Source organism: Lysobacter sp. ISL-50, from assembly GCF_018612875.1.
In the GTDB taxonomy this organism is placed as follows: domain Bacteria; phylum Pseudomonadota; class Gammaproteobacteria; order Xanthomonadales; family Xanthomonadaceae; genus Lysobacter.
In genome coordinates this window covers 173,015-230,076 of record NZ_JAGGRI010000002.1, presented here as the reverse complement: position 1 = coordinate 230,076, position 57,062 = coordinate 173,015, and the positions used below count along the sequence as shown (strand labels likewise).

At 68.3% G+C, this 57,062-nt stretch carries 48 protein-coding genes and 1 pseudogene (2 of these 49 running past the window's edge); 21 read left to right on the top strand and 28 right to left on the bottom strand.

Features of this window, described 5'->3' with window-relative positions:
• Both J7J50_RS01485 and J7J50_RS01480 read left to right on the top strand, forming a co-directional pair.
• Positions 1–488, top strand: the end of a protein-coding gene (locus J7J50_RS01485; protein ID WP_215057529.1) for a M23 family metallopeptidase. The gene continues 982 nt to the left of window position 1, outside the view; the window shows 488 of its 1,470 coding nt (coding positions 983–1,470); its start codon lies beyond the left edge, outside the window; the stop codon is at positions 486–488.
• A 215-nt stretch (positions 489–703) separates the two neighbouring features.
• On the top strand, positions 704–1,882 hold the full coding sequence (locus J7J50_RS01480) for an anhydro-N-acetylmuramic acid kinase (RefSeq protein ID WP_215057530.1): 1,179 nt from the start codon (positions 704–706) through the stop codon (positions 1,880–1,882).
• A 75-nt stretch (positions 1,883–1,957) separates the two neighbouring features.
• Here the strand turns inward: J7J50_RS01480 and J7J50_RS01475 are convergent, their stop codons facing one another.
• From J7J50_RS01475 to J7J50_RS01465, 3 genes are all read right to left on the bottom strand, one after another.
• A complete protein-coding gene (locus J7J50_RS01475) occupies positions 1,958–2,296 on the bottom strand; it encodes a hypothetical protein (RefSeq protein WP_215057531.1) in 339 nt (112 codons plus the stop codon).
• A gap of 117 nt (positions 2,297–2,413) precedes the next feature.
• Positions 2,414–3,823, bottom strand: coding sequence for an MFS transporter (locus J7J50_RS01470; RefSeq protein WP_215057532.1), 1,410 nt, complete (start codon positions 3,821–3,823; stop codon positions 2,414–2,416).
• Positions 3,813–4,586 carry an exodeoxyribonuclease III gene (locus J7J50_RS01465; RefSeq protein WP_215057533.1) on the bottom strand — a complete coding sequence of 258 codons (774 nt, stop codon included), beginning with the start codon at positions 4,584–4,586 and terminating at the stop codon, positions 3,813–3,815. The genes J7J50_RS01470 and J7J50_RS01465 overlap by 11 nt, the downstream gene beginning before the upstream one ends.
• A 65-nt stretch (positions 4,587–4,651) precedes the next feature.
• Between J7J50_RS01465 and J7J50_RS01460 the strand changes: the two genes are divergently transcribed.
• From J7J50_RS01460 to J7J50_RS01450, 3 genes are all read left to right on the top strand, one after another.
• Positions 4,652–5,218, top strand: a complete 567-nt coding sequence (locus tag J7J50_RS01460) for a GNAT family N-acetyltransferase (RefSeq protein ID WP_215057534.1) — start codon at positions 4,652–4,654, stop codon at positions 5,216–5,218.
• Positions 5,215–5,877 (top strand): orotate phosphoribosyltransferase, encoded by a 663-nt coding sequence (gene pyrE, locus J7J50_RS01455; protein WP_215057535.1) that lies wholly within the window; start codon positions 5,215–5,217, stop codon positions 5,875–5,877. The genes J7J50_RS01460 and pyrE overlap by 4 nt, the downstream gene beginning before the upstream one ends.
• Before the next feature lie 150 nt (positions 5,878–6,027).
• On the top strand, positions 6,028–6,678 hold the full coding sequence (locus tag J7J50_RS01450; protein WP_215057536.1) for a hypothetical protein: 651 nt from the start codon (positions 6,028–6,030) through the stop codon (positions 6,676–6,678).
• A 721-nt stretch (positions 6,679–7,399) separates the two neighbouring features.
• Here the strand turns inward: J7J50_RS01450 and J7J50_RS01445 are convergent.
• From J7J50_RS01445 to coaBC, 4 genes and pseudogenes are all read right to left on the bottom strand, one after another.
• A complete protein-coding gene (locus tag J7J50_RS01445; protein ID WP_251044376.1) occupies positions 7,400–9,715 on the bottom strand; it encodes a phosphomannomutase/phosphoglucomutase in 2,316 nt (771 codons plus the stop codon).
• A gap of 253 nt (positions 9,716–9,968) precedes the next feature.
• Positions 9,969–10,427: a dUTP diphosphatase gene (gene dut, locus J7J50_RS01440; RefSeq protein ID WP_215057537.1), complete on the bottom strand. Its 459-nt coding sequence runs from the start codon at positions 10,425–10,427 to the stop codon at positions 9,969–9,971.
• 58 nt (positions 10,428–10,485) lie between these two features.
• Entirely contained in the window at positions 10,486–10,767 is a 282-nt protein-coding gene (locus tag J7J50_RS01435; RefSeq protein ID WP_215057538.1) for a hypothetical protein, read from the bottom strand.
• Positions 10,768–10,795: 28 nt separating this feature from the next.
• Positions 10,796–12,012: pseudogene (gene coaBC, locus J7J50_RS01430) on the bottom strand (bifunctional phosphopantothenoylcysteine decarboxylase/phosphopantothenate--cysteine ligase CoaBC).
• A gap of 193 nt (positions 12,013–12,205) precedes the next feature.
• Here coaBC and radC point away from each other — a divergent pair.
• From radC to J7J50_RS01410, 4 genes are all read left to right on the top strand, one after another.
• Positions 12,206–12,880 (top strand): DNA repair protein RadC, encoded by a 675-nt coding sequence (gene radC, locus J7J50_RS01425; protein ID WP_215057539.1) that lies wholly within the window; start codon positions 12,206–12,208, stop codon positions 12,878–12,880.
• 217 nt (positions 12,881–13,097) lie between these two features.
• Positions 13,098–14,786, top strand: a complete 1,689-nt coding sequence (argS, locus tag J7J50_RS01420; protein WP_215057540.1) for an arginine--tRNA ligase — start codon at positions 13,098–13,100, stop codon at positions 14,784–14,786.
• Positions 14,787–15,692, top strand: a complete 906-nt coding sequence (locus J7J50_RS01415) for an SPOR domain-containing protein (RefSeq protein ID WP_215057541.1) — start codon at positions 14,787–14,789, stop codon at positions 15,690–15,692.
• Between the two features lie 335 nt (positions 15,693–16,027).
• Entirely contained in the window at positions 16,028–16,441 is a 414-nt protein-coding gene (locus J7J50_RS01410) for a hypothetical protein (protein WP_215057542.1), read from the top strand.
• A gap of 121 nt (positions 16,442–16,562) precedes the next feature.
• Here the strand turns inward: J7J50_RS01410 and J7J50_RS01405 are convergent, their stop codons facing one another.
• From J7J50_RS01405 to speA, 3 genes are all read right to left on the bottom strand, one after another.
• Positions 16,563–17,441 (bottom strand): NAD(P)-dependent oxidoreductase, encoded by an 879-nt coding sequence (locus tag J7J50_RS01405; RefSeq protein WP_057941366.1) that lies wholly within the window; start codon positions 17,439–17,441, stop codon positions 16,563–16,565.
• Between the two features lie 255 nt (positions 17,442–17,696).
• The gene (locus J7J50_RS01400; protein ID WP_215057543.1) at positions 17,697–17,948 is read right to left on the bottom strand and encodes a YciI family protein; all 252 of its coding nucleotides are present in this window, start codon (positions 17,946–17,948) and stop codon (positions 17,697–17,699) included.
• Positions 17,949–17,965: 17 nt separating this feature from the next.
• The gene (gene speA, locus J7J50_RS01395; protein ID WP_215057544.1) at positions 17,966–19,855 is read right to left on the bottom strand and encodes an arginine decarboxylase; all 1,890 of its coding nucleotides are present in this window, start codon (positions 19,853–19,855) and stop codon (positions 17,966–17,968) included.
• A 278-nt stretch (positions 19,856–20,133) separates the two neighbouring features.
• Between speA and speE the strand changes: the two genes are divergently transcribed.
• Positions 20,134–20,985 (top strand): polyamine aminopropyltransferase, encoded by an 852-nt coding sequence (speE, locus tag J7J50_RS01390; protein ID WP_215057545.1) that lies wholly within the window; start codon positions 20,134–20,136, stop codon positions 20,983–20,985.
• 405 nt (positions 20,986–21,390) lie between these two features.
• On the opposite strand, the gene J7J50_RS01385 is transcribed toward speE, so the two are convergent.
• A complete protein-coding gene (locus tag J7J50_RS01385) occupies positions 21,391–22,455 on the bottom strand; it encodes a YeiH family protein (RefSeq protein WP_343222414.1) in 1,065 nt (354 codons plus the stop codon).
• A 91-nt stretch (positions 22,456–22,546) separates the two neighbouring features.
• Here J7J50_RS01385 and J7J50_RS01380 point away from each other — a divergent pair, with 91 nt between their 5' ends.
• On the top strand, positions 22,547–23,452 hold the full coding sequence (locus J7J50_RS01380) for a LysR substrate-binding domain-containing protein (RefSeq protein WP_215057547.1): 906 nt from the start codon (positions 22,547–22,549) through the stop codon (positions 23,450–23,452).
• 148 nt (positions 23,453–23,600) lie between these two features.
• On the opposite strand, the gene J7J50_RS01375 is transcribed toward J7J50_RS01380, so the two are convergent.
• Positions 23,601–23,939 carry a P-II family nitrogen regulator gene (locus tag J7J50_RS01375; protein WP_057941360.1) on the bottom strand — a complete coding sequence of 113 codons (339 nt, stop codon included), beginning with the start codon at positions 23,937–23,939 and terminating at the stop codon, positions 23,601–23,603.
• A 351-nt stretch (positions 23,940–24,290) separates the two neighbouring features.
• Between J7J50_RS01375 and J7J50_RS01370 the strand changes: the two genes are divergently transcribed.
• The 5 genes from J7J50_RS01370 to J7J50_RS01350 all read left to right on the top strand — a co-directional run bounded on the left by J7J50_RS01370 (position 24,291) and on the right by J7J50_RS01350 (position 28,246).
• Positions 24,291–24,557 (top strand): accessory factor UbiK family protein, encoded by a 267-nt coding sequence (locus J7J50_RS01370; RefSeq protein ID WP_215057548.1) that lies wholly within the window; start codon positions 24,291–24,293, stop codon positions 24,555–24,557.
• 10 nt (positions 24,558–24,567) lie between these two features.
• Entirely contained in the window at positions 24,568–26,094 is a 1,527-nt protein-coding gene (locus tag J7J50_RS01365; protein WP_215057549.1) for a YifB family Mg chelatase-like AAA ATPase, read from the top strand.
• Positions 26,095–26,263: 169 nt separating this feature from the next.
• Positions 26,264–27,094: an AraC family transcriptional regulator gene (locus J7J50_RS01360; RefSeq protein ID WP_215057550.1), complete on the top strand. Its 831-nt coding sequence runs from the start codon at positions 26,264–26,266 to the stop codon at positions 27,092–27,094.
• A 110-nt stretch (positions 27,095–27,204) separates the two neighbouring features.
• Positions 27,205–27,360, top strand: coding sequence for a hypothetical protein (locus tag J7J50_RS01355; protein WP_215057551.1), 156 nt, complete (start codon positions 27,205–27,207; stop codon positions 27,358–27,360).
• A 55-nt stretch (positions 27,361–27,415) separates the two neighbouring features.
• A complete protein-coding gene (locus tag J7J50_RS01350) occupies positions 27,416–28,246 on the top strand; it encodes an alpha/beta hydrolase (RefSeq protein ID WP_343222413.1) in 831 nt (276 codons plus the stop codon).
• Between the two features lie 346 nt (positions 28,247–28,592).
• Here the strand turns inward: J7J50_RS01350 and J7J50_RS01345 are convergent, their stop codons facing one another.
• Positions 28,593–29,684 carry a nitronate monooxygenase family protein gene (locus J7J50_RS01345; RefSeq protein ID WP_215057553.1) on the bottom strand — a complete coding sequence of 364 codons (1,092 nt, stop codon included), beginning with the start codon at positions 29,682–29,684 and terminating at the stop codon, positions 28,593–28,595.
• 265 nt (positions 29,685–29,949) lie between these two features.
• Complete coding sequence (locus J7J50_RS01340) at positions 29,950–31,128, bottom strand: putative peptide maturation dehydrogenase (protein ID WP_215057554.1); 1,179 nt, start codon at positions 31,126–31,128, stop codon at positions 29,950–29,952.
• A 317-nt stretch (positions 31,129–31,445) separates the two neighbouring features.
• On the opposite strand from J7J50_RS01340, the gene J7J50_RS01335 reads away from it, so the two are divergent.
• A complete protein-coding gene (locus J7J50_RS01335) occupies positions 31,446–31,826 on the top strand; it encodes an NHLP-related RiPP peptide (protein ID WP_215057555.1) in 381 nt (126 codons plus the stop codon).
• Positions 31,827–32,011: 185 nt separating this feature from the next.
• Here the strand turns inward: J7J50_RS01335 and J7J50_RS01330 are convergent, their stop codons facing one another.
• From J7J50_RS01330 to aceB, 4 genes are all read right to left on the bottom strand, one after another.
• Positions 32,012–34,516, bottom strand: coding sequence for a putative peptide modification system cyclase (locus tag J7J50_RS01330; protein WP_251044377.1), 2,505 nt, complete (start codon positions 34,514–34,516; stop codon positions 32,012–32,014).
• Positions 34,517–34,539: 23 nt separating this feature from the next.
• Positions 34,540–35,508, bottom strand: coding sequence for a GGDEF domain-containing protein (locus J7J50_RS01325; protein WP_251044387.1), 969 nt, complete (start codon positions 35,506–35,508; stop codon positions 34,540–34,542).
• A 620-nt stretch (positions 35,509–36,128) separates the two neighbouring features.
• Complete coding sequence (aceA, locus tag J7J50_RS01320; RefSeq protein WP_215057557.1) at positions 36,129–37,430, bottom strand: isocitrate lyase; 1,302 nt, start codon at positions 37,428–37,430, stop codon at positions 36,129–36,131.
• Between the two features lie 78 nt (positions 37,431–37,508).
• Positions 37,509–39,140 carry a malate synthase A gene (aceB, locus tag J7J50_RS01315; protein ID WP_215057558.1) on the bottom strand — a complete coding sequence of 544 codons (1,632 nt, stop codon included), beginning with the start codon at positions 39,138–39,140 and terminating at the stop codon, positions 37,509–37,511.
• 135 nt (positions 39,141–39,275) lie between these two features.
• Here aceB and J7J50_RS01310 point away from each other — a divergent pair, with 135 nt between their 5' ends.
• Complete coding sequence (locus J7J50_RS01310; RefSeq protein ID WP_215057559.1) at positions 39,276–40,244, top strand: LysR family transcriptional regulator; 969 nt, start codon at positions 39,276–39,278, stop codon at positions 40,242–40,244.
• A gap of 194 nt (positions 40,245–40,438) precedes the next feature.
• On the opposite strand, the gene J7J50_RS01305 is transcribed toward J7J50_RS01310, so the two are convergent.
• On the bottom strand, positions 40,439–43,075 hold the full coding sequence (locus J7J50_RS01305; RefSeq protein ID WP_215057560.1) for a collagenase: 2,637 nt from the start codon (positions 43,073–43,075) through the stop codon (positions 40,439–40,441).
• Positions 43,076–43,688: 613 nt separating this feature from the next.
• Between J7J50_RS01305 and J7J50_RS01300 the strand changes: the two genes are divergently transcribed.
• Positions 43,689–44,405 (top strand): GntR family transcriptional regulator, encoded by a 717-nt coding sequence (locus J7J50_RS01300; protein ID WP_215057561.1) that lies wholly within the window; start codon positions 43,689–43,691, stop codon positions 44,403–44,405.
• Positions 44,406–44,547: 142 nt separating this feature from the next.
• Here the strand turns inward: J7J50_RS01300 and J7J50_RS01295 are convergent, their stop codons facing one another.
• On the bottom strand, positions 44,548–45,186 hold the full coding sequence (locus tag J7J50_RS01295; protein WP_215057562.1) for a 1-acyl-sn-glycerol-3-phosphate acyltransferase: 639 nt from the start codon (positions 45,184–45,186) through the stop codon (positions 44,548–44,550).
• Positions 45,187–45,198: 12 nt separating this feature from the next.
• Positions 45,199–45,603: an alternative ribosome rescue aminoacyl-tRNA hydrolase ArfB gene (gene arfB / locus J7J50_RS01290; RefSeq protein ID WP_057941335.1), complete on the bottom strand. Its 405-nt coding sequence runs from the start codon at positions 45,601–45,603 to the stop codon at positions 45,199–45,201.
• Between the two features lie 193 nt (positions 45,604–45,796).
• Between arfB and J7J50_RS01285 the strand changes: the two genes are divergently transcribed.
• Positions 45,797–46,492 (top strand): hypothetical protein, encoded by a 696-nt coding sequence (locus J7J50_RS01285; RefSeq protein ID WP_215057563.1) that lies wholly within the window; start codon positions 45,797–45,799, stop codon positions 46,490–46,492.
• A gap of 64 nt (positions 46,493–46,556) precedes the next feature.
• Here J7J50_RS01285 and J7J50_RS01280 read toward each other — a convergent pair whose 3' ends face one another.
• The gene (locus J7J50_RS01280) at positions 46,557–47,315 is read right to left on the bottom strand and encodes a pseudouridine synthase (RefSeq protein ID WP_215057564.1); all 759 of its coding nucleotides are present in this window, start codon (positions 47,313–47,315) and stop codon (positions 46,557–46,559) included.
• Between the two features lie 110 nt (positions 47,316–47,425).
• Here J7J50_RS01280 and J7J50_RS01275 point away from each other — a divergent pair, with 110 nt between their 5' ends.
• Positions 47,426–50,233 (top strand): pitrilysin family protein, encoded by a 2,808-nt coding sequence (locus tag J7J50_RS01275; protein ID WP_215057565.1) that lies wholly within the window; start codon positions 47,426–47,428, stop codon positions 50,231–50,233.
• Between the two features lie 228 nt (positions 50,234–50,461).
• Here the strand turns inward: J7J50_RS01275 and ubiB are convergent, their stop codons facing one another.
• From ubiB to J7J50_RS01245, 6 genes are all read right to left on the bottom strand, one after another.
• Positions 50,462–52,150, bottom strand: a complete 1,689-nt coding sequence (gene ubiB, locus J7J50_RS01270) for a ubiquinone biosynthesis regulatory protein kinase UbiB (protein ID WP_215057566.1) — start codon at positions 52,148–52,150, stop codon at positions 50,462–50,464.
• A gap of 178 nt (positions 52,151–52,328) precedes the next feature.
• On the bottom strand, positions 52,329–52,991 hold the full coding sequence (locus J7J50_RS01265; RefSeq protein ID WP_215057567.1) for an SCP2 sterol-binding domain-containing protein: 663 nt from the start codon (positions 52,989–52,991) through the stop codon (positions 52,329–52,331).
• Between the two features lie 62 nt (positions 52,992–53,053).
• Positions 53,054–53,215 (bottom strand): DUF1328 domain-containing protein, encoded by a 162-nt coding sequence (locus J7J50_RS01260; RefSeq protein WP_215057568.1) that lies wholly within the window; start codon positions 53,213–53,215, stop codon positions 53,054–53,056.
• A gap of 80 nt (positions 53,216–53,295) precedes the next feature.
• Entirely contained in the window at positions 53,296–54,306 is a 1,011-nt protein-coding gene (oleD, locus tag J7J50_RS01255; RefSeq protein WP_215057569.1) for a 2-alkyl-3-oxoalkanoate reductase, read from the bottom strand.
• A gap of 196 nt (positions 54,307–54,502) precedes the next feature.
• Positions 54,503–56,167, bottom strand: a complete 1,665-nt coding sequence (oleC, locus tag J7J50_RS01250; RefSeq protein WP_215057570.1) for an olefin beta-lactone synthetase — start codon at positions 56,165–56,167, stop codon at positions 54,503–54,505.
• 7 nt (positions 56,168–56,174) lie between these two features.
• A protein-coding gene (locus J7J50_RS01245) for an alpha/beta fold hydrolase (RefSeq protein WP_215057571.1) crosses the window boundary here: on the bottom strand, positions 56,175–57,062 show its 3' portion. It continues 15 nt past the right edge of the window; 888 of the gene's 903 nt are visible here — the last part of the coding sequence; its start codon lies off the right edge, out of view — the gene reads right to left on this strand; the stop codon is at positions 56,175–56,177.

Genomic DNA, 57,062 nt, shown 5'->3' with positions numbered 1-57,062 from the left:
TGCACATGGGCGTGGATTACGCCGCCGGCACCGGTACGCCGATCATGGCCGCGGGCGATGCGCGCGTGCAGTTCATCGGCTGGAAGGGCGGTTACGGCCGCGCGGTGATCCTCGATCACGGCCGCGGCTACACCACGCTGTACGGGCACATGTCGAACTTCAGCAAGGTCAAGCCGGGTCAGCGCATCGCCCAGGGCACGGTGATCGGCTACGTCGGCAGCTCGGGCCTGGCGACCGGGCCGCACCTGCATTACGAATTCCGCGTCAACGGCGTGCACCGCAATCCGCTGTCGATCACGATGCCGCCGCCGGAGCCGCTGAGCGGCGTGGCGCTGGCGCAGTTCCGCAATCAGACCGGCGTGGCGCTGGCGCGCATCCGTCAGGTCGAGAACGTCATTTACGCCGATGCGAGCCCGGTGCAGGCGGCTCCTGCGGCGGCGGCGGCCAAGACGGTCGCGGTGGTGAAGAAGAAGACCCGGCGCGGCTGAGTGGTACGCGGCGGTTAGCGAAAGAGGCCTCTTCGGAGGCCTTTTTTGTTTTTGGGCGCACGGTTGACAGAGGTCGTTTTGGCGCTAGTAGCGACGACAGAGTCGGGCCTGCTTCGCCTGTGCGATGTCGCTGCGCTCTGCAGCGAATGTCCGATGCTGGCGTCGATACGCCGGATACTGGAGCATCGGTCTTTCAGGACTCAGGATGTTTCGTAATGATTGGGAACTCTTCGATCCCGGCGGCTACTGACGCGGGAAAACCGCCTTCAGGCCTTTATCTTGGCCTGATCTCCGGCACCAGCGCCGACGGCATCGACGCCGCGCTGGTGCGCTTCCAGACCGGCGCGGAACCGACCCGCTGCGAGTTGCTGCTCGGCCGGACCTATGCGTGGGATGAGGCGCTGCGCGAACGCCTGGTCGCGCTCGGCCAGGGCGGCGATGCGCGTTCGCTGGAGGAACTGGGCACGCTGGATATCCAGGTCGCGGAAGCCTTCGCCGATGCCGCGCGCGCATTGATCGACGAAGCCGGCGTGACCGCGGCCGAAGTACAGGCGATCGGCTCGCATGGCCAGACCGTGCGCCATCGACCGGCCGGCGCGCGTTACGACGGCCAGCATCCCTTCACTTGGCAGATCGGCGACGGCGCGGTGATCGCCGAACGCAGCGGCATCGCCACGGTCGCCGATTTCCGCCGCCGCGATGTCGCCGCCGGCGGCCACGGCGCGCCGCTGATGCCGGCGTTCCATGCCGCGCTGCTGCATTCGCCGAAGGAAGACCGGGCCGCGTTGAATCTCGGCGGCATCGCCAATTTCACCCTGCTGCCGGCGCGCGGCGAGGTGCGCGGCTTCGACACCGGCCCGGCCAACTGCCTGATGGACGCGTGGGCGCTGCGCCATCTGGGCCAGGCCTTCGACGCCGACGGCGCGTTCGCGGCGCAGGGGCAGATCGACACGGCGCTGCTGACGCGGTTGCTGGATGAGCCGTGGTTCGCCCAGCCGCCGCCCAAAAGCACCGGCCGCGAGCAGTTCCAACTGGCCTGGGTGCAGTCGCGCCTGCGCGGCGGCGAACGGCCGCAGGACGTGCAGGCCAGCCTGCTCGAACTCAGCGCGATCACCATCGCCGATGCGATGCGCGCGCATCAGCCGGCGACGAAGCGGGTGTTGGTATGCGGCGGCGGCGTGCGCAATCGCGCTCTGCTCGATCGACTGGCCGCGCAACTGCCGGGCGTGGCCGTGGAATCCACCGCGGCGTTCGGGCTGGACCCGGATTTCGTCGAGGCGATGGGCTTCGCCTGGCTGGCGCGGCAGACCGTGGCCGGGCTGCCAGGGAACCTGCCCAGCGTGACCGGCGCGCGCGGCTTGCGGGTGCTGGGGACGGTGCATCCGGCCGCCTGAGGTCGGAAGGCGGCGTCTTGGCGCTCGCGGGCTATGGTTTCGGGGCGCTGCGCTGACGCGCGTCGCCGCGCTTGCTCAAGCGGAGTCGCGGCGCGGACGGAATTCTTCCAGCAGTTCCAGGCCGCTCAGGTCCGGCCCGGCCACGCGCTTGGCCGGCGCTTCCTGCGGCTCGGCGCGGCCGATCAGGGAGAAACCCGGGTCGCTGGGGATGTCCTGCAGGGCGGCGATCGCCTCCTGCAACACGCCCGCGTCCTGGTCGCTGAAGCGCCCGACCATCTCGGCCTCGACCACGAACAACCCGCTCTCGATCAGGTGCAGCGCGGTGCGTTGCAAACTCCACCCGCGCGCCTCCGCGACCCGACGCAGGCGGTCGGCCAGGATCGAATCCAGGTTGTGCAGGATGATGTCGGTCACTGGCGCCAAATTGCACCGTTCGGGTGACGTTCGCAACACGAAAGTGGCGAAAACTCGTTCAGGAACACAACCACCGCTGTCATCGTCCGCTATCGCCAAGTAACGCCGACGGCACGCTCAGGCCGGCGGCGGCGTCACCAGCGGCGGCTTGCGCACCGCCAGGACGATGCACAGCACCAGCGCCGGAATGCCGATGACCGCGGTCGCCACGAAGAACAGCGCGTACGCCTCCAGCAGGCTGCGCCCGGCTTCCAGATGCTCGACCGCGAAGCCGGACAATCCCTTGAGCATCTTGCCGAGCAAGGCATAGAACGAGCTGAGCAGCGCGTACTGGGTGGCGGTGTAGCCGGCGTTGGTCAGGCTGGACATGTAGCCGACCAGGGCCACGCCGGCATAGCCGTTGCAGAAGTTGTCGATGGCCATCGCCGCGGTGAACACGCCGGTGTCGCCGCCGTGCAGGGCCAGGTAGGCGAAGGCCAGGTTCGAGCCCGGGCCGAGCACGGCGCCGGCGATCAGGGTGGCGATGAAGCCGAAGCGCACCGCGCTCAGGCCGGCGACGGCGACGCCGGCGATGGTCGCGATCAGCCCGAACGAGCCGCGCACGGTGCCGACGGTTTCCTTGTCCACGCCCAGGTCGGCGTAGAACGGATTGGCCATCGGCCCCATCAGGAAATCGGGCAGCCGGAACAGGCTGATGGTCAGCAGGATCAACAGCGCCCAGCGGCCGTGCTGGCGGAAGAAGGCGATGAACGGGCCGACCAGGGCATCGAACAAGCCGCGCGCGGTGAACAACGCCGGATGCGGTGTGGCCGCGGCGAGCACGCTGGCCGCCGGCTCGCGCGCCGCCAGCACCGCCAGCACGCCCACGCCCATCAGCACCGCCATCACGTCGTAGGACAGCGACCAGCCGGCGTGCGCGGCGAGGATCAGGATCAGCGAGTCGGTGACCAACAACGCGCCGCGGTAGCCCAACGTGGAAGTCGAAGTCAGCAACCCCTGCTGCTCGGCGCTGTCGGCGCTTTCGATGCGCCAGGCGTCGATCACGATGTCCTGCGTGGACGAAGCGAACGCCACCACCAGCGCCAGCGCGCCAAACACTACCAACTGATCCAGCACCACCCCGCCGATCAGCAGCTGGCCCTGGCGCGGTTCGACCCAGGCCATGCCGAGCAGGGCGATGGCGGCGACGATCTGCGACAGCAGCATCCAGCCGCGGCGCCGGCCGAGCCAGCGGCCGAACAGCGGCGCGTCGAGCTTGTCCACCAGCGGCGCCCACAGGAACTTCAGCGAATAGGCCAGGCCGACCCAGGACAGCACGCCGATCGTGGACAACTCGATGCCGTTTTCGCGCATCCAGAAGCCGAGCGTGTTGCCGACCAGATAGATCGGAATGCCCGAGCTGAAGCCCAACAGCAGCATCACCAGCACCTTGGGCTGGCGCAGGTTGCTCAGCACCAGGCGCCAGCCCGAGCGCGCGGGCTTGGCGGCCGCGACGGGGGAATCCGAGGCGCCGGCCTCAGAGGTCATAGTCGACGCTGAACGGTGCGTGGTCGGAGAAGCGCGGTTCTTTCAGGATCGAACACGCGCGCAGCTTGTCGCGCAGGCCCGGAGTGGCGAGTTGGTAGTCGATGCGCCAGCCCACGTCGTTGGCGCGCGCCGCGCCGCGGTTGCTCCACCAGGTGTAGTCCTGGGCGTCGGCCTTGAGCGCGCGGTAGGTATCGACCCAGCCCGAATCGTCCGTGCACAGGCCGTTGAGCCAGTCGCGCTCGGGCGGCAGACAGCCGGAATTCTTCTGGTTGCTGGTCCAGTTCTTGATGTCCAGGCGGCTGCGCACGATGTTCCAGTCGCCGCACAGCACGTACTCGCGGCCGCTGGCCAGCCACTGGTCGAGGACAGGCTTGAGCCAGTCCATGACCTCGAACTTGAAGCCCTGGCGCAGCTCGCCGGAAGAACCCGACGGGATGTAGAACGAGACCACGCTCAGGTTGCCGAAGCGCGCTTCGATATAGCGGCCCTCGTCGTCGAACGGCGCCCAGCCCAGGGCGGTGCGGACCTCGTCGGGTTCGCGCTTGGCGTAGATCGCCACGCCGCTGTAGCCCTTCTTGGTGATCGCATCGCGGAAGAAGGCGCGATAGCCGTCGGGCAGAAACGCCGGGCCGGTGAGCTGATGTTCCTGCGCCTTGGTTTCCTGCACGCAGAGCACGTCCGCGTTCTGGGTCTTGAACCAGTCGAAGAAACCCTTGGTCGCGGCCGAGCGCAGACCGTTGGCGTTGAAGCTGATGATGCGCATGCGCGCTCCAGGGCACGAAGTGCGCACGATCATAGCAACGGCCGGGCGCGGGTATCATGCCGGATATGACCGCTGCGACCGACCGACCCATCCCGGCTGCCGCGCCCGCGCCGGTGCGCGTGAGCGTGGTCTCGCCGATGCTGGCGCCGGCCGTGCGCGCGCTGCGGGTCGCGCCGGAGCAACTGCAGTTCGTCGGCGACACCAGCTACAACCTCGACCAGACCCGGCTCGATCCGAACAGCGAAGCGATGGCGGTGCTGGCCGGCGAGCGCGTGGTCGGCTTCTATCGCCTGGATTTCAGCGTCGCCGCGATCGCCGGCCGCGCCCTGGGCGACCCCAGCGTGGGCCTGCGCGCCTACGTCATCGACCGTCGCGAACAAGGCCGCGGCTACGGCACCGCCGCGATGATCGCCTGCGCCGACGACCTGCGCCGACGCTACCCCGAGCGCCGCCTGCTGGCGCTGACGGTGAACGTGCGCAACCGCGCGGCCTATGGCGTCTACCTGAAAGCCGGTTTCGCCGACACCGGCGAGCTCTATCACGGCGGCTCGGCCGGACCGCAGCACCTGATGCTGCTGCGCCTGGCGCCGGCGCCCTCCTCTTCCCCTTCCCCCGACCGTCCTTTTCCATGACCGACCATCGCACCCGCTTCCTGCAACTCGCGCTCAAGGCCGACGCCCTGCGCTTCGGCGAGTTCACCCTCAAGTCCGGGCGCGTCAGCCCGTACTTCTTCAACGCCGGGCGCTTCGACTCCGGCGCCGCGCTGGCCGGGTTGGGCGCTTGCTACGCCGACGCCATCCAGGTCCACGGCCTGGAGTTCGACCTGCTGTTCGGCCCGGCCTACAAGGGCATCCCGCTGGCGACGGCGCTGGGCTGCGAGTACGCGCGCCGCGGCCGCGACCTGCCGCTGGCGTTCAACCGCAAGGAAGCCAAGGCCCACGGCGAAGGCGGCATGCTGATCGGCGCGCCGCTGGCCGGGCGCCGGGTGCTGATCGTGGACGACGTCATCACCGCCGGCACCGCCATCCGCGAAGCGTTGGCCCTGATCGGCGACGCCGGCGGCACCGTGGCCGGGATCGTGATCGCGCTGGACCGGCAGGAAGCCGTGGACCCTGCACAATCCCGACGCTCGGCGGCAGAAACTGTCGCAATCGAACACAGCCTTCCGGTGGTCGCGATCGCCACGCTCGACGATCTGCTTGCCTTCACCGGCGAAAGCGCGGAATTTTCCACACAGCGCGAGCGCCTGCTGGCCTACCGTGCGGCCTATGGGCGCGACGCGCAGCACTGAGCGCGGCACGCGATGCGGACGGCCGGCAACGGCCGCCGCATCGGCCTGAAATAGATTTGTGATCGATCGCACACGCCGGAGGCAGACGATGGCCCGACTCTTGCTTCATGCCTTGTCGCAAACCCTTTGGTTCGACGGCGAGAACGCGACATGAAAGCACTGCACACCCTGATCGCCGGCGCCATCGTATTCGCCCTGGCCGCGCCGCTGGCCGTCGCCCAGGACGGCAAGCCGGCCAAGAAGCTGTATTGCTGGAACGAAGGCGGCCGCAAAGTCTGCGGCGACGCGCTGCCGGCGCATGCAGTGGACAGCGCGCGCACCGAGATCAGCGCCAGGAGCGGTCTGGCGACCGCTCAGGTGGATCGCGCCCTGACTGCCGAGGAACGCGTGGCCGCGCAGCAGGCCGAGCGCGCGGCGCGCAGCGCGGCGATGGCCGAGGAAGCGCGCAAGCGCCGCGACCACGCGATGGCCGAGTCGTACGCGACCGAGCAGGACCTGCGCAATTCCTTCCAGGAGCGCATCGTGCTGCTGGACGAGACGGTCAAGGCCTCGCAGCTGGGCATCGAAGGCCGTCGCCAGACCCTGCTGAGCCTGCTGCGCAAGGCCGGCGAAGCCGAACTGAGCAGCAAGCCGGTCGGCAAGGTCCTGGCCGACAACATCCGCAACCAGCACGACGAACTGCTGCACCAGCAGGCGACGTTGAAGCAGCAGCAGCTCGAACGCAGCACCGCCGACCAGGATCTGGCTTCGGCGCTGGAGCGCTACAACACGATCAAGGCGGCTAAGCCGGGTCGGGGGTGAGGTTGTAGGGCGGCGGTTGTAGGGCGGCGGTTGTTGTAGGGCGGCGGTTGCAGGTCGCCGGTTGTAGCTCATCGGTCATCGGTCATCGGTCATCGGTTATAGCTCGCCGATAGCCGGTCGGTAGTCGGGTAGTCGGGTAGCCAGTCGCCAGTCGCCAGTCGCGACGCTCCCACACCTCGTCATTCCCGCGAAGGCGGGAATCCAGGGCCTTTCGTGCGAGAACGCCTGAAGTCTCTGGATTCCCGCCTTCGCGGGAATGACGGTCTGGAAAGATGACGCTGAAGGCTCTGGATTCCCGCCTTCGCGGGAATGACGATCTGGAAAGATGACGCTGAAGTCTCTGGATTCCCGCCTTCGCGGGAATGACGGCCTGGAAAGATGACGCTGAAGTCTCTGGATTCCCGCCTTCGCGGGAATGACGGGCTGGGAAGATGGCGCTGAAGGCTCTGGATTCCCGCCTTCGCGGGAATGACGGTCTGGGAAGATGGCGCTGAAGTCTCTGGATTCCCGCCTTCGCGGGAATGACGGCGTGGAGAGATGGCGCTGAAGCCGCTGGATGTTCGGCTCCGCCGAAGTAAGGCGGAGCCCGCTTCCGCACAGAACAGCCGCTCAAGTCTCCAGAACGCAAGCGCACTCAGCCCATAAAAAAACGCCGCGGCAAGCCGCGGCGTTTTCGTATCCCGCAAGCACCGTCCAATCAGACCGGCGCCCCGTCACCCAATCAGAACGGCAACTTCAGATCCGCCTTGATCGCATGCAACTGCGTGCGGAACGCGGTCTGGATGCGGTCCATCGCCTCATGGCTGTCGGCGTCGAAACGCATGACCAGGATCGGCGTGGTGTTGGACGCGCGCACCAGGCCCCAGCCGTCCGGGTAGTCCACGCGCAGGCCGTCGATGGTGGACAGGCGCGCGCCCTCGAACGAGGCCTCGTTGCGGAAGCGCTCGACGAAGGTGTGCGGGTCGCCGTCGGGCGCATCGACCTTGATTTCCGGGGTCGAAATGCCGTTGGGCAGGCCGTTGAGGGTCTCGCTCGGGGTCTGCGGCTGCGCGGCGAGGATCTCCAGCAGGCGCGCGGCCGAGTAGATGCCGTCGTCGAAGCCGTACCAGCGCTCCTTGAAGAAGAAGTGGCCGCTCATCTCGCCGGCCAGCTCGGCGTCGGTTTCGCGCATCTTCGCCTTGATCAGCGAATGGCCGGTCTTCCACATCAACGGGCTGCCGCCGTGACGCAGGATGTGGCCCGGCAGGCGGCCGGTGCACTTCACGTCGTAGATGATCATCGCGCCGGGGTTGCGTTCGAGCACGTCGGCGGCGAACAGCATCAGCAGGCGGTCCGGGAAGATGTTCTGGCCGTCGCGGGTGACCACGCCCAGACGGTCGCCGTCGCCGTCGAAGGCGATGCCCAGGTCCGCGTCCAGGCGCGCCACCATCTTGATCAGATCGGCCAGGTTGTGCGGCTCGCTCGGATCGGGGTGATGGTTGGGGAATTCGCCGTCGATCTCGCAGTACAGCGGGGTGACCTCGGCGCCGATCGCGGCCAGCACGCGCGGGCCGATGTCGCCGGCCACGCCGTTGCCGGCATCGACCACCACCTTGAGCGGACGGTCGATCTGGATGTCGGAGGCGATGCGCTGGACGTAGTCCTCGGAGATGTCGCGCGGGGTCAGCGTGCCCGGCTCGGCGGCGGTGTGCAGGCGGTTGCCGACGATGCGCTGGTACAGATCGGTGATCGCCGCGCCCGACAGGGTCTCGCCGCCGACCACGACCTTGAAGCCGTTGTAGTCCGGCGGATTGTGGCTGCCGGTGACCGACACGCAGGAGCCGGCGCGCAGGTGATAAGCGCCGAAATAGATCACCGGGGTCGGCGCCATGCCGATGTCGATGACGTTGCGGCCGGCCTTGCGCAGGCCCGCGATCAGGCCCTCGATCATGGCCGGGCCGGACAGGCGGCCGTCGCGGCCGACCACGATCTCGGTCAGGCCCTGATCGTGCATGACCGAACCGATCGCATGGCCGATCATCTCGGCCACGCCGGGGTCCAGGGATTGGCCGATCACGCCGCGGATGTCGTAGGCGCGGAAGATGCCGCCGTCGATGCTCACCGCGCGGGGCGCGGCGCTGAGGGAGTTATCGGTCACGTTGCCTGCATTGATGTCGAAGGGGGAAGCGATCATGGTCTCAGCCAGCGTCTGAACCGGACCTTCCTCCACGACCGGCGCCTGATAGCCCAGGCGTTGACGCACGCGCATCAGCACGAACGCGAGCAGCGCCAGGATCACCGCGGCGATGAAGCACGGCAGCGCGCCCAGGCCGAGCGGACCGCCGGCGATGTCCGGCACCGCGGCGGCGACGCGCAAGTCGCTGCCGGGAATCTTCGCCGCCATCGCCTCGGCGCCGTTGCTGAGCGCGGCGTCGCCGCGCTCGACCACGTTGTAGCCGCCCTGGCGCAAGGCCATGTAGCTGCTGCCGCCGACGTCGGCCTTGTCGATGCCGTCGCTGATGCGCTGCAACGGCAGCTGCACATAGGCCACGCCGACCAGTTGCTCGCCGACCCGCGCCGGCGCGGCCAGCGCGAGCACCGGCTTGCCGCCGTCGCGCACGATCGCCGCCATCGGCTTGTCGGCGACGATCGCCGCTTCCATCGCGCCCAGCCGGCCGTAGCCGCTTTTGGGCAGATTCTCGTAATCCAGGCTCAGATCGGCCGGCAGCACCGTGCCGGCGCTGGCGCCGGGCCAGTCCTTGCTCAGTTCCGCGCCGGCGGTCTTGAGATCGCCGGCGGTCAAGGCGGCCTGCATCGCCGGCGCGTCGAGGCGGTCGCGCAGGCGCTTGTGCTCGACCCCCAGCGCGTCGTGCGCGCTGGCGACGGCGGCGTCGCGCTCGCGCGCCAGATCGGCGCGGCGCGAGGCGTCCACGTGCTGCTGCACGCCGGCCCAGCCCAGCCACAACGCCAGCACGCCGCACAGCAGCGCCAGCGGCAGCATGACGGGCTTGAGTTGCGCCGCCGACAGCTGCGGCTTTTCGAATTTTACATCCACCATACCCAGAGCCCTTCCCCAGTGTGTCTCGTGTCGCCGAATGATCTGAACCGGATGATCCGGAGCCGATGGTTCCAACCGTGCAGCGGGCGATACCGCCCAGTTTGCACTGCCGCGCCTTGTCGGTTCCGTCTACTGCGCCTCGCGGCGCCGATCGCGTCCGCGGCTTTGCAGCCGACGACTATCAGGCAGGTGAATCTCTAGCACGATGCGTGCCAGCCGCCTCCCCACAGGCAGCCCGGCCAACGCCCGGGGATCAGCGTACGCCGGTATGGCCGAAGCCGCCCTCGCCGCGCTCGCTGGCCTGGAACTCATCGACCACCTGCAGACTCGCGCGCACGATCGGCAGCACCATCAACTGCGCGATGCGGTCGCCGGGCTGGATCGTAAAAGCCTCGCGGCCGCGATTCCACACGCTGATCAGCAGCGGGCCCTGGTAGTCGGCGTCGATCAGGCCGGTGCCGTTGCCGAGCACGATGCCGTGTTTGTGACCCAGGCCCGAGCGCGGCAGGATCACCGCGCACAAGGTCGGATCGCCCAGATGGATCGCCAGGCCCGAAGGCACCAGCGCGGCGTCGCCCGGCGCCAGCAGCAGCGGCTCATCGAGCGCCGCGCGCAGGTCCAGGCCGGCGCTGGCCGCGGTGGCGTAGCTCGGCAGCGGCCACTCGCCGCCGAAGCGCGGGTCGAGGATTTTCAGTTCCAGGGTGTGGTTCATCGGATCGAACGGGTCCAAAGAGACGAAAGAAATCAAAGCGCGACGGCGCGACGACGACTCAGCCCGGCGCGGTGGCGTCCAGCGCCACGATCCGCTGCCTGAGCTCGGCTTCGCCGGCCATGAACCGATTGACGTCGTACACCACATAGACCGAGCCGCGGTTCGGCGCGCTCTCGAAGCCGATCGCCGGCAACACCTTGTCGTGGCGCTGCAGCGCGCGCACGACGCGATGGCAATAGGTCTTCGCCGGGCCCTTGGGCCCCTGCACGGCGACGAAGCCGTCGCGAATGACGGCGTGGACCGCGTCGAGCACGTCGTCGGTGGTAACGAAAATCTTCATCGGCGGGCTCGGTCCATGGGGCCGGCCATCAGGCCGGCCAACGCGTCAGGATGAGGTCGAGCAACTGGTCGGCCAGTTCGGTCTTGGGCGCCGGCCCGAGCGCGCGCGCGCCGCCGGCCCAGTACACGGTCAGCGCGTTGTCGTCGCTCTCGAAGCCGCTGCCGGACACGCCGACGCGGTTGGCGGCGATCAGGTCCACGCGCTTTTTCTCCAGCTTGCCGCGCGCGTAGAACTCCACGTCGTGGGTCTCGGCGGCGAAACCGACCACCATGGCCGGGCGGCGTTCGTGCACGGCGACCTCGGCCAGGATGTCGGGCGTGCGCACCAATGCCAGAGTGAGCTGCTCTTCCTTCTTCTTGATTTTGCCCGGCGCGATCACCGCCGGCGCGTAATCGGCCACCGCCGCCGCGCCGATATAGACATCCGCCGGCAATGCCGCGATCACCGCCTCGCGCATCTGCCGCGCCGAGCGCACGTCCACGCGCTCGACGCCCTGCGGCGTATGCAGCGACACCGGACCGGCGACCAGGACCACCTGCGCGCCGCGGCGCGCCGCGGCCTCGGCGACCGCGAAACCCATCTTGCCGCTGCTGCGATTGCCGATGAAACGCACCGGATCGATGTCTTCGAAGGTCGGCCCGGCGCTGACGACGATGCGGCGGCCGGCGAGGCTGGCGCCGCTCATGGGTTCACCTGCGCGAGCGCGGCGACGATCTCCAGCGGCTCCAGCAGACGGCCGGGCCCGGATTCGGGTTCGGCCATGCGGCCCTCGCCCGGGCCGAGGAAACTGACCCCGCGGCTGCGCAGCGTGGCGACATTGGCCTGGGTGGCCGGATGGCCCCACATGCGGTGGTTCATGGCCGGGGCGATCGTCACCGGCGCTTGCGACGCCAGGCACAGGGTGCTGATCAGATCGTCGGCGAAACCGTGCGCGAGCTTGGCGATCATGTCGGCGGTGGCCGGCGCGATCACAATCCGCTGCGCCCAGCGCGCCAGTTCGATATGGCCCATCGCCAGCTCCGCGGCTTCGTCCCACAGCGAAGTGCGCACCGGCTGCCCGGACAGTGCCTGGAAGGTCGCCGCGCCGACGAAGCGGGTCGCGTTTTCGGTCATCGCCACGCGCACCTGGGCGCCGGCGTCCTGCAGGCGGCGCACCAGATCGGCGGCCTTGTAGGCAGCGATGCCGCCGCAGACGCACAGCAGGATGCGTTGGGCGTGCAGCGGCTGGGTTGAGTCTTGCGCCATGTTCGGCCGGGCTCGCTGGTTGCTTCGTGTGCCGGGTGCGGGTCGCCGCCTGCCGCCGCAGGGTCCGGCGCGGCGCGTGATGCGATCGCGACGGCGCCCGGCAAATCCCTACACCCGCTCGGGCCACTAGCTTACCCGATGGGCCGCCCGCTCCCGATTCCCGCCGTGCCGCCCGCGCTTGCACGATGCGGCCATGAGAATTCACGAATGGCCCAGCGCGGAGCGGCCGCGCGAAAAACTCCTCGCCCATGGCGCCGGCTCGTTGTCGGATGCCGAACTGCTGGCGCTGATCCTCGGCTCGGGCCTGCGCGGCCACGACGCGGTCGGCACCGCGCGGCAACTGCTGGCCGAGCACGGCCCGCTGCGCGAGCTGCTGGAGCAACCGCCGGCCAAGCTGATGCGCATGCGCGGCATCGGCACGGCCCGCGCCTGCACGCTCAAGTCGGCGCTGGAGCTGGCCGCGCGCTGCCAGCTGGCGGAACTGGAACGCGGCACCGCGCTGACCGACCCGGAAGCCGCCGGCCGCTACTTCGCCCAGCGCCTGCGCGGCCTGCCGCACGAGGTGTTCGCGGCGATGTTCCTCAACAACCGCCATCGCGTGATCGGCTTCGAGGAACTGTTCCAGGGCACCCTCAGCGGCGCCGAGGTGCACCCGCGCGAGGTGCTGCGGCGCGCGCTGCAGCGCAACGCCGCGGCGGTGATCGTCGGCCACAACCACCCCAGCGGCAACGCCGAGCCCAGCCGCGAGGATCGCGAAGTGACCCAGCGCCTCAAGCAGGCGCTGGCCCTGGTGGAGATCCGCCTGCTCGACCATTTCGTGGTCGGCGACGGCAAGCCGGTGTCGATGGCGGCTCGCGGCTGGCTTTGAGGCGAGGAGCGAGAAGGACAAGGAGTGAGTTCGCAGGAGTGAGGAGTGAGTAAAAGCGGCGGATTGGGCTCTACTCACTCCTGCGAACTCACTCCTCACCCACCACCCGCCCGGCCGCCCAAAAATCCCGCCATTCAGCCTCGGCGCCGCGCCGCGCAATCGCCCGGGAACCAGGTAAAATGCCCGGTTCCGTAACGCCCTGCGAAACGCATCCCCCGTGAAAGCCACCCTTAATGCGCTAGTCGCGCAGGCCATCGACGCCCTGCGCGCCGCCGGCACCGTCCCGGCCGACCTTCCGACGCCCGATTACGTGATCGAGCGCCCCAAGAACCGTGGGCAGGGCGACTTCTCGACCAACGCCGCGATGCTGCTGGCCAAGCCGGCGCGCGGCAATCCGCGCGAGATCGCGCAGAAGCTGCTCGACGCGCTGCCGGCCAGCGCCGATATCGCCAAGGTCGAGATCGCCGGCCCGGGCTTCATCAACTTCTATGTCGACGAAGCCGCCTGGCGCCGCCAACTCGGCGAAGTCTTCGCCCGCGGCGCCAACTACGGCCGCAACGGCAGCGGCGCGGGTCATCGCGCCGGCGTGGAATACGTCTCGGCCAATCCGACCGGCCCGCTGCACGTCGGCCACGGCCGCGCGGCGGTGATCGGCGACTGCATCGCGCGCGTGCTCGACGCCAACGGCTGGGACGTGATGCGCGAGTTCTACTACAACGACGCCGGCGTGCAGATCAACAATCTGGCCATCTCCACCCAGTTGCGCGCGCGCGGCCTCGCGCCGGGCCTTGAGGGCTGGCCGGAGAACGCCTACAACGGCGACTACATCGCCGACGTCGCCCGCGCCTATCTCGACGGCGCCACGGTCGAATTCGAAAACCACACCGTCACCGGCAAGGGCGACATCGACGATCTCGATGCGATCCGCCAGTTCGCCGTGGCCTATCTGCGCCGCGAGCAGAACGAGGATCTGGCCGCCTACGGCGTGAGCTTCGACGTCTACTTCCTGGAAAGCTCGCTGTACGAGCAGGACAAGGTCGAGGAAACCGTGCGCGAACTGATCGCTCACGGCCACACCTACGAGGAAGGCGGCGCGCTGTGGCTGCGTTCGACCGACTTCGGCGACGACAAAGACCGCGTCATGCGCAAGTCCGACGGCACCTACACCTACTTCGTGCCGGACGTGGCCTATCACCTGAGCAAGTGGCAGCGCGGCTATGAGCGCGCGATCACCGAATTGGGCTCGGATCATCACGGCTCGCTCGCGCGCGTGCGCGCCGGCCTGCAGGCGCTGGACCTCGGCATCCCGCAGGGCTGGCCGGAGTACGTGCTGCACCAGATGGTCACGGTGATGCGCGGCGGCGAGGAAGTGAAGCTGTCCAAGCGCGCCGGCAGTTACCTGACCCTGCGCGACCTCATCGACGAAACCGGCCGCGACGCGGTGCGCTGGTTCCTGGTCGCGCGCAAGCCCGATTCGCAGCTGACCTTCGACATCGACCTCGCCCGTTCGCAGTCGATGGACAATCCGGTCTATTACGTCCAGGTCTCGCATGCGCGCATGCACGGCCTGAGCCGCCAGCTGGCCGAGCGCGGGCTGTCCTATGATCAGGCCGACGGGCTGGCGCAGCCGCTGGACCTGAACGATGTCGCCGCGCACGAGCTGATCGTCACCGTGCTGCGCTTCCCGGACGTGGTCGCGGCCGCCGGACGCGACCTGGAGCCGCACCAGATCGCGGTTTATCTGCTGGAGTTGGCGCAGACCTTCCAGACGTATTACAACGACCACCAGTTCCTGGTCGACGACGCCCCCGTGCGCCATGCGCGCCTGGTGCTGGCGATGGCGACCCGTCAGGTGCTGGCGAACGGTCTGGAGCTATTGGGCGTGCACGCCCCGGAGGTGATGTAAGTGGCAGCACGACGCGGAAAATCGCAAGCCAAGCGCAACACCCAGAACAACGAAAGCCTGCCCGGCTGGGCCTGGGGCGTGCTCGGACTGCTGCTGGGAGTCGTGGTGATCCTGGTCGCCCCGAAGTTCCTCAAATCCGACGGCGGCGACGGCTTCTTCCGTCCGCAGCCCAATCCGGACGCGCAGCCGGCGGCGGTCACCGCCGAAGAGGAATCGGTCGCGCCCGAGGGCAACAGCGGCGCCAAGCCGTCCGCGCACGCGGACGCGGACGCGGCCGATCCCAAGCAGGCCAAGGCCGGCAAGAACGGCAAGGAAGGCTCCGGCTACGACTTCTACACCCTGCTGCCGGGCAAGGAAGTCGAGATGAGCGACGCCGAACTCGCCGCCACCGAGGCCGCCGAGGAACAGCGCCGCGCCGCGCAACAGCGCAGGAATCCGCAGACCGCCGTGGCCACGCCGGCCACGGCTGCGGCCACGGTCAGCCTGCCCAGGCCGGTCGATACCATCGCGCCCGCGGCGCAGCCGCCGGCCCAGGTCGCCAGCGCGACGCCGCCGAGCTCGGTCACGCCCAAGCCGCCGGCCGTGGTCGCGACCCAGGGCCCGGCCCCGGCCGCCGCAACGACCGCCAGCGCCACCACGGCGACCGCGGCCGCACCCGCCGCTGCCAGCGACAACACCCGTTACCTGCTCCAGGCCGGCGCCTTCCAGGCCTCCGGCCAAGCCGAGGAAATGAAGGCCAAGATCGCCATGCTCGGTCTGGGTGCGCGGGTGGAATCGGCGCAGATCAGCGGCAGGACGGTCTACCGCGTGCGCATGGGGCCCTACGGCACCGCCGGCGACCTCGCCGACGCCAAGCGCAAGCTCGCCGACGGCGGACTGCCGGGAATGGCGATCAAGGTGCAGTAAACCGGCCCCGTCCGCGCCATGCCATGACGAAGCCGCAGGCCGGGCCGCAAGCCCGGCCTGTTCGTTTTTACGGCTCAGACACGGACACCGGCGGGACCGAAGAACACGTCATCCATCGGCCTACCCGGCGTGCCGCCGCTAGCACATCGGCACCCTCGCCGATCCGCCCGGCCCGGCCGCGCGGATCGCAACCCGTAGTGTCGATCGCCCGCAACCGTGCGTCGGCGCGCGGCCGCCTTCCGGCGCCGCGCCGCAGACAGCGCGACGCCGGTCACCCTGCGCCGAAGCGGCCAGCCTTTAGACTTCGCCCGCTGATAGAAGTCGTTGGGGATGGGATGGACAAGCGCATTCTTCTGGGCTGCCTGAGCGCGGCAGGCATGTTGTTGCTGTTCGGAATCTGCACCAAGTTGTTCGGTCTGGACGCCCGTCAGGCGATCAGCACCGGCTTCGGCCCGATCCCGGCGATCGATGTATTCGCGGCCCTGGTAGCGATGGGCCTGGGCGGCGCGATCGCGCGTCACGCCCACTTCCGCTGGGTCGCGCTGCTGCTGATGGTGGCGATGTGGGCGCTGACGTTGTTCACCGTCGTGTCGATGGCGCTGCCCGACAGTCCCTTGCCGATGCGCTCGATCTCCGGCGCGCTCAAGTACAACGCGGTCGCGATCGTGCTGACCCTGGCCGCGGCCTTCGGCGGCGCCCTGCTCGGCGAGCGCCTGGTGCGCCGCCGCGACGGCCTGTCGATGCGCTGAGCCGGCGCAAAGCCCTTTCGCGGCAGACCGACCCGCAAAAATAAAAACGGCGGCATCTCATCGAGATGCCGCCGTTATCGTTTAGCGAAACAGCGTGTGGATTCGGCCTCGCGCCGGCGGCTTACGCCGCGTCGCTCTCCACCGTCGCGCGCGCCCGCTTGAGCGCGATCAGGGCCGAGGTATCGGACTCGCCGAAACCGCGCTCGATCAGCTCGAAGTAATCGGCCACGGCCTGATCGATGGTGTTGGTGCGGATGCCGCTGTCGCGGGCGATGCCCTGGACGATGCGCAGGTCCTTGAGCATGTGCAGGCACTTGAAGCCGGGCGCGAACTCGTCGCGCAGCATCGTCGCGCCGCGTTTTTCCAGAAACCAGTTGCTGGCCGCCCCGGCCATCAGCGTCGGCAGCAGGCGCTCGGGTTCCAGGCCGAGCTTCTCGCCCAGCGCCAGCCCTTCGCACACCGCCTCGTTGATGCCCGCGACCAGGATCTGGTTGATCGCCTTGGTCGCCTGGCCGGCGCCGGTGATGCCCATGTGGGTGATGCGCGCGGCGTAGCTGCCGATGATGTCGTGCACGCGTTCGAGCTGCGCCTCGTCGCCGCCGACCATGATCGACAGCTTGCCGTTGCGCGCGCCTTCCACGCCGCCGGAGACCGGCGCGTCGAGAAAGCCGATGTTGTGCGCGGCCAGCATCGCCGCCGCGCGGCGCGCGGTTTCGATCGAGACGGTGGAGTGATCGACCACGATCGCGCCGGGCTTGAGCACCTCGGCCAGCGCGGCCACGTTCTCCAGCACGTCCGCGTCGAGCGACACGCACAGGATCACCACGTCGCAATCGGCGAAGTTGGCCGCCGAGCGCGCCGCGCGCACTTCCAGTTCCGACGCCAGCGCGTCGGCCTTGGCCTGGGTGCGGTTGCCGACCGCGGTCAGCACCCCTTTGGCATGCACGTAACGCGCCATCGGCACGCCCATCGCTCCCAGACCGATTACCCCTGCTTTCATTTCGACCTTCTGCCCATCCGGGCGCTAAGTGTTACCCAAGCATGATGCGGCATCGCCGCGCCTGACGCGCGCCGAATACCGCGAACCGCGCCGCATCGTCGCGACCGGTCCGATGCGCGGACCCGGGCCTGCGCCCGTCCGCGACCGTGAAACCCCTGTTTATCCAGCGCCCCTGGACGCCCCGCCACCACGTTCCAGGAACGTCGCAGCGCCGGCCGCGTGAGCCGGTTCGCGCCCGGCGGCCTCAACGGCCGCTCACGCCAGCCATTCGTACACGTCGATCCGCGATGAACCCGTGAGGTGCAGCGGGTCGCCGAACGCCAGCACCCGCGCTTCCTCCAGGTCGCCGGCGCGCAGGACGTAGGCGCCGCCGCTCTTGTCGGCGAAACCGCCGGACAGCTCCAGCCGGCCCTGCTCGCGTAGCGCGTCGAGGAACTCGCGGTGCGGCCCGATCTGCTCGGTGTCGAACTGCGGCAGGCGCATGGCCATGACCAGATAGCGATTCATAAGTCCCGTATCCCGGCTCAAGCCAGCGGCGCGTCGCTGAGGTAGGTGTAGCCGGTCAGACCGGTTTCCAACGCCTCTTCCAGACCCCGCGCCTCATCGGCCGGCAAGTCCGCGGCGGCGACCTTGGAGCGGTAGGCCTCGCGCAGATCGCCCAGCTTGTAGCCGACGTAATCGAGCATGACGTCGGTGGTGTCGCCGCGGCGCTGTTGGGCCAGGCGATAGCCCTCGCCGTCCACGCGCACTTCCACCGCATCGGTGTCGCCGAACAGGTTGTGGATGTCGCCGAGGATTTCCTGATACGCGCCGACCAGGAAGAACCCCAGCCGGTAGCTTTCGCCGGGCTTGAGCGCATGCAGCGGCAGCGAGCTGTCCAGGCCTTCGGTTTCCACGTAGGTGTCGATCTTGCCGTCGGAATCGCAGGTCAGATCGGCGATCACGCCGCGGCGGTCGGGCACTTCGTTCAAGCGCTCGATCGGCGCGATCGGAAACACCTGATCGATCGCCCACACATCGGGCATGGATTCGAACACGCTGAAATTGACGAAGTACTTATCGACCAGGCGCTCGTTGAGTTCGTCGAGCAGATCGCGATGGCTCTTCTCGCCCACGTCCAGGCGCGCGCGCACGGCGTGGGCGATGGCGTAGAACAGATCGTCGATGCGGGCGCGGTGGGTCAGGTCGATCTGGCCCAGCGCGTACAGCGACAAACCTTCGCCGTGGTGATGCTGGGCTTCGTGGAACAGCTCCACCGCCGGACGCAGGTCCAGTTCGTCGTGGATCTCGCGCAGATGGCGGATCACCGCCGGTTCGTCCTCGTGCGACGGCGGCACGCGGCCTTCCGGCGCTTCCTCGATCTCCGACACGTTGGCCACCAGCACCGCGTGGTGCGCGGTCATCGCGCGGCCGCATTCGGTGACGATGCGCGGCGGCGTCAGGCCGTATTCCTGGCAAGCCTCGGCCAGCGGCTGGACGATGTTGGACGCGTACTGGTTGACACCGTAGTTAATCGAGCAATAGCTGCGCGAACGGGTGCCTTCGTAATCGATGCCGAGGCCGCCGCCGACGTCCATGTAGCGCACGTTGGCGCCGAGCTTGGACAGTTCGATGAAATAGCGGGTGGCCTCGCGCATGCCGTTGGCGATGTCGCGCACGTTGGAAATCTGCGAGCCCATATGGAAATGCAGCAGGCCCAGGCAATCCTGCAGGCCGCTGTCGCGCAGTTGCTTCCACAGGTCCAGCACCTGGCGCGGGCTGAGGCCGAACTTGGCCTTGTCGCCGCCGCTGTTCTGCCACTTGCCGGCGCCCAGCGAGGCCAGCCGCATGCGCACGCCCAGGCCGGGCTTCACGCCGAGCGCCTTGGCTTCCTCGAACACCAACTGCAGTTCGGACGGCTTCTCGACGACGATGTAGGTCTCCATGCCCAGCTTGCGCCCGATCAGGGCCAGGCGGATGTACTCGCGGTCCTTGTAGCCGTTGCAGACGATCAACCCGCCCGGCCGGCTCAGCGCCAGCACCGCCATCAGCTCGGGCTTGCTGCCCGCTTCCAGGCCGAAGCCGTCGCCGGCGTGCGAGGCCAGGGTGCCGGCCACGCCGTGGTGCTGGTTGACCTTGATCGGATACACCGCGGTGTAGCCGCCGGCGTAATCCCAGTCGCGCATGGCCTGGGCGAACGCGCCCTGCAGGTTGCCCAGGCGGTCGCCGAGGATGTCCGGGAAACGCACCAGCATCGGCAGCTTGGCGCCTTGCGCGCGGGCCGCGTCCACGACCTCGGGCAGGGCCACGGTCGGGCCGCGCTCGCCGCGCGGCTTGACCACGATGCGGCCGGCGTTGTCGATATCGAAGTAGCCCTCGGACCAATGCGGGATCGAATAGGTCTTGCGGGCCTGATCGAGCGACCAGTCGGACATCGGCGGGTTTTCCGGAAAAGTGTGGGGAAGGCGCATTCTACAGGCCGCGTCCGCCGCGGGGGCCCGCGGCGGCGGCCGTCGCCGGCGGCGTTGCGCGGCTTGGCGGCCGGATCGGCAAAACCGGGCGCTTGCTGGCCCTTCGCGCGACGTGTGTTCATATGCGTCCGCTACAATCCGCGCCCCAAGCCCGGCCCTCGCCGGGCCCCGCCGGCCGGGCCCGCCCGCGCCCTTACCCCAGGCTGGCCGACCCAGCGATATCGCTTCAAAGGAGCAAGCGCATGACTGTTGATGCTAAGTGGCACTACGAGAACTTCGAACCCACCGGTTCGTCCATCGGCTATCGCATCACCCGCAAGCTCGATGAGGTGCAGTCGCCGTTCCAGAAGATCGAGATCTTCGAGACCACCGATTGGGGCAACCTGATGCTGATCGACGGCGCGGTCATGCTGACCACGCGCGACAACTTCCTCTATCACGAGATGATGTCGCACCCGGCGCTGTTCACCCACGCCGCGCCCAAGAACGTGGTCATCATCGGCGGCGGCGACTGCGGCACCCTGCGCGAAGTGCTCAAGCACGACGGCGTGGTCGAGGCGGTGCAGTGCGACATCGACGAACAAGTCACGCGCATGGCCGAGAAATGGTTCCCGGAGCTGTGCGACCGCAACAACGATCCGCGCGCGCAGCTGTTGTTCGACGACGGCATCGCCTACATGGCCAACCGTCCGGCCGGCAGCGTGGACATCGTCATCGTCGATTCCACCGACCCGGTCGGCCCGGCCGAAGGCCTGTTCAACAAGTCCTTCTACGAAAGCTGTTTCCGCGCTCTGCGCGAGGACGGCATCCTGGTCCAGCAGTCCGAGTCGCCGCTGATGCTGCTCAAGCTGATCCAGGAAATGCGCGGCGAGATGGGCAAGGCCGGCTTTGCTACCTTCAAGACCCTGCCGTTCCCGCAGCCGTGCTACCCGACCGGCTGGTGGAGCTGCACCCTGGCGCGCAAGGCCGGCGGTTTCGAGTTCCGCGAAGCCGATGCCAAGGGCAAGAGCTTCGACAGCAAGTATTACAACGCCGGCATTCATCACGGCGCGCTGTCGACGCCGGCGTTCGTGGCGCAGGCGCTGGGCGAATAAATCGTCGCATCGCTGCGAACATCGCGAAACAAAAAGCCCCGCAATCCAGTCTGCGTCAAAACTCCGCGTGATATTCGCGACAGTGATGTTCTGAGTCTCCGGCGAATGCCACGAGCCTCAGATTTCATAAAGGGAGGCAAAAGTTGATCGAATTTTGATCAACACGGTTGCCATCCGGAGTTTTTACACAGACTGAGCTGCGGGGTTTTTATTGCCGAAGCCGACCACTCCCGGCCCGACAATCCCATCCGACCGAGTTCCCCCCCTTTGAAAAAGGGGGGCCAGGGGGGATTCGCTTTTGCTTTACCAAGATCCCGCGAGCGCCAGCCAATCCCCCGGCGCAGCCCCTTCATCGCCCGCCAAAGCTTTCGCAAGCGCCAGCCCCCTTTTTCAAAGGGGGCGCACTTACGCAAACAGCCTCGCCGCTCCGACATTGAGCGCATACCCGCCCACCGTCAGCACGCAGAACAAAATCGCCGCCAACACCATCGGCTTGGCCCCGGCCTGCTTGATCGCGCCCACATGCGTGCGCAACCCCAATGCGGCCATCGCCATCGCCAGCAGCACCGTATCGATCTGGATAATCGCCGCCTTCCACGCCGCCGGCAGCAGATGCAGCGAATTGAGCCCGCTGACCGCCACGAACAACAGCGCGAACCACGGAATCACGATCTTCGACTTCGCCCCGCCCTCGCCGGCCGTCGCGCCGATGCGCGAAGACAACAGCAGCAGGAACGGCGCCAGCAACATCACCCGCAGCATCTTCTCGATCACCGCCGCCGACGCCGCCGATTCGCCGATCGCGCGACCGGCCACCACCACCTGCGCGACTTCGTGAATGGTCGAGCCGGCGTACACGCCGTAAGCGTGCTCGCTCAAGCCCAGGTACGGATACAGCCACGGATACACGAACATGCCGACCGTGCCGAACACCACCACGGTCGCGACCGCGACCGACACCTTGTGCGCCTGACCGCGCACCACCGGCTCGGTCGCCATCACCGCCGCCGCGCCGCAGATCGCGCTGCCGGCGCCGATCAGCATCGAGGTCTCGCGATCCAGCTTCAGCCAGCGCGTGCCGATCCAGGTCGCCAGACCGAACACGCTGGCCACCACCACCACGTCGATCGCCAGCCCGGCCACGCCGACCCCGGCGATCTCCTGGAACGTCACCCGGAAGCCGTACAGCACGATGCCCAGCCGCAGCAGCGTGCTCTTGCTGAAGTCCACGCCGCTGCCGGCGGCCGCCGCGATCGACGGGAACACGGTATTGCCGACCGCGATGCCCAACACGATCGCCAGGGTCAGCGCGCTGAGCCCGAACGATTGCAGCGCCGGCATAGAGGCCAGGCCCATCGCGGCGGCGGCGATCACCGCGGCCAGGCCCAACCCGGGCCAGAACCCGCGCTGCTGGTAGGCGCTGCGGGCGGCGGGGGTGGGCGAAATCGGGTTCAGGGCGGACATTGGCACACATTTAGTGACTTGGCGCCGGCAAATTAGGCCCGCGCAGCTCGGGAGTCCAATACATATAATTCAAGCATCCATGATCTGGATTCATACGATGAACCTGCACCTGCTGCGCGTATTCCTCACCGTGGTCGAGCAACAGGGCTTCTCGCGCGCGGCCGAAACCCTGTTCGTCAGCCAGTCGGCGGTGTCCAAGGCGGTGCGCGAACTCGAGCATCAACTGGACCTGCCGCTGATCGAGCGCACCGGCAGCGACGGCAAGGCCGTGCGCGACGGCACCGGCGGCATCGCCCTGACCGACCACGGCCGCGCCGTGTTCGAACACGCGCGCGCGATCTTCGCCCTGGAGCGCATCGCCATCGAAGACGTGCGCGACCGCGTCGAACTGCGTCAGGGCCGGTTGCGCATCGGCGCCAGCACCACCGTCGCCGCGTACTGGCTGCCGCAGCAGCTCGGCCCGTTCGTGCGCCGGCATCCGGCGCTGACGACCGAACTGGTGGTCGGCAACACGGAGGAAATCAGCCGCGCGGTGATCGACTGCGCGGTCGATGTCGGCTTCGTCGAAGGCGCGGTCGCCGACGCGCGCATCGCCGCGACCGTATGGCGCAGCGAACCGCTGCGGCTGATCGCCTCCGCCGACAACCCCTTGGGCGCCAAGCGCCGCGCCTCGATCGCCGAACTCGGCCGCCAGACCTGGTTGCTGCGCGAACACGGCTCGGGCACGCGCCAGGTCGCGCAATCGCTGTTCGCCGCGCGCGGCATCGCGCCGGCGCGGGTGATCGAGATCGGCAGCAACGAAGCGATCGCGCGCGCGGTCGCCGCCGGCGCCGGCATCGCCCTGTTGCCGTCGACCGTGGTCGCCGATCTGATCCTGATGCAGCGCGTGCGCGCGATCGCCTTGAGCGACGAAGACACCCTGACCCGGCCGCTGTACCGGCTGGAACTGGTCAACCGCCCGCGCTCGCCGGCGCTGCAGGCGTTTTTGGATGAAGAGGATTGAGCGCGAGCGAGCCCGCTACGCGCTGAAACAGTCAAACACCAAGCGCAAGCCACGAAGTCTTTTGTGGGAGGGAGCTTCAGCCCCGACCGCGAACCATCCGATCGCGCCGCAACCAGCAACGATTCACCGCGGCATTCAACACCCGACCCTACAGCGCATCACCATCAAGCTCGCCAGTACGAATACGCACCGCCCGCTCCAGATCCCAAACGAAAATCTTGCCATCGCCGATCTTGCCGGTGCCCGCCGCCTTCATGATCGCCTCGACCACGGTATCGACCAGATCGTCGGTCACCGCCACTTCCAGCTTGATCTTGGGCAGGAAATCGACCACATACTCGGCGCCGCGATACAACTCGGTGTGCCCCTTCTGGCGGCCGAAGCCCTTGACCTCGGTCGCGGTGATCCCGGCCACGCCGGCCTCGGCCAGCGCCTCGCGCACATCGTCGAGCTTGAACGGCTTGATCACCGCCATGACCATCTTCATTCGTCTGTCTCCGCACCGCGTGTCGATTCGCGCGCAGGATAGCGCGCCGCCCCGCCGCCACCTAGCCGGCACGTTCGCGACGCCGCTGCCTGCCGCTTGCCGCGCCTGTGCGGACCGCCGGTCGGGCGGCGTTCACATCGCCTGCGCAGCCGGCGTTGGACGATCTTGCAACGCCATATGAAGTACCGAGCCGCGCGAAGCCCAGAACGCTTGCGGGCGTCGGCGGCGCCGTGATGTAGTGACCGCGTCATCCACTTCGGACTTTTCCGACAGCGCGCCACGGCCCCGGCCGACGGTGTCGCCCCGGTCCGGCGGTCAAGCTGACCCCAACACCGGAGGAGCTTTCTCTACATGATCGACCTGAACCATATCGACGACCTTGCCCGCCGCCTCAGTTCCCTGCTTCCGCCGGGCCTGCGCGAAGGCCGCGAGGAAATACAGCAGAACTTCAAGTCCGTGCTGCAGACCGGGCTGTCCAAGCTCGACCTGGTCACCCGCGAGGAATTCGAAGTCCAGCGCGCGGTGCTGTTGCGCACCCGCGAGAAACTCGACGAACTGCAGCGCACCGTAGCCGAGCTCGAAGCCCAGCTCGACAACGCCTCCGCGCCCCAGCACTGAGTCCGCCCACATGAACCTGGCCCTCGTGCACAGCCGTGCGCGATCGGGGGTCCATGCGCCCGCGGTCCGGGTCGAAGTGCACCTCGCCGGCGGCTTGCCGAGCATGTCCATCGTCGGCCTGCCCGAAGCGGCGGTACGCGAAGCCAAGGACCGGGTGCGCGCGGCGATCCAATGCGCGCAGTTCGAATTCCCGCAACGCCGCATCACCGTCAATCTGGCGCCGGCCGATCTGCCCAAGGACGGCGGCCGCTACGATCTGGCGATCGCGCTCGGCATCCTCGCCGCCAGCGGCCAGATTCCGCTGGAACCGTTGCGCGACTGCGAATTCCTCGGCGAACTCGGCCTGACCGGCGAACTGCGCGCGATCGACGGCGTATTGCCGGCCGCGCTCGCGGTCGCCGATGCCGGCCGTCGCCTGATCGTCCCAGCCGGCAACGGCGCCGAGGCCGCGCTCGCCAGCCAAGTGGAAGCGCGCACCGGCCGCACCTTGCTGGAAGTCTGCGCGATGCTGTGCGGCCGCAGCGAATTGCCGCTCGCCGTCGCGCCGCCGCTGCAACGCGCACCGTGCCCGGACATGGTCGATGTGCGCGGCCAGGCGCAAGCGCGGCGCGCGCTGGAAATCGCCGCGGCCGGCGGCCATCACCTGCTGCTGATCGGCCCGCCGGGCTGCGGCAAGACCTTGCTGGCTTCGCGCCTGCCCGGCTTGTTGCCTGAAGCCAGCGAAGCCGAAGCGCTGGAAACCGCCGCGATCGCCTCGGTCAGCGGCGCCGCGCACGGCCACGCCCTGGACCCTTCGCGCTGGCGTCAACGTCCGTTCCGCGCGCCGCACCACACCGCCAGCGCGGTGGCCCTGGTCGGCGGCGGCGCCGATCCGCGTCCGGGCGAAATCTCGCTCGCGCACCAGGGCGTGCTGTTTCTCGATGAGTTGCCCGAATGGGAACGTCGCGCCCTGGAAGTGCTGCGCGAACCTTTGGAATCCGGACGGGTGACGGTCTCGCGCGCGGCGCGCAGCGCCGAGTTCCCGGCGCGCTTCCAACTGGTCGCGGCGATGAATCCCTGCCCCTGCGGCTGGGCCGGCGACGCCAGCGGTCGTTGTCATTGCGCCACCGACGCCATCCGCCGCTACCGCGCGCGCATCTCCGGCCCGTTGCTGGACCGGATCGATCTGCACATCGACGTGCCGCGCCTGCCGCCGCAAGCCTTGCGTCCGGATCAACCCGGCGGCGAAAGCTCGGCCGACATCCGCGCGCGGGTGACACTTGCGCGCGAGCGCCAGTTCGCGCGCGCCGGCAAGACCAACGCGCAACTCGATCAGGCCGGCACCGCCGCGATCTGCCGGCTCAGCGAACGCGATCAAGGCCTGCTCGAACGCGCCGTGGACGCGCTGCAGCTGTCGGCGCGCTCGATGCACCGGATCCAGCGCGTCGCCCGCACCATCGCCGATCTGGCCGGCAGCGAGGCGATCACGACGGCGCATCTGACCGAGGCGATCGGTTATCGGCGCAATGATGCCGTCACGAGCGGCGCACGGGCTTAGGGAATGCGGACACGCCGTCACGCATCGCCGTTCTCCTGGGCGGAGGCAACGGCGGCGGGCACCGACACTCGCCGCCCGAACGCTGAGCTATAGTCTGCCCGCACAGGCCGAGACCGCGGCGGGCCCGCGGGCCGGCCATGGCCATGTCGCATCCACCGAACCGGCGCGCATGTCCGAATTCACCATCCACACCTTGCTCCAGACGCCGACAGTCACCGTCCGCGACGTCTATTGTCCCGGCCTGTGCCGGCACATGAGCGAGGACGAGCGCGCCGACGACACCCAACTGGTGTTTCCGTATCGCGGCGTCTACGTGCGCCATGTCGGCGACAACCTGACCGTGGCCGAAGCCAGCCAGGTGCTGTTCTTCAACGCCGGCGAGATCTACCGCATCAGTCATCCGATCGAAGGCGGCGACGCCAGTCTGGCGTTGACGGTGGAAGAATCGATGCTGCGCGAGCTTGCGCCCAGGGAACTGCTGCACGACGGCGAAGGAGTGCGGTTCAATCAGCCGCGCCTGCGCATCGATCCGCGCGCGCAGGCGCTGGTGATGATGCTGCGCCACAGCCTGCGCGAAAACGTCGCCGAAGGGCTGGAAGGCGAAAGCCTGGCGCTGACCCTGGTGCAGCGCGCGCTCGGTCCGCGCACCACGCACGCGGCCGGTTCCAGCGTCGGCCAGCAGCGGCTGGTGGAACGCACCAAGCTGGTCCTGGCCAGCAATCTGTCGCGGCGCTGGGCGCTGGCCGAGATCGCCGGCGAAGTCGGCGTGTCGCCGGTCTATCTCACCCAGGTGTTCCAGCGCGTCGAAGGTTTGCCGCTGTATCGCTACCAACTGCGCTTGCGGTTGGCGCGGGCGCTGGATCTGCTCGGCGAGTACGAGGACCTGAGCGCGCTCAGCCAGGACCTGGGGTTCTCCAGCCACAGCCACTTCAGCGCGGCGTTCCAGCAGACCTACGGCCGCTCGCCCACCGAGTTCCGCCAGTCCGCCCTGCAGCGCTGAACGCGGCCCCGGCCGACCCAAAGGCGATCGCTAAATTTTCTGACAGCGCCCCGGACCCGGCGCTGGCCTACTGAGCTCGCCCAATCGCGGGCGTCAGCAGAGAAACCATCATGGCCGAGAAGACTTGCGCAGCGTGCGACTGCCCTTTGGACGAAAACTCCTTCCAGATCAAGATCGGCGGCAAGGCCGTGGAAGTGTGTTGCGATGAATGCGCGCACAAGCTCAAGGAGGCATACGCCTCCGCGACCGCGTCGGAGCAGGGCTGAGACCATGGACGGCAGCGGTTATCAAAGCGACGTTCCGCCCTTCGCCCACGGAAGCGTGCTCACCCCTTCCGGGCGCATCGCCTACCGCGAGCGCGGCGAAGGCCCGGTCGCCCTGTTCGTGCACGGCGTGCTGTTGAACGGGCATTTGTGGCGGCATCAGCTGCGCCATCTGTCCGATATTCGCCGCTGCATCGCCGTGGACCTGCTCGCTCACGGCGACAGCGAGATCGCCGCGGACCAGGACGTCTCGGTCACCGCCAACGCGCACATGCTCGCGCAGTTTCTCGACGCGCTGGGCATCGACCGGGTCGATCTGATCGGCAACGACAGCGGCGGCGGCATCGCGCAGATCTTCGCCGCCCTGTATCCGCAGCGCGTGCGCAGTTTCGCGCTGAGCAATTGCGACACGCACGACAACTGGCCGCCGGAAGCGTTCAAACCGTTCCTGGCGACCGCCGCGGCCGGCGGTCTGCGCGATGTGCTGGAGGCGATGCTGGCCGACAAGAACGTCTACCGTTCGCCGCAGGCGCTGGGCCTGGCCTACGAGCATCCGGAGCAGGTCGGCGATCAGGACATCGACACCTACCTGACCCCGTTGCTGCGCAGCGAACAGCGGCTGCTGGATTTCCAGCGATTCCTCGCCGCGTTCGATGCCTCGCACACTTTGCGCATCGAAGCGCAGTTGCGCGCGCTGACGGCGCCGACCCTGATCGCCTGGGGCACCGACGACGTGTTCTTCGACGTGAAGTGGTCGCATTGGCTGGCCGAGGCGATCGCCGGCACGCGCAAGCGCGTCGAGCTGGAAGGCGCGCGGATCTTCTTCCCGGAAGAGCGCTGGAGCGAGTTCAACGCGTTGCTGCGCGAACACTGGCTGGCCAGCGCCTGATCGCGCCGCCTCGCCGCTTGCCGTCCCGCGTCCGCGGCGACGGTAGCGGCGGTGCGATCGCGCAATTGTTGCTGGCGCGCCTTCCGCGGCGCGTGCGCACCGTGCTGCTGAGCAATTGCGGCAGCGAGCACGACAGTCCGCCGGCGGCCTTGCCTCCGGTGATCGAACTGTCCAGGAGGGAAGCAAGCTGTTCTGGCCGGAAGAGCGGCCGCAGGTCATCGCCGAGGAAGCGCAGCGATTGTGGAACGCGCGGGCGCCGCAGCGGCCAGGCTGGCGCTGAAGATGCACCGCCGAAACTGGCAGCGGATAACGTCCGCCGCCAGCGGCGCGGCACATCTCAGCGATTTCAGCTTTGCTGTTGGCCCAGCAGATGCAAGGTCTCGCGCGCCAGCGTCAAGGTCAGATCGCGCGCGGACAAGTCATGCGCACGGCGCGCCTGCCCCGACCACAGCGACATGAAGCCGTCCGAACCGGCCGCCTCGGCTTTCGCGCGCAGTGGCCCTAGCGCACCGCCGGCCAGCGGAAACGCCGGCGCCAGTTTCGAGATCGGCCCGACTTCACGCATCAGCCGGTTGACGATGCCGCGCGCGGGACGGCCGGTGAACAGGTTGGTCATGGCGGTGTCGTCGCCTTCGCCGCCGTGCAGGGCCCGCCGGTGCAGCGACGACAGCTTGGCTTCCGGGCAGAACAGGTACGCGGTGCCGATCTGCGCGGCCGCCGCGCCGAGGGCGAACGACGCGACGATTCCACGCGCATCGAAGATGCCGCCGGCGGCGATCACCGGAACCCGCACCGCATCGACGACCCGCGGCAGCAGCGCGAACAACCCGGCCTGGGTGGTGATGTCGTCGCTCAGGAACACGCCGCGATGGCCGCCGGCTTCGGCGCCTTGCGCGATGATCGCGTCGCAGCCGCGCTGTTCCAGCCAGCGCGCTTCCTCGACCGTCGTCGCCGACGACACGATGCGCGCGCCGCTGGCGCGCACGCGTTCGAGCAGCCGCGGCTCGGGCAGGCCGAAATGGAAACTCGCCACCTGCGGCCGCAGTTCTTCGACCAGTTCGCACCACTGATCGTCGAACGGCGCGCGCGCGCTCGGCGCGACCGGCATCGCCGGGTCGAGGCCGTACTCGCGGTAATACCTGGCCAGGCGTTCGCGCCAGGTCGCTTCGCGCGCCGGATCGGCCGCGCCCGGGTGGTGGCAGAAGAAATTCAGATTCAGCGGCGCATCGGTGGCGGCGCGGATCGACGCGCATTGCTCGCGCACCTGCTGCGGGCTCAGCATCGCGCACGGCAGCGAACCCAGGGCGCCGGCCTGGGCCGCGCCGATGACCATGTCGGCCTGGGTGGGTCCGGCCATCGGCGCTTGCACGATGGGCAGGTCGATTCCGAACAACGTCTGGATACGGTTATCGGGCCACATGGCGTTGTCGGCGTCCATTGGGGATGGCGGGCAGGATGACATCAGCGCACCGGTGGTGTCTTGATGGGGTTGGCACGCTGTGTTGCGGGTGGGGTTGAATGGGAGGGCTGGAGTCTGTTTGAAGTTTCTGGCTCGTCATTCCCGCGAAAGCGGGAATCCAGTGACTTCAAGCGTTCTCGCACGAAAGGCACTGGATTCCCGCCTTCGCGGGAATGACGAGCAAACACGCAGGGGCTCGAAGCAGAGACGCTCTTGGTTTTTTTCGCGGTCAGTACACCTTGTCTTAATCTTGCTCTGGCGTTTTTTTCCAGACCTCTTCGGTTGGATCGAACTCGCTGATCCGCATGCGCTCGCTGCGCCAACCGAAACCGCAGATCGCCAAGGGGCCTTCGACCAGCGGATCGAAGCCGAAAGCCTGCTCGATATCGACCTCGTTGATCGCCGAGGTCACGAACGCCCCCAGGCCCTGCTCGGTCGCGCTCAGATACAAGGTCTGCGACAGGTGTCCTACGTCCAGCACCAGCGCGCGATAGGCCTTGGCGTGGTCGCGATATTTCCAGAAGCTGCGCGCATAGCGCGGCGCCAGCACCGCCAACACCGGCGCATCGGCGAACCAGTGCTGGCCGGCCAAGGCGCACAAGGCGAATTCGTCCAGCGGCCGCGCCGGCGGCGGCATCGGCTCCAGAGCGTGTTCGGTGGGATGGTAGTGATACAACCCCGGCGCGACGCCTTCGACGTTGCGCACGATCAGATACGCCTCGGTCGCATGCAGGCCGCCACCGGACGGGGTGTGCTTCTTCAGAAACACAGTGTCGTCCTCGACCCGCACCTGCGCCTGCGCGGCGAACACCCGCTGCAGCATCCGCGCGAACACCGGTTGCGCCAACGCACGCGCGGCGTCGAAGTTGCGGCAGGTGGCGCGGCGCGCGAGCAGGCGATCGAACTCGTTGTCGTCCACGCGCGGCAAGCGTTGCCTCGATTCCGGCGCGGCGCGCTCGATCACATGCGCCGGCGGCGCGCCGAGCTTGCGGCGGATTTCGGCGGCGGTGCTCATCTGGCCGGTCTCCATCGCCGCCGCGCTGTCCAGGCCATGCCAACGTCCCAGCCGGTGCGCGATCGCCGCCGGCGGCCACCAATACGCGCCGCGCACGGCCTCGTCGCGTTCGCGATGCGCGGCATGGGCCGGGCCGTCCTGCGCGATCAGCAGTCCCAGCTCCAACAATCGATCGACCGTCTCCGCGTCGGCCAGCGCTTCGCCTTCGCACCAGGCCACCGGGCTGAGCCGGCCGAGGCATTCGCGCTGCGCCGCGTCGAGTTCGACCTCGCCGTCCAGATGCGCGGCCAAGGCCAGCCAGCGTCGCGTCCGGCGCAGTCCGGCACCGCCGCCGAGCAGCGAGTCCAGATCGAAGGCGACCTCTTCGCGCGGTTCCAGAAACACGATCGCGCAACGACGGATTCGCATTCAGCTTTTCCTTGCCGGCCGCCCGGCCGACGATGGACACACGGACCGCGCATCGCACGGGCCGAAACGGCGTTCAGGATAGCGCGGCGACTGCCGCCGCGATGAGCATCAAGGCTGGCCGGCGGACACATGAACGTCGAAAGATGTGCCCGGACAACACGATCTAAACTCGACGCTGAGCGCGACAAGGGCCGCCGCAGATCATCCGTCGTCACCGATTTGACCTATTCCGCGTGGTTGTCTCGTTAACCCCTCAGGGTTAGATTCGACGTTCGTCACGCCCCGAGTGGGCATTGCACAGGGGAATGGAACCAGACATGGCAAATTCATCAGGTCACCCCGGGCTCGACCCGGCCGTCGTGGACAAGTTGCTCGAGCTGCTCAGCAGCGACGATCACTTCCGCGATTCTTTCCACAAGAATCCCGGCGCGGCGCTCGCCGAGCTTGGATACCAGGCGCCGGCGCCCGCTCCGGGCGCGCAGGGCAAGACCGCTGCGCCCGCCGGCGACGCGACCACGTCCTTCGCCTGCATGGAAACGCAGAAGATCGCGTCCAAGGAGGAGATCCAGGCCGCGCGCGAGGAGTTGCAGCGCCTGCTGACCGCCGCCGGCAATCACAACAATCCGCATGCCTTCGAAGCCGGCCGGGTCGGCGACTTCCTGAAGAACGTCTCGGGCGGCGGGACGCCGACCGCCTGAAACCCCGCTAAGCGCTTCTGACAAAGCCGGGCGGCAATCGCGCCGATGAATTCACTCACCCCGCCAATGGGGTGAGTGGAACTGCGCGCGAGCTACCGGCTCGCGCGGCCGTGAGCGCCATGCGTTCGGCCGGGATGGGTTGAGGGCCGGGCACAGGCCTGCCAGCGACGATCCGGCGACCGGCTTCAGCGCTTCACCGCGCCGGCCGCGAGGTTGGTATCGGCGACGTTGACCGTCTGCAGCACCAGATCGCCGGCGGCTTCCATATACGCCCGGCCGCGATGACCGGCGATCCATTTCGATTCCTGCGCGGCCTGTTCGTCCTGGCCGGCGGCGAGCAGCGCGTCGCGCAACGCCACCCGGACCTGGAACAGTTCGCGCCCGTCCGCCAGCAGCGGGCGCAGCATCGTCACCGCGGCCTCGGGCTGGCCCTGCAAGCGCAGCTGACCGGCGCGCACCACCTGCAGCAGTTGCCTGGCCATCGGGTCGTCGATGTCCGCCGACACCTTTTCCAGCTCGGGCAGCCAGCGCGCGGCGATCGCGCTGAGGCCTTCGCGCTGGGTCATGTAGGCGGCGGCCAACGCATGGAACAGCTGGATATTGCGGTCGCGATTGCTGACGTCGCGCGCGCCGTCCAGCGAGGAGCGCAGCACCGCTTCGAAGCGCGCGCCGTCGACGGAGCGCGGCTTTTGCAACGACAGCACCGACAGCCGGATCAGCTCGAATTCGTCCGCGAGCAAGGGCGTGGCCTTGCGCGCCGCCTCGGCGGCGCGATCGGCGACCTCGCGGGCGCGATCCCACTGACCCTGATCGACCGGCACCGAAATGCGCTCGAACTCGTTGGTGACGTCGGCCTTGAGCAAGGTGCCGGTCGGCAACTGGCTCAGCAGCGCATCGGCCTCCTTGAACCGCTTCATCACCGCCAGCGCGGCGGCGTGGCGGCGATTGGGGCCGTAGCGCTCGATCTTCTCGGCCTGCTCGAAACTGCGCAACGCCGACGCGTACTGCTCCTGCGCGAGCTGCACCCGCGCGCTGAGCTCGACCGCGTTGCCGCGGAACGCGTTCTGCGGCACCGAGGCGGCCTTGGCGAAGCGCAACGCCTCGCCGAAATCGTTGACCAGGAACGACGCCCACGCATAGTTGTAATGGCCGCCGTAGTAATCCGGGTACAAGGTCGCGAGCAGTTTCCATTTCGCCGGCGCCTGCGCGCTCGGATGCGGGCCGAACTCGGCGACCCAGCCGTCCAGATACAGCCCGTCGCGCGGCGGCAGGTGATCGCGCAGCGACACCGCCTTGTCCAGGAACGGCCGGCCCATGCGGCTGTCGACCGCGCCGGTGTGCACGCGCAAGGCGCCGAGGTAAGCCAGGGCGAACTTCGGATCGATGTCGATCGCGCGCTGGAAATACTGCAAGGCCTCGGGGTACTGGCGGCTGGCGTAGGCCTTCAGGCCCAGCGCATAGGCGCGCAGCGCGTCCAGGTTGCCGGTGGCGACCTTCGGCAACGGCTCGGAATCGCGTTCGATCGACTTCATCGCCTCGCCGAGCTTTTCGCGCAGGGCGGCGGTGACGGTGTCGATGGAGCCGAGCGTGGACTCCGCGCCGGTGCCGTCGGCGGACTCGGCGTAGACCGTGGTCTGGGTATGCGGGTCGATGACTTCCGCGCTGACCCGCACGCGGCCGCCGACTTCGGCCACGGTCGGCAGGATCACCGCGCGCGCGCCGTCGCGCAGGGCGATCTCCGAGGCCACCGCGCGATCGAGCACGGTGTCGGGCTTGCGCTGCATGCGGTCGAGGGTGTCGCGCGCTTTCAGGTCCGACAGCACGTTGACGTAGCGCGACTGCTCCAGGCTGATGCGAAAGGCCTGTTCCAGCGAATCGTCGAGCACGCCCTGGCCGGTGAGGTTGCGCAGGTCGCCGACCACCACCCAGTCGCGCTGGTTGAAGGCGATCGCCGGCTGCGGCCGGGTCGCGAACCACACGCCGGTGCCGATCACCGCCAGCACCGCGATCTCGGCGGCGAGCGCGGCCGGACGCCGCCACAGCGGCACGTCGCGCCAGGCCTTGGGGCCGTTGGGCGGCGCGCGCAGCGGGGCGATGCCGGGTTCGCCGACTTCATAGATTTCCTGCGGCTCGGGCACGCCCTTGAAGCGCCAGCGCCCGTGCGATTTCCACAGCAGCTGCTGGCCGCGTTCGCCGAGTTCGCGCGCGGCGCGATGCGCCAGCGGCTCGGCCACCGCCGACAACAGGATCTGGCCGGGGCGCGCGGTCGCCATCAACCGTCCGGCCATCGGTTTGGCCAGGCCTTCGACTTCCACCGGCTTGGCGCCGACCTTCACCGCCTCGTCGCTGTTGCGCCAGGTCAGCACTTCGCCGACGTGCAGTCCGGCGCGCGCCTTGAGATCGAGTTTGCGCGCGGTGCCCATCTCGCGCAGGCCGCGGGCGTAGTCCAGGGCGAAGCCGAGGCCGTCGATGGGCCGCTCGAACAGCAGCAGCAGGCCGTCGGAGCGATCGATCAGGCGGCCGCGCCAACGCTGCTGCAGGACCAGCACCAGACGGTCGTGCTCGCGGAACAGATCGGCCGCCGGCCCGTCGCCGAGACGCTCGACCAGGGTGGTCGAGTCGCACAGGTCGGTCAGCAGCAGCGTTCGCAGCTGCGGACCTTCGGCATGGGGACGGTGGGCATCGTTCATCGCGGCATCCTTGTCGGCGTGGCTCATGCCGGCGTCAGTTCGGCGTCCTGCCATTGCACGCGATTGCCGCCCAGGCGCTTGGCCTGGTAGAGCGCGGCGTCGGCGTGGGCGTACCAGTCGTTCCATTCGTGCTTGGAGCTGATCAGGCAGGCGCCGACGCTGACCGGACAGATGGTCGGCGGCGACTGCGGGATCATCAGCAGCCCATGCACGGTGTGGACGATGAAGTCGGCGAAGCGCATGACGTCCTGGCGCGTGCGCGCGGCGACCAACAGACAGAATTCGTCCCCGCCCAGGCGGCAGGCGATGTCTTCCGCGCCGGCCACCGAACGCAGGATGTTGGCCACGCTCTGCAGCACGCGGTCGCCGGCCAGGTGGCCGTGGTCGTCGTTGACCTGCTTGAAGCGGTCGCAGTCGATCAGCACCAGCCCCATCGTCTCGGCCATGCCGACCGCGCGCGCTTCCTGCAGGTGCAGGGTCAGGCCGCGGCGGTTGTACAGGCCGGTGAGGTCGTCGGTGCGGATCAGCTCTTCGGTCTGGTTGAGCTGGTGGGTGGTGGCGTAAAGACTGTCGAGCGCGGCTTCCAGATCCTGATTGCGGCGGCGCAGGCGGCGGATCAGGCTTTGCTCGTTGAGCACCACGCGCATGATCGCGCGGCGCAGGAAGTACGAAACCAGGGACGGGTCGCGATCGACCAGGCGCTGGAATTCTTCATGGCGCAGTTCCACCAGCAGGCCGTCGGTGGCGGCAATGGCGTCCGCGCTGCGGGCGTGATCGCCGATCAGCAGGCCCAGCTCGCCGAAGAATTCGCGCACGCCCAGGCGCTTGGTGACCAGGTCGTCGCCGAAGTCGAGGATGATCGCGCCGCGCGCGATCACGAACATGGTGGTACCCAACTCGCCGCGGCGGAACAGCACCTGCCCGGCTTCGATCCGGCGCGGCCGGCCGATCTCGGCGAACAGCTCGAATTCGCCCGGCGTCAGCACCGCCATCGCCACGTCCGTCGGCGCCGCGGTCGCAGTCGAATTGTCGGTCTCGCGGCCCACCGCAGGCGCCGCCGTGTCGCGATTCATTCCGATCTCCCCGCACCCCCACGTCCTGTGGAGCCTTGTCGGCAGGATAGCACCTGGTCTGAGCAGCTAACGCCGCCAGGGGGGCGAAACGGCCACCGTCGGATCGACGCATTCAGCGCCTGAAGCAGGCGCCGCAAGGGCATTGCGGGTCCGCGAATACGCAGCGTTTCGCACGTGCAACATGGTAACGGCGCGAATGCGACGGGCGGGACGCCGGCGGGTGCGATGCCGACGGACGGGGGTGGCGGGCCGGCGTGCGGATGGGCGGTGTCGCGGGCCTTCGACTTGCCTGTGTCGAGCCCTCTCCCGCGCCCCGAAGGAAGTCGCCTTGGGCGGCAAGCGGGAGAGGAAGCGCAACGCCGTTCTAAATGATGAACACGAAGGATGAACACGCCGGTCGGCGAAACGACGAAGGGCCCCTCTCGGAGCCCTTCGTGCGATGCCGTGTCCCAGGTTGGCGATCAGGCCCGGCGCCACCGCCCCTCGCGGTTACGCCGCCGGCCTGAACCTGTCCGGCTCAGGCCGAAGAACCCGCCGACTCAGGCGGCGGCCTTCTTCGCGTCGTGGAACTGTTCTTCCTCGGTCGACCCCTTCAGCGCCACCGTGGACGACTGCCCACCCTGGATGGTCTGGGTCACCGCGTCGAAGTAACCGGTGCCGACCTCGCGCTGGTGCTTGACCGCGGTGAAGCCCTTCTCGGCCGCGGCGAACTCGGCTTCCTGCAGTTCCACGAACGCGCTCATCTGCCGGCGCGCATAGCCGTGGGCCAGGTTGAACATGCCGTAGTTCAGGCTGTGGAAACCGGCCAGGGTGATGAACTGGAACTTGTAGCCGTAGCTGGCGATTTCCTTCTGGAACTTGGCGATGGTGGCGTCGTCCAGGTTCTTCTTCCAGTTGAAGCTCGGCGAGCAGTTGTAGGCCAGCAGCTTGCCCGGGAACTTGGCGTGGATGGCTTCGGCGAACTTGCGCGCGAACTCCAGGTCCGGCTTGCCGGTTTCGCACCAGACCAGATCGGCGTAAGGCGCATAAGCCAGACCGCGGCTGATCGCCTGATCCAGACCGTTGCGGGTCTTGTAGAAGCCTTCGTTGGTGCGCTCGCCGGTGGTGAACGGCTGATCGTTGGGATCGATGTCGGCGGTCAGCAGGTCGGCGGCTTCGGCGTCGGTGCGCGCGACGATCAGGGTCGGCACGCCCATGACGTCGGCGGCCAGACGCGCGGCGACCAGCTTCTCGACCGCTTCGCGCGTGGGCACCAGCACCTTGCCGCCCATGTGGCCGCACTTCTTGACCGAAGCCAACTGGTCTTCGAAATGCACGCCCGAGGCGCCGGCCTCGATCATGCCCTTCATCAGTTCGAAGGCGTTGAGCACGCCGCCGAAGCCGGCTTCGGCATCGGCCACGATCGGCTGCAGGAAGTCGATGTCGCCGGTGCCTTCCGCGCACTGGATCTGATCGGCGCGCAGCAGGGTGTTGTTGATGCGGCGCACGACCTGCGGCACCGAGTTGGCCGGGTACAGCGACTGGTCGGGGTACATCTCGCCGGCGATGTTGGCGTCGGCGGCGACCTGCCAGCCCGACAGATAGATCGCCTTGAGCCCGGCCTTGACCTGCTGCATGGCCTGGTTGCCGGTCAGCGCGCCGAGCGCGTTGACGAAGTCTTCCGTGTGCAGCGAGGTCCACAGCTTGTTGGCGCCGAGCTTGGCGATCGTGTGTTCGACCGGCACCGTGCCGCGCAGGCGCACCACATCCTCGGCCGAATACGGGCGGGTGATACCGGCCCAGCGCGGATGGGTCGCCCAGTCCTGGCGGAGTTGATCGGCGGTCGGCAGCGTGTGGCTCATGACTTCGATTCCTTAGCGTGTGGGTCGTGTTCGACGTGGGGTAGTGGCGTTAATCGTTTGCGGTGACGGAAGCGGTTTTCAGTCGATGCGTTCGTAAGCCGGCAAGGTCAGGAACTCTTCCAGCGTGTCGGCATGGGTGAGCCGGTCGAGCATCGCGATGGCTTCGTCGAGCTTGGAGCCGCCCGGCAGCTTCGAGCGGTCGGCGAGCTTGCTCGGCAGGCCGATCAAGGCGCGTTCGAGCAGAGCGAAATCCAGCGGCGTGCCGTCGTCGAGGAACAGACCGTCGGCGTGCAGCCACTGCCACAGCTGGGTGCGGGCGATTTCGGCGGTGGCCGCGTCTTCCATCAGCCAGTGGATCGGCACGCAGCCGTTGCCTTCCAGCCATGCGGCCAGATAGCGCACGCACACCTCGACACTGCCCTCGAAACCGGCGCGGGTGATGGTGCCGAAGGAGGGCTTGATCAGATCCTCGCGGATGATCAGCACGTCCTCGCGCAGCACGTGCTGCTGATGCGGGGTCGGCATGCGCTCGTCGAAGATGCGCATCGCCAGCGGAATCAGCGCCGGATGCGCGACCCAGGTGCCGTCGTGGCCGGCGGTGACTTCGCGCAGCTTGTCGGCGCGGACCTTGGCCAGCGCGGCTTCGTTGGCGGCTTCATCGCCGCTGATCGGAATCTGCGCGGCCATGCCGCCCATCGCGTGCGCGCCGCGCTTGTGGCAGGTCTGGATCAGCAGTTCCGAATACGCGCGCAGGAATGGTTGGGTCATGGTCACCTGGCCGCGCTCGGGCAACACCTTGTCGCGATGCGCGCGGAAGGTTTTGATGTACGAGAACACGTAGTCCCAGCGGCCGCAGTTCAAGCCGGCGATGCGGGTGCGCAGCGCGTGCAGGATTTCGTCCATCTCGAACACCGCCGGCAAGGTCTCGATCAGCACGGTGACCTTGATCTGCCCCGGCGTCAGGCCGAGTTCGCTTTCGACGTGGCCGATGACCTCGTTCCACAGCTGCGCTTCTTCCATCGACTGCAGCTTGGGCAGGTAGAAGTACGGGCCGCGGTCCAGCGCGGCCAGCGCTTGCGCGTTGTGGAAGGCGAACAGGCCCAGGTCGAACAGGCTGCCCGACATCGGCGCGCCGTCGATGCGCACGTGCTTCTCGTCCAGGTGCCAGCCGCGCGGGCGCACCATCAGCACGGCCTGCTCTTCGAAGGGCTTGAGGGTGTAGTGCTTGGCGCCGTCCGGCGACGACCAGTCCAGGGTGCCGGCGACGGCCTTGCGCAGCGAGCGCTGGCCGGTGAGCAGATTGGCCCAGGTCGGCGCGGTGCTGTCCTCGAAGTCGGCCATGTACACCTTCGCGCCGGAGTTCAGCGCGTTGATGACCATCTTCGGATCGACCGGGCCGGTGATCTCGACGCGGCGGTCGAGCAACGCGGTGGGCAGCGGCGCGACGCGCCAGGCGGCATTGCGGATCGCGGCGGTGTCGTCGCGGAAATCGGGGAGGCCGCCGGCGTCGAAGAACGCCTGGCGTTGTTTGCGCGCGGCCAGGCGGGCCTGGCGGGCGGGTTCGAAACGGCGATGCAGTACGGCCAGGAATTCGAGAGCGGCCGGGGTCAGCAGAGCGTCCTGCCCGGCCGACTGGGCCGTGAGCTCGATGCCGCCACCCGGCTGACGTTGCCCGGGATGGTCCTGCCACTGCGCGATCACTGCCGACATGGTGCGACTCCTGTGGGGATGGGGACCGCTCCCAACGAGCGTGTCCCTGGACCCAGACCATGCGGCGCCGTCTTATATTTGACAATCAAGTTTTTTCAATGCATATCATTTGCTTAGCTTATATGTGACGTTCATGTGGCCACGACGCGCTCGCTAAGTCCGCGATTTGCATACAAAGGGGATCGGCTGAAGCCCCTGCGGGCGTTCTGCCAGACCGCGCGCCTGGGCTCAGTCTCACGTGCGGCTGAGGCTCTGTACCTCAGTCAGCCGGCGGTAACTCTGCAATTGCAGGCGCTGGAGCGCGAAATGGGGGTGCGCCTGCTCGAGCGCAGCGGCCGCCGCCTGACCCTGACCCGCGAGGGCCAGGAGCTGTACGAACTGGCCCGGCCGCTGGTCGAGGGCCTGGACAGCCTGGATGGCGCCTTTCGCGAGCGCATCCGCGGCCTGGACGCGGGCGATCTCAACGTCGCCGCCGGCAGTTCGACCATCCTGTATCTGCTGCCGAAGATCGTGGAAGCCTTCCGCGCCGCGCATCCGGAGGTGCGGCTCACCTTGCACAACGTCACCGGCGCCGGCGGCCTGGACCTGCTGCGCTCGGACGGCGTGGATCTGGCGGTGGGTTCGATGCTCGACGTGCCCGGCGACCTCAGCTACGCGCCGGTCTACCGGTTCGAGCCGATGCTGATCACCCCGCGCGACCACCCGCTGGCCAAGCTCGACCGGGTGACCCTGCAGGACCTGAGCCCGTTCGGCCTGATCCTGCCGCCGCAGCGGTTGACCACCTATCGCATGGTCGATGTGGTGTTCCAGCAGAACCGCGTGCCCTACACCGTCGCGCTGGAGGTCGGCGGCTGGGAAGTGATCAAGCAGTACGTGGCGATGGGCCTGGGGATCAGCATCGTCACCGCGATCTGCCTGACCGACGCCGATCGCTCGCGGCTGTCGGCGCGTTCGCTGGCCGAGTATTTCCCGTCGCGCAGTTATGGCGTGGTGGTGCGCAAGGGCAAGTACCTGTCGCCGCAGGCGCGCGCTTTCACCGAGTTGATCCAGCCGGATTTGTTCGTGCGCGGGGACTATTACGCGACCGGGCAGTCGGATCGCTGAGCGGCCCTCATCCGCCCCTTCGGGGCACCTTCTCCCGCAAGCGGGAGAAGGGAAACCTGGGTCGCACGAAGTATGCGCTGAGCAGCTTTTTTAGCCCCGTTCCCGCAAACCGGGTGAGGTGCCGCGCAAGCCATCGGCTCGCGCGGCACCGAACGCTATGCGTTCGGGCGAGAGTGGGCTGGGGTGAGGGCCGCTCAATAACGCGTCGTCACCCGCACACCATTGAACGCAGTCACGCCATACAAGCTGACGTAGACGTATCCGGCCGCCGGCTGCGAAATCGTCACCGACTCGGTGTTGCCCGCGTTGGTCGAACGGTACTCATACGATTCGCGCGTCGCCCAATTGCGGGTGCTGACGTAAAGATTGGCGTTGCCGCTGCCGCCGGCCACGTCGATGCGCAGTTGCGCGGTTCCGGCCGGCACGTACAGATAGAAGTAGGTGTAGTTGCCGACCGTCCCAACCACATTGCTGCGCACGCAGTTCTTGCCCAGCACGCGGATGTCGCTGCCCGCGCACTCGGGCAGGCCGGCGGCGCTGACGGTCACCGTGCGCGTGGTGCTGCGGCTGGCGCCGCGATCGTCGGTGACAGTGAGCTGCACGCTGTAGCTGCCGGCCGCGGCGTAGGTCTTGCTCGGATTCGCCGCGGTCGAGGTGCTGCCGTCGCCGAAGTTCCAGCTGCGCGCGACGATGCGGCCGTCGGCATCGGTGGAGGTGTCACTGAAGTTCACCCGCAAGCCGCTCGCGGCGAAGCTGAAGCCCGCCACCGGCGGTTGGTTCGGCGTGGTGCCGCAACCGGGCGCATCGGGCTGGGCCACGCACGGCAGCCAGGCGCTGAAGGCCGCGTCGTTGCCGGCGCCGATGCCGGCCATGTAGGTGGCGTAGCCGCTGTAGTTGCCGGGGCGGAAATACCCCAGGATCGCGTTCACCTGATCATGGCGCTGTTCGAACATGAAACGCACCGCCAGATAGCCCCAGCGATACACCAGGGTCTGGCCGCTGTTGTAATCGTTCTGGTACACGCGGCTGAGCGCATAGGTCCCGCGCGCGGCTTCGGCCTGGGCGCCGTCGTTGACCACGCCGCGATAGCGGTAGGACAGATACTCGGCGAAGCCTTCCACCCACCACACGGTCTTTTGCTTCATCGCCGCGGTGAAATCGCCCCACATGTCGAAGCGGCCGTCCAGGTAGTGGACGTACTCGTGGGTCAGGTTCCAGATTTCGAAGGTCTGCGGACGCAGCCACTCGGCCTCGTAGGCGATGAAGCGCGCCTGGTTGCCGGGCAAGGACGGATTGCCTTCCAGGTACATGCCGCCGTTGTTGGTGTCGATGCCGTAGATCGCGCCGGCGTAGATGGCGTAATCGTTGCTGCTGTCGAACACGGTCATTTCCAGGCTGGCGTTGCCGTCGCCGGCGACCGGCACGCCGCCGGTGGCGAGCTCGCGGTGGAAATAGGCTTCCTGCCCGGCCACCGTGGCGCAGGTCGAGGCCAGTTCGGCCGCGCTCATCGACTGCGCGCGCAGGCGCAGCGTCGCGCTGCAGGTGTGCTGGATCGGCAAGGCCGCCGCCTGCACCCGCGCGACGAAATCGCACAGGCCGTACTGCGCGCAGTTGCCGACGTCGTGGTAATCGGCCATTTCGCCGACGCCCACCCACAAGCGCGCGGTCGGGCCGGTGACCGCGGAGCGGTCGAGCAAGGCCTTGACCCGCGCGCGCGCCAGCGTCTTCAGCGCGCCGTCGTATTGCAGGAACCGCGCCAGTTCGCGGCCGGCGTTGGCGACCAGATAGTCGTTGGCCTGGCCGAGCATGGCGAAGTTGCGGTCGGCGAAGTTGTACAAGGTCTCGACGATCGAACTGTCGGACTGCACCAGGGCGCGGAAGGCCGCGTCCTGATGGCCGCGGAAGGTCACGGTGTAAGCGTTGTTGACCGCCACCTTCATCCAGTAATACGCATCAAAGCCGCTGTTGTAGCTGTCGAGCAAGCGCTTCACCACGTACACATAGCGCGCGTTCTCGGTCGAGCTGTCGATCAGGGTGACGTACTCGGCCAGCACTTCGCCGTGAACGTCGTTGACACGGCCGAAGTTGGCATTGGCGGCGAACGCGTCCAGCGCCGGACGGATCGCGTCGCGCAGCGCATTGCCGTAGGCGCCGACGCTGCTGTCGTAGTACTGCACGTAATAGCCGGCGCGCAGGAACAGCACCAGTTGCAAGGTGCTGTCGGCGTTGCTGCCGTCGTAGCCGCGCGCCGAGGTGGCGAAGGCGTTGGCGATGCTGACCATCTGCGCTTCGCGGAAGGTGGCGTAGGCATTGGCGCCGGTGACGCCGAACAACTGATTGATGCAATCCACGCTGGCGGCCTTGACCGCGCTGACCAGCGCCGCGCCGCTGAGCGCGCCGAAGGCGTTGACGTCGCAGGCCGCGGCCTTGAGCGCGGACGAGGTGCGCGCGAACGAAGGACGGCGCAACAGATCGCGGCGCAGTGCGGCGCCGTCGTAGGCGCTGTCGCGGCGATCGACCAGGAACGGTTGCTGCGGCGCGCGCCGCGCCGGGGCCAGCGCGCGCTCTTGTTGATGTTCGCCGAACAACTGGCGCTCGGTCGCCGGTTGCCGGCGCGATGCGCCTTGCAGCGCGCGCGAGGCCAGGCCTTGCGCGCTCGCGGCGGTGCCAATGGCCTGTGGGCTCACCGCGGCGTGGACAACGGGCGCGGGCGCGGCGGGTCGCGCCGGCTCGATCATCGACGCCCACGGCAAGGCGTAGCTGAGGAAACTCACGGCGGCGACGGTCAGGCCGAGCAACAACGCCTGGGTCGGTTTGGGTACGAAGGACATCGACGATCTCCTTTGAAGGCAATGGCGGCGCACGGCGGCGCCCGCGCGAATGCGCGGCGCGGCGGGCCGGTAGTGGAGTGGTGTCTCGCCTTGCGGCGGTAAGGCCTTACGAATGCGACCTTGCGGATACGGCTTGGCAAGGACGGGCTAGCGGTCGGACGGTTGGATGGCGGTCGGCTCTCCGGCGTCGTACGCGCGTGCGGCGGCCGCGCGGGCCCACGGAGCGGCGGCGGTGCAGGAGACCGGCGCGGACCCGCGATCGATGGGACGCGAGCCGGCCGACCGCGCCGGCGCCGGGCGCGGACACGCGCCGGCGCGGCCGCTGAGCGGCCAGGCTGCGTGAATCCGCTGTCGGCGCCGGCCACCCCCGATGGCCTGATCGCCCGATCTGCCGCGGCCTTCCCCCTGCGTGTCATCACAACGACACGGAAAGCTGCTAATCGGTATAACGTATACGATATAGCGATAAACCGCCGATTCCGTGATTCAGGTCCAGGGTTGGCAGGTCCGTGCGCCCGACCGGCGCCGCGCCGACGAACGGTCTGCCGCGGCCCGGCGCAGATCGCGTCGCGACGGCAGTAGAGCGCGGCTGGCGGTTGGGTAGACTGATCGCATGAGCATCGTGCCCCGTTCGTTGTCCGACCAAGCCTTCGAAGTGGTCCGCGAACGGATTCTGTCGACGCAGATTCCGCCGCTCGCACCGATCCGCCAGGAACTGCTGGCGGAGGAACTGGGGATCAGCAAGATTCCGCTGCGCGAGGCGTTGGGCCGGCTGGAGCAGCAGGGCCTGCTGGCCTCGCATCCCAATCGCGGTTTCTTCGTCCCGGCGCTGACCGCGAACGAGGCCGAGGAAGTATTCGCGCTGCGCCTGAAGATCGAACCCGAGGCCGCCGCCGACGCCAGCCTGGCCGCCGACGACAGCGAACACGCCGCCGCGCGCGCGGCGCTGGCGGCGCTGGAAAACGCCGGCACCGACGACGCCCACGCGGTGGTGCGCTTCAACCGCAGCTTCCATCTGGCGCTGGTGCGCCCGGGCGGACGCCAGATCACCGCGCAACTGGTCGAACGTCTGCAGGTGCTGGCCGAACGCTACGTGCGCAAGCACCTGGAACCGGCCGGCCGCGAAGCGCGCGCGGCCAGCGAGCATCGCGCCATTCTCGACGCCTGGCTGCAGCGCGACGGGGCCCGGGTGAGCCGGCTGCTGTCGGAACACATCCTCACCACCCTGCACGACCTGCGCGTGCAGTTGGAACAGATCGGGCCGGATGAGCCGGCGAAGACGCCGCGGCGAAGGCGGCGCGCGGCGGCGGCGGCGGCGGCGGACGACTGAGCGAAGCAGGCTCCGCGTTTTTTGCTCGTCATTCCCGCGAACGCGGGAATCCAGGGCCTTTCGTGCGAGAACGTTTGAAGTCGCTGGATTCCCGCGTTCGCGGGAATGACGGGCGTGGTTTTCCGAGACTTCCAGCAACCCCTCAAACAGTCCCGTGATGCTTGCCCTGCCACGGCTTGTACCAATCCCGGATCCGCCGCATGTCCGCGTCCATGTCCTCGCCCAGATGGAACATGTCGCCGATCCCGATGATCTTGTCCGGATAGTGGAAATACGCCGGAACCACCGGCACGTCGGCGGCCTTGGCGATCTTCCAGAACCCGGCCTTCCAGCGCTCCACCGCCTTGCGCGTGCCTTCCGGCGCGATGCCCAGCCAGAAACGCTCGGCGCCGCGGATCATCGCCGTGGCCTGCTCGATCACTCCGTGCGCGGCGCTGCGGTTGATCGGAATCACCCCCATCCCGCGCAGCAGCGCGCCCAGCAGCGGCACCCGGAACAGCGAATCCTTGGCGATGATCTTCACGTCCAGGCCCATCGCGGCCTTGGCCGCGAAGCCCCACACGCCGTCCCAGTTGGACGAATGCGGCGCGCCGATCAGCACCGCGCGCGGGATGTCGGGAAACTTGCCGACCATGCGCCAGCCGCCGATGCGCAGGATGCTGCGGCCGATCCAGCGGGTCAGGCGGTTGCGCTTGACCTGCGGCACGTTAGGCGGCAACCGCAGCACCACGCCGTCGGCGTCGGGCGGAAGGGATGGCTTGGCGTTCGGATCAACTGGCATGCACGCTCCGTGTCAGTCCCAATCGGTTTGCGAACGATTGCGCTTGGTCGCGCCGCGTTCTTTCTTGGCCCCGATCCGACGCTCCTTGGCGGCCCGGCTGGGTTTGGTGGCGATGCGCGGCTTGGGCGCGCGCAGGCCGCTGTCCACGAACGCCGCCAGCCGCTCGCGCGCGTCCTGGCGGTTGCGATCCTGGGTGCGGAAACGCTGCGCGCTGATCACTAGCACGCCCTCGCCGGTCACCCGCCGGTCGCGCTTGGTCAGCAGGCGCTCGCGCACGGCGTCGGGCAGCGAAGGCGACTGCGCGATATCGAAGCGCAGTTCCACCGCTGTTGCGACCTTGTTGACGTTCTGCCCGCCCGGGCCGGTCGAACGTACGAAACGCTCGACCAATTCCTGCTCGGGAATCGTGATAGCCATGCTTTCCTCCGCCTGGGATTGTAGTCGGCGACGGCATTTCGTCCATTACGCACCGTTGACGGCGCGACCGGGCTCACAGCGATCGGCGCGCGCGAGGCGGGAAAACCCGCCGCGGCGCGGCCCGGGGCCGCCGTCGTTGACGCGACCGGGCCACGGGGGGACCATGCCCGGACCGGTCCAAGGAGGAACCCGCATGAAGCGCCTGCCCCCATCGCCGCGACTGAAATCGCTGGCTCTGCCGCTGCTGGCCGCCCTGATCCTGGCCGCGCCGGCGGTGTCGGCGCAGACCATCGATCAGCGCTACGACCCGGCCAACGTCAACAACAACATGCGCAACATCGCCAATCCGCAGTTCCAGCGGCGGATGACGCAGTCGGCGCAGTCGGTCGCCGAATCCCTGGTCGGCCGCCCCGCCAACGCCACCGATCAGCGCATCCTGGGCCAGTTCACCGAGCAGCAGACCCGCTTGCTGCAGCAGATGCAGAACGCCGCCAGCGCCATGCCCGACACCGGCGCCGGCGCGGCCTACAACCGGTCGTCGGCGGGTTACGGCAACGACGCCCAGTTCGCCACGCCCGAAGAACGCTATCTGTTCGAGGAACGGGCCCGCGCGCGCGAAGAGAGCTCGCGCAGCGGTTACCGGCAGAACAGCGACTACCCGCAAGGCGCCTACCCGCCCAACGGCTATCGCCAGAACAACGGCTATCCGGGCAATGCCAGCCCTTACGACGATTATCAGAACAGCGGCTACCCACAACAGGGCGCGCGCTCCAGCACCGGACAGGCGCTCGGCGGCGCGGTGCTGCTGGATTTGACCAACGCCGCGATCCAGCGCGCCACCCAGCCGAAGATCATCTACCGGCAGGCTCCGCCGCCGCCGCATCGCTGAGTCGCGCGCGCGGGGATGAACTCACTCATCCCCGCCGCCGCGGCCGGATCCGGCCGCCGCCACGTCAATCCAGTTCGACCTGACCGAACAAGGCCAGCGCCTTGGCGAATTCCGCGTCCGGCGGCGCCGTCACCCGCAGCCGCTCGCCGCTGCCCGGATGGATGAACGCCAGCCGCTGCGCGTGCAGCAGCATGCGGTGGATGCCCATCATGCGGAAGCTGCGGTTATGGCGGCCGTCGCCGTGGCTGGTGTCGCCGATCATGTGATGCGACAGATGCTTGAGATGGCGGCGGATCTGGCGAAAGCGCCCGGTCTGCGGCTGCGCGCGCAGCAAGGCGTAGCGCGAGGTCTCGAACCCCGACGACGGCAGCGCCAGTTCGGTCCGGGCCAATACCTGGAACCGGGTCTGCGCCGGCTTCTTCAGCGGTTTGCCCGGGCCGCCGTCGAGATCGTGATCGACCTCGAACGCATCTTCCGCCGGCCAGCCCCGGCACACGGTCAGATAGTCTTTCTGCACCTCGCCCGACATCAGCACCTTGCCCAGGGCCGAGGCGGTTTCGCGATCGAACGCCAGCAGCAGGCAGCCGCTGGTGGCGCGATCGAGCCGGTGCACGAGGAAGATCGGCCGGCCGAACTGCTCGCGCAGGCGGTCGGCGGCGAAGTCGGTTTCTCCTCGCGCCAGCGCGCTGTCGTGAACCATCAGCCCCGCCGGCTTGTCGATAACCGCCAGAGAGGCGTCGGCGTACAGCACCGGCAGGCCGATGCCGGCGATATCCTGCGATGTCGGGGGCGGCGGCGTGTCGGAACTGAACGTCGAGGGCATGCGGTCGGGGCTGGCGCTGGGTGATCGGCCGCTAGTGTCGTCTATTGCCCCGCGTGCTCACAGCCTCATCGTCCTGCCTTCGCGCCGCGTTCCCGTTTCCAGGAGTTTCCATGCCGCCACGCCGTCCCGCCGCCATCGCCGCGCTCGCCTTCGCCCTGAGTCTCGCCCTGAGCGGCGTCCACGCGCAGGCGCCGCAACCGCCGCCCGCGGGTTTCCAGGCCGGGCCCTGCGTGGAAGGCATCTGCGAATACCGCCTGGGCAACGGCCTGCGCGTGCTGCTGTTTGCCGACGCCACCCAGCCCACGGTCACGCTCAATCTGATCTACGCGGTCGGCTCGCTGCAGGAGAACTACGGCGAAACCGGCATGGCGCATCTGCTCGAACACATGCTGTTCAAGGGCACGCCGAACCATCGCGACATTCCCGGCGAAATGAAGAAGCGCGGCATCGGCTTCAACGCCCAGACCTCGCTGGACCGCACCAACTACTTCGCCTCCTTCCCCGCCAACGAGGCCACGCTCGACTGGCTGCTGGGGCTGGAAGCCGATCGCATGGTGCATTCGGACATCGCGCGCAAGGACCTGGACAGCGAGATGACCGTGGTCCGCAACGAAATGGAGAACGGCGAGAACAGCGAAGTCTCGGCGCTGTCCGAACGCGTGCGCTCCACCGCGTACCTGTGGCATCACTACGGCAACAGCACCATCGGCGCGCGCAGCGATGTCGAGCACGTGCCGATCGAGCGCCTGCAAGCCTATTACCGCGCCTGGTACCGGCCCGACAACGCCACCTTGGTGCTCACCGGCCGCATCGATCCGGCCAAGACCCTGGGCACGGTCGCGCGTTATTTCGGCGCAGTGCCCAAGCCGGCCGAACCGATGCGCGCCTTCTACACGCGCGAGCCGGCGCAGGACGGCGAACGCGAGGTCACCGTGCGCCGCGTCGGCGATCTGCGCCTGCTGATGGCCGCGTACCACATCCCCGCCGCCACCCATGCCGACGCCGCGCCGCTGGGCATTCTCGACGACATCCTCGGCCATACCCCGGGCGGCCGCCTGCACAAGGCGCTGGTCGAAACCGGACTGGCCGCCAGCATCGGCGTCGGCGGCGAGCAAATACCCGACCCCGGCCTGCTGACGGCGCTGGCCGCGCTGCCCAAGGACGGCGACGCGGCCAAGGCCGAGCAGGTGTTGATCGAGCAGCTCGAACAAATCCAGAAAAAGCCGATCACCAGCGAAGAAGTGGAAGCGGCCAAGCAGCGCGCGCGCAACAGTTTCGAACGCGCCTACACCAACGTCGGCGCGGTCGCGATGGCGCTGTCGGACCCGGTCGTCGCCGGCGACTGGCGCTTGTACTTCCAGTACCGCGACGCCTTGGAGAAGGTCAGCGCCGACGACGTCAATCGCGTCGCCCGCGCCTATCTGCAATCGAGCAACCGCACCTTCGGCCGCTTCGTGCCGACCCAGGCGCCGCAACGGGTCAATATTCCCGAAGCGCCGTCGGCGGCGAGCGTGCTGCAGGGCTATACCGGCAAACTCGCGCTGGAAGCGGGCGAGCATTTCGATCCCACGCCGGCCAACATCGAGGCGCGCACGCAAACCATCGCCCTCGACACCGGCGTCGGCCAGGGGCTCAAGCTCGCGTTGCTGCCGAAGAAAACCCGCGGCGGCACCGTCGTCGTTTCGGCCAACTTCCATTTCGCCGACACCGATTCGCTGCGCGGCCGCGACACCGCCGGCAATGTCGCCGGCGCGCTGATGATGCGCGGCAGCCAGGAGTTGAGCCGCGAGCAGATCGACGCGCGCTTCGAATCGCTCAAGACCACCGCGCGCATCGGCGGCAGCCTGCAGTCGGCGCGGCTCGGATTGACCACGCGCCGCGAGCAGTTGAGCGACGCGCTCGCGCTGGCGGCGAACGTGCTGCGCACGCCGACCTATCCGGACAAGGAATTCGAGCAGTACCGCCTGCAGGCGATCACCGGCCTGGAAGCCTCGCGCCAGGAGCCCGGGCAGATCGCCAGCCAGGCGCTGGCGCAGCACTTCGACCCGTGGCCGGCCGGACATCCGCTGCATTTCAGATCGCTGGACGAATCGCTGGCGGCGATCAAGGCGCTCAAGGTCGAGGACGTGCGCGCCTTCCATCGCGAGTTCTACGGCAGCGCCGAAGGCGAGATCAGCGTGGTCGGCGATTTCGATCCGGTCGCGGTCAAGCAGCAGTTGCAGGCATTGTTCGCCAACTGGAAACCCGGGCACGCCTACGCGCCCATCGCCACTCACTACATCGATGTGGCCGCGGAACAGCGCCGCTTCGAGACTCCGGACAAGCCCAACGGCGTGTTGCTGGCCAACGTCAATCTGTCGTTGAAAGACATCGACCCGGATTATCCGGCGCTGGTCGCGGCCAACTACATTCTCGGCGGCGGCACGATCAAATCGCGCCTGGGCGATCGCATCCGCCAGAAGGAAGGCCTGAGCTACGGCGTGGACAGCGACCTGGACGCCGACGCCAGCCGCGACGGCCGCGACGACGCCGGCAGCTGGGCGGTGCAGGCGATCGCCGCGCCGGAAAACCTGGAGCAGGTCGAGCGCGCGATGCGCGAAGAATTGGCGCGTCTGGTCAAGGACGGCGTCGGCGCGGAGGAATTGAAGGACGCGGTGTCGGGTCTGTTGACCCAGCGCGAACAGGCGCGCGCCTCCGACCCGGCGGTCGCCGCGGGACTGGTGAGCAATCTGTTCTACGGCCGGACCATGCAGTTCGCCGCCGACCTGGATGCGAAGTTCAAGGCGTTGACGGTGGAGTCGGTGAATGCGGCGATCCGCCGGCACCTCAAGCCGGAGCAGTTCAGCGTGTATGCGGCGGGGGATTTTGCCGCGGCGAAGAGCAAGGCGCCGGTGAAGGCGAAAGCGGCCGGGCCGTAACCGCGCGGCTGCAAGCTCCCAACACCCACCTACCGAGTTCCCCCCTTTGAAAAAGGGGGGCTAGGGGGGATTTGCTCTTACCGCCCGAAGCCGGAAGATTCACACGTAGGACAAAAGCAAATCCCCCCTGCCCCCCTTTTTCAAAGGGGGGAACCCGTCGGGGGATTCGTAGGGGACTGCGAGGAAGGTTTTCTGCCAGCGCCGACTTCAACGTCGCCGCATTCGACGTCAACGCACGTCGCGCTTACGCCGCGGCCACGCCGCCAACAACGCCCACAACCCGCCCAGCCCCGCGATCCACGACGAGGCCGGGATCGACCAGAAACGCGGGCCGCCCGATTCCAATCCGTACAACACCGCCGCCACGATCAGCAGGCCGGTGCCGAGAATCGCCGCGACCGTGCGGCGCACCGCGTCCTTGATCGTGCGGTTGAGATCGGTGATGTCGCTCGAACGCATCTTCAGCTCATGCTGCCCCGACACCTGCTGGCTCAGCCACGCATGCAGCAGGCGCGGCATTTCCGGCGCGCGGGTCACGAACTCGGGCAGGCGCTTGCGGAATTCGCTGGCCAGACGCTGCGGGCTGTAGCGATCGAGCAAGATGCGCTGCAGCACCGGCCGCGCCACCGCCCAGATGTCGAGCCTGGGATCGAGCAAGCGGCCCACGCCTTCGATATTGAGCAAGGTCTTCTGCAACAAGATCAACTGCGGCTGCAAGGTCAACTCATAACGCTGCGCGGTGCGGAACAGCTTGACCAGCACTTCGGCCAGCGAGATCTCGCTGAGCGGACGGGTGAAATACGGCTCGCACACCGCGCGCGTGGCCGCTTCGAGCTCGTCGATGCGGATGTGCGCGGGAATCCAGCCGGCCTGCACGTGCAGCTCGGCGATGCGGCGATAGTCGCGGTTGAAGATCGCCATGAAGTTTTCCGCGAGGTAATACTGATCCTCGTCGGACAACTGGCCCATGATGCCGAAGTCGAGCGCGATGAAGCGCGGGTTGCTGCGCCGCAACGGATCGCTGTCCGCCCAGATGTTGCCGGCATGGGCGTCGGCGTGGAAGAAGTTGTCGCGGAACACCTGCGTGTAGAACACCCGCACGCCCTTGGCGGCGAGCGCGCGGCGGTCGATGCCGGCCGCGTCCAGGGCGGCGATGTCGTCGGACGGGATGCCGTACACGCGTTCCAGGGTCAGCGCGCGCGCGCTGGTGTGCGACCAGATCACCTCGGGCACGTACATGTCGTCGCTGTCGGCCCAGAACCGGCGCAACACGCTGGCGTTGGCGCCTTCGCGCTGCAGGTCCAGCTCGGCCGCCAGGGTGCTTTCGATCTCGGCCACGATCGCGCGCGGACGGATCTTGTCCGCGGCCGGATGGGCGCGATCGACCAGCGCCGCCAGCGCGTTCAACAGCGCGATGTCGCCGGCGATCTTGCCCTCGATGTCGGGCCGCAGCACCTTGACCACGACTTCGCGCGCTTGCCGGCCGCCTTCGGCCGGCAAGCGCGCGGCGTGCACCTGGGCAATCGAGGCCGAGGCCAGCGGCTCGATGTCGAACCGCTCGAAGGCGTCCTCGATCTTGCGTTCCAGCGTGCCCTCGACGATGCGGCGCGCGGTCTCGCCGTCGAACGGCGCGACCCGGTCTTGCAGCAGCGCCAGTTCGATAGCGATATCCGGCGGCACCAGATCGCGGCGGGTGGACAGGATCTGGCCGAACTTGACGAAGATCGGCCCGAGTTCCTGCAAGGCCAGGCGCAGGCGCGCGCCGCGCGACATCGCCGCGATCTCGACCGAAGCGCGCGGCACGAACGGACGCGCGAGCTTAAGCCAGCGCTCGGCCGGGGTGTCGTCGAGCAGATCGTCGAGGCGGTAGCGCAGCAACACGCGGCCGATGCGCCAGGCGCGGATGGCGGACCTCATGCGCGCGCTTCCCGACAGAGCAATTGCGAAGTCTTTTGTAGGAGGGGCTTCAGCCCCGATGCCTTTCGATCAGAACCGATGAAGTAACGCAGCGAGCGGAGCCAAGAGCATCGGGGCTGAAGCCCCTCCCACAAAAGCCTCTCCCACAAAAGATCCTGAAGGCTCGAAGCCACCCCGCTCATGCGCTGCGCCTCGCGCGATCGCGCAAGCGCCCCACCCGCGCCGCGGCGCGCTCGACGTCGTCGCGCAAGGCATCGACATCGTCGTGAAAGGCGTTGAGTTCATCGCGTGGAACCACATCGCGCGATTCTTCGGTGACGTACTCGGCCGCGTTGCCGGCCAGAGCGCCGGCCGCCTCGCGCGCATGCCGCAGCGCGCCGGCGACGCCGTTGGCGATCTGCACGCCGGCCACTTCGCCGAACACGGCGACGAAGGGCTGCTGCCAATCCGGATCGAAGCGTTCGGCCAATCGCTGCAAACGTCGCGCCAGGTCGGCGTCGCCTTCGATGCGCAGCTTGCCGACCGGCGCGGCCTGTTCGTTGCGCGCGGCGCCGAGCAGATTCGGCAGTTGCGACAAGATCGCCCCGAACGTGCTGCGCACGGACAGATCGGGCTCGTCGCTGTCGCGCACCGGCCCGACTTCGAGCCGGTCGGCGACCACCAGGATACGCAGCGCCAGCGGCGGCGAGGCCAGATGCAGGGCGACGCTGCGGCCGTCGAGCGCGCGCAGGCTGTCGCGGGTATCGGGGTCCAGCGCCAGCGCGCGGTTGAGCGCGGCTTCCAGCGCGCGCCCGGCCAACGGCTTGAGCGAGGACAGGAACGAGGGGTCGGAGGCGGTCATGCCGCCATTGTAGCCCCCCGCTCCGGTCCGGCCACGCGGTCGGCGGCGCTCAGGCTTCGGCGTCAGGCGACGCGGCGGCCGCGGAACAGCGAGACGATCGCCAGGACCACGAACACGACGAACAGAATCCAGGCGATGTTGCTGGCCGCGCCGGCGATGCCGGTGAAGCCCAGGACCGCGGCGATGATCGCAATGACGAAAAATACGGCGGCGTAATGCAGCATGGGAAACCTCCTGGCATGAGAGAAAGCCCCATCGGCGCAGGTCCCGATGGCACGCTTCGACTCTCGGCCAGCGCAGGTTGTCAGGCGGTGACGGCGGGCGCTTGCGTCCAGGCGGCCTTCAGGCGGGTGAGCCCTTCGTGAAAACTGACCTTGGGCACGTAACCGAAATCGCGCGTCGCCGGCGTCATGTCGTACCAGTGCGTGGTCGATAGTTGTTCGGCGAGAAAACGCGTCATCGGCGGTTCGCCCTGCAACGGCAGCACATGCCACAGGCCTTCGCAGACCGCGCCGATGGCGTAGGCCGCGCCGAACGGCAAGGTCTTGTCCACCTGCGGCGCGCCGACCGCGCCGAGCAGGCCGTTGAGGGTTTCGCGCAAGGTCTTGGGTTCGCCGTTGCTGATGAAGTACGCGCGGCCGGCGCAGGCCGCGCCCGGGGCGAGATGTTCGAACGCATCGAAATGCGCCTGCGCGGCGTTGTCGATGTAGGTCGTGTCGATGCGGTTGTTGCCGTCGCCGACGAAGCGCAGGCGGCCGGCGTTGGCGCGCGCGACCAGCCGCGGCAGCAATTGGTTGTCGCCCACGCCCCAGATCAGGCGCGGACGCAGCGCGACGGTGGCCAGTTCGGCACCGTTGGCGGCGAGCACGGCTTTCTCCGCGATGGCCTTGGTGGTCGCGTAGGCGGCCTTGAAGCCTTCGCCGTAGGGCACGGTGTCGGCGGTGCCGCCTTCGACCGGATGGGTGGCGCGATGGGTCACGCTCGGGGTCGAGGTGTAGACCAGCTTGCCGATTCGGTGGGCGCGGCAGGTGGCCAGCACGTTGTCGGTTCCGACCACGTTGGCCTGGTGATAGCTGTCGTAGCTGCCCCAGGCGCCGGCTTTGGCGGCGTTGTGGAAGATCGCCTCGCAGCCGTGCGCGGCGGCGATCACCGCGTCGCGATCGGCCAGGTCGCCCTGGATCTGAATCACGCCGAGCGCGTCCAGCGCCGGGTAATGGCCGCGATTGAAGCTCACCACCTCGTGGCCGCGCGCGATCAGGCCGCGGCACAGGGCCTGGCCGAGGAAACCGCCGCCGCCGGTGACTAGGATTCGCATGGCGCAGGTCCGAAGGAGAAGATAGGCAGGAATGATAGACGGCGGTGGAGGGGGCGGTTTGTCGGATTGGCGACTATCGCGGGCTCGGAGCGAAAAGCATCGGGGCTGAAGCCCCTCCCACAAAAGACTTCGGGGCCACGCTCGCTGTTGTGGGAGGGGCTTCAGCCCCGACGCTCTCGTCCCCGATCGCCCTGCCTCAACGGCTCTCGATCGCCTGCGCCTGCAGCGCCAGCTTCTCGCGCCCGATCTTGGCGTTATGGCGAATATCCACCGGAAACCCCGGATGGAAGCGGAAGCGCTCGATCCCGGCGGTATGCGCATGCCGGGCGCCGATCTCGCGCAGTTCCTCGACGATGCGCTTGCGCTCGGTATCGCCGACGCGCGGCTGATGCAGTTCCACCCACAGCAGCGGCACCTGCGCACCGAAGGTTCCGGTGCCGACCAGCGCGGTGCGCCGCACCTTCGGATGCGTGTTGAACACCGGCTCGACCTGCTCGGTGTAGAGCGGGCCGCCCGCGGTTTCCACGCGATGCGTCTTGCGCCCGCAGAACCACAGCCGGCCTTGTTCGTCGAGATAACCCACATCGCCCATGCGATGGACGATGCGCTCCACGCCGCCGGCGTGCTCACGGATCTTGGCCAACCGGGTCATCGAATCGCGATTGAAATAGCTGTCGGTGGCGGTGGGACCGGCGACGGTGATTTCGCCGACCACGCCGGCGCCGACCAACAGATCGTCCGACCATTGCGCGATCGCCGCGTCGTCGATGCGGATCACCCGCACTTCGTTGCGCTCCACCGCGCGGCCGACGCAGGTGCCGGCGCCGGCTTCGGTGGCCGCGCGCGTGGACTGCAGTTCGCGGCCTTCGATCACCGCCACCGGCAGGCATTCGGTGGCGCCGTACGGCGTCCAGAACTGCGCGTCGTCGGGCAGCAGTTCGCGCAGGCGCGCGACCGTGTCCGGCGGCACCGGCGCGCCGGCCGAGGTGACGCGCTTGACCGTCGGCATCGGCTGGCCGTGCCGGGCCAGCACCGCCATCAATGCGGGCGAGCCGAACAATTGATCGCAGCCGAAACGGGTGACCGCTTCGAGCAATTTGACCGGATCGGCCTGCGCCGGCCGGGTCGGGTCCATGTCGGGGATGATCGAAGTCAGCCCCAGCGCCGGATCGAACAAGGCGAACGGCGGAAACGTCGGCAGGTCCACGCCGCCGGGCACCATGCCGAAGGCCTGGCTCATCATTTCGATCTGGGCGACGAAATGGCGATGACGGAACACCACGCCCTTGGGTACGCCGGTCGAGCCGCTGGTGAAGACGATCGCCGCGACTTCGTCCGGCTGCGTGTTGGCCAGTTGCGAACCCACGCCGGCGCCGGCGCGCTCGACGCGTTCGAGCGTGTCGTCGGCCAGGAACGCGCGCTTGCCGGTGGTGATGCGGATGCGCGCCGACTTCGCCCAGCCCAGCACCACGCGCGCCACGTGCGCCAGCGGAATGCCGATGAAGGCTTCCGGCGCGGCTTCGTCCAGGCATTGGCGCAGCGCGCGCTTGTCGATGCCCGGATCGATCAGCACCGGCACCGCGCCGGCCTTGAACAAGGCGAACATCAGCAGGAAGAACTCCGGCGACGGCCGCACCATCACCGCGGTGCGGGTGCCGCGGACGATGCCGCGCTTGGCCAGGCCGGCGGCGATGGCGTCGCTGCGCGCGTCCAACTGCGCATAGGTCAGCACGACGTCGTAACGGGCCATGCCGTCGGCGCGGCGCGTGCCGGGGCAACGCATCGCCACGCGTTCGGGCGATTGCGCGGCCAGGGTCGGCAGTACCGCTGCGATATTGCAGGTGGGTGCGGCAGCGTCCATGCGTGTCTCAGCTCAGAGGGTGGCGGTCGAGGAAGGCGCGGATGTCCGGCACCAAGATCTCGCTCTTGTCTTCCAGCACGTAATGCCCGGCATCCTTGAACGCCTGCACCTGCGCCCGCGGCAACGCGTCGGTGAAGCCTTTCAGGAAATGATGATCGAAGACGAAATCGGCCAGACCCCAGCCGATGAACGCCGGCCGGTCGGCGTATTCGGGCAGCTTGCGGCCCATCGCCTGCACCAGCGGCCAGGCCTTGTCGCCCTCGCCCAGCGGAATGTCCTGGACGAAACGCGAGGTGGCGATGCGATTGGCCCAGGAGTCGTACGGCGCGACATAGGCGCGGCGCACGTCCGCCGGCATCGCCTTGACCACGCCCAGGCGCGAGGCGCCGCCGGCGAAGGCGTTGAAGCCGCGGATCAGGCCGGTGCCGATCGACGAATCGCGGCCCAGGCGCAGGCGCTTGGGCAGCGGCTTGGCCGCCGGCAGCGGGAACGCGCCGGTGTTGGTGATCACCAGCCGCTTGATCTGCTCGGAATGCTTCAGGCCCCAGCCGAAGCCGATGCCGCCGCCCCAGTCGTGCACGGCCAGGGTCATCGGGCCGGTGACGCCCAGGTGCTGCAGCAACTGTTCGACGTCGTCGACCCGCGATTGCAAGGTGTATTCGTAGCGATCCTCGCCGGGCTTGTCGGACAGGCCCATGCCGACGTGGTCCGGGACGATGCAGCGGTAGCGGTCCTTCAGGCCCAGCACCAGTTTGCGCCAGTAATAGCTCCACGACGGGTTGCCGTGCAGCATCACCACGACTTCGCCGTCGCGCGGGCCTTCGTCGAGATAGCTCATGCCGATGCCCGGACGGACTTCGAAACGCTGCGGCTGGAAGGGGTAGTCGGGGAAGCT

What these genes read in the sequence shown, in the direction of transcription:
- J7J50_RS01445 (WP_251044376.1), bottom strand. Translation starts at nt 9,715, where the DNA reads ATGGTGGATGTAAAATTCGAAAAGCCGCAGCTGTCGGCGGCGCAACTC.
- speE (WP_215057545.1), top strand. Translation starts at nt 20,134, where the DNA reads ATGACTGTTGATGCTAAGTGGCACTACGAGAACTTCGAACCCACCGGT.
- J7J50_RS01460 (WP_215057534.1), top strand. Translation starts at nt 4,652, where the DNA reads ATGACCGCTGCGACCGACCGACCCATCCCGGCTGCCGCGCCCGCGCCG.
- J7J50_RS01410 (WP_215057542.1), top strand. Translation starts at nt 16,028, where the DNA reads ATGGACAAGCGCATTCTTCTGGGCTGCCTGAGCGCGGCAGGCATGTTG.
- J7J50_RS01405 (WP_057941366.1), bottom strand. Translation starts at nt 17,441, where the DNA reads ATGAAAGCAGGGGTAATCGGTCTGGGAGCGATGGGCGTGCCGATGGCG.
- dut (WP_215057537.1), bottom strand. Translation starts at nt 10,427, where the DNA reads ATGAACCACACCCTGGAACTGAAAATCCTCGACCCGCGCTTCGGCGGC.
- radC (WP_215057539.1), top strand. Translation starts at nt 12,206, where the DNA reads ATGAGAATTCACGAATGGCCCAGCGCGGAGCGGCCGCGCGAAAAACTC.
- J7J50_RS01340 (WP_215057554.1), bottom strand. Translation starts at nt 31,128, where the DNA reads ATGCGAATCCGTCGTTGCGCGATCGTGTTTCTGGAACCGCGCGAAGAG.
- J7J50_RS01285 (WP_215057563.1), top strand. Translation starts at nt 45,797, where the DNA reads ATGAAGCGCCTGCCCCCATCGCCGCGACTGAAATCGCTGGCTCTGCCG.
- J7J50_RS01435 (WP_215057538.1), bottom strand. Translation starts at nt 10,767, where the DNA reads ATGAAGATTTTCGTTACCACCGACGACGTGCTCGACGCGGTCCACGCC.
- J7J50_RS01360 (WP_215057550.1), top strand. Translation starts at nt 26,264, where the DNA reads ATGTCCGAATTCACCATCCACACCTTGCTCCAGACGCCGACAGTCACC.
- J7J50_RS01305 (WP_215057560.1), bottom strand. Translation starts at nt 43,075, where the DNA reads ATGTCCTTCGTACCCAAACCGACCCAGGCGTTGTTGCTCGGCCTGACC.
- J7J50_RS01400 (WP_215057543.1), bottom strand. Translation starts at nt 17,948, where the DNA reads ATGAATCGCTATCTGGTCATGGCCATGCGCCTGCCGCAGTTCGACACC.
- J7J50_RS01365 (WP_215057549.1), top strand. Translation starts at nt 24,568, where the DNA reads ATGAACCTGGCCCTCGTGCACAGCCGTGCGCGATCGGGGGTCCATGCG.
- J7J50_RS01260 (WP_215057568.1), bottom strand. Translation starts at nt 53,215, where the DNA reads ATGCTGCATTACGCCGCCGTATTTTTCGTCATTGCGATCATCGCCGCG.
- speA (WP_215057544.1), bottom strand. Translation starts at nt 19,855, where the DNA reads ATGTCCGACTGGTCGCTCGATCAGGCCCGCAAGACCTATTCGATCCCG.
- J7J50_RS01370 (WP_215057548.1), top strand. Translation starts at nt 24,291, where the DNA reads ATGATCGACCTGAACCATATCGACGACCTTGCCCGCCGCCTCAGTTCC.
- J7J50_RS01335 (WP_215057555.1), top strand. Translation starts at nt 31,446, where the DNA reads ATGGCAAATTCATCAGGTCACCCCGGGCTCGACCCGGCCGTCGTGGAC.
- oleC (WP_215057570.1), bottom strand. Translation starts at nt 56,167, where the DNA reads ATGGACGCTGCCGCACCCACCTGCAATATCGCAGCGGTACTGCCGACC.
- J7J50_RS01265 (WP_215057567.1), bottom strand. Translation starts at nt 52,991, where the DNA reads ATGACCGCCTCCGACCCCTCGTTCCTGTCCTCGCTCAAGCCGTTGGCC.
- J7J50_RS01280 (WP_215057564.1), bottom strand. Translation starts at nt 47,315, where the DNA reads ATGCCCTCGACGTTCAGTTCCGACACGCCGCCGCCCCCGACATCGCAG.
- pyrE (WP_215057535.1), top strand. Translation starts at nt 5,215, where the DNA reads ATGACCGACCATCGCACCCGCTTCCTGCAACTCGCGCTCAAGGCCGAC.
- J7J50_RS01375 (WP_057941360.1), bottom strand. Translation starts at nt 23,939, where the DNA reads ATGAAGATGGTCATGGCGGTGATCAAGCCGTTCAAGCTCGACGATGTG.
- arfB (WP_057941335.1), bottom strand. Translation starts at nt 45,603, where the DNA reads ATGGCTATCACGATTCCCGAGCAGGAATTGGTCGAGCGTTTCGTACGT.
- J7J50_RS01345 (WP_215057553.1), bottom strand. Translation starts at nt 29,684, where the DNA reads ATGGACGCCGACAACGCCATGTGGCCCGATAACCGTATCCAGACGTTG.
- J7J50_RS01470 (WP_215057532.1), bottom strand. Translation starts at nt 3,823, where the DNA reads ATGACCTCTGAGGCCGGCGCCTCGGATTCCCCCGTCGCGGCCGCCAAG.
- aceA (WP_215057557.1), bottom strand. Translation starts at nt 37,430, where the DNA reads ATGAGCCACACGCTGCCGACCGCCGATCAACTCCGCCAGGACTGGGCG.
- J7J50_RS01380 (WP_215057547.1), top strand. Translation starts at nt 22,547, where the DNA reads ATGAACCTGCACCTGCTGCGCGTATTCCTCACCGTGGTCGAGCAACAG.
- J7J50_RS01325 (WP_251044387.1), bottom strand. Translation starts at nt 35,508, where the DNA reads ATGGCGGTGCTGACGCCGGGCGAATTCGAGCTGTTCGCCGAGATCGGC.
- aceB (WP_215057558.1), bottom strand. Translation starts at nt 39,140, where the DNA reads ATGTCGGCAGTGATCGCGCAGTGGCAGGACCATCCCGGGCAACGTCAG.
- J7J50_RS01295 (WP_215057562.1), bottom strand. Translation starts at nt 45,186, where the DNA reads ATGCCAGTTGATCCGAACGCCAAGCCATCCCTTCCGCCCGACGCCGAC.
- J7J50_RS01330 (WP_251044377.1), bottom strand. Translation starts at nt 34,516, where the DNA reads ATGAACGATGCCCACCGTCCCCATGCCGAAGGTCCGCAGCTGCGAACG.
- J7J50_RS01275 (WP_215057565.1), top strand. Translation starts at nt 47,426, where the DNA reads ATGCCGCCACGCCGTCCCGCCGCCATCGCCGCGCTCGCCTTCGCCCTG.
- ubiB (WP_215057566.1), bottom strand. Translation starts at nt 52,150, where the DNA reads ATGAGGTCCGCCATCCGCGCCTGGCGCATCGGCCGCGTGTTGCTGCGC.
- J7J50_RS01355 (WP_215057551.1), top strand. Translation starts at nt 27,205, where the DNA reads ATGGCCGAGAAGACTTGCGCAGCGTGCGACTGCCCTTTGGACGAAAAC.
- J7J50_RS01300 (WP_215057561.1), top strand. Translation starts at nt 43,689, where the DNA reads ATGAGCATCGTGCCCCGTTCGTTGTCCGACCAAGCCTTCGAAGTGGTC.
- J7J50_RS01465 (WP_215057533.1), bottom strand. Translation starts at nt 4,586, where the DNA reads ATGCGCATCATCAGCTTCAACGCCAACGGTCTGCGCTCGGCCGCGACC.
- oleD (WP_215057569.1), bottom strand. Translation starts at nt 54,306, where the DNA reads ATGCGAATCCTAGTCACCGGCGGCGGCGGTTTCCTCGGCCAGGCCCTG.
- J7J50_RS01450 (WP_215057536.1), top strand. Translation starts at nt 6,028, where the DNA reads ATGAAAGCACTGCACACCCTGATCGCCGGCGCCATCGTATTCGCCCTG.
- J7J50_RS01480 (WP_215057530.1), top strand. Translation starts at nt 704, where the DNA reads ATGATTGGGAACTCTTCGATCCCGGCGGCTACTGACGCGGGAAAACCG.